Here is a 57,671-nt window from a genome sequence, read left to right as displayed (position 1 = left end):
GCTGACTCGCTCGACCACCGGGCGGTCCATTTCGGCATCCAGCAACACCCCGCCGGTTTCTTTCAGAAGCCCAACTGCCCACACAGCCACCACCACAGAACCAACAATGCCCATCACCGGATCAAGCCAGTCAGCTCCCCACCATTTGCCGCCAAACAAGGCCACAATGGCCAGCACCGACGTCAAGGCATCGGTGAGCACATGGATATAAGCGGCGCGCAAGTTCAGGTCGTGGTGTTCATGGCTGTGATGGGAATGATCGTGCCCGGAGTGATCGTGATCTGAATGGGCCTGATGTGAATGGTCATGGTGTGAGTGGTCATGATGCGAATGACCGTGATGGTGGTGATGATGATCGTCTTTCAGCAACCAGGCGCAGGCCAGATTCACCAGCAGGCCCAGCACCGCGACGGAAATGGCCTGATCGTATTCAATGGTTTCCGGGTCGAATAACCGCTCGACCGACTGAAACAGCATCAAACCGGCAATCGCCATCAGAAACAAGGCACTGGAGTAGCCCCCCAGAATTTCAATTTTCCAGGTCCCAAAGGCAAAGCGCGGGTGATTGGCAAAACGTCGTGCAGCGGCATAAGCAGCCACTGCCAGTCCAAGGGCCAGTGCGTGTGAACTCATGTGCCAGCCATCGGCCAGCAGCGCCATGGAATTAAACACCAGACCGCCGGTAATCTCGGCCACCATCATCACCACCGTCAGCAACACCGCCCAGCGGGTCTTGCGTTCGGCCATCGGATTGCCTTCATCAAAGGCGCGATTGTGCTGACACGGAGCCATTGTTTGACTGGACATAATGCTATTTCCTGTGGAATTTTTTATACTATACCCCAGTATACCTATTACGAGAATATTCAATGGCTCACATCTCTCACGACCGCGACAAACTGCTGACCCGAGTGCGTAAAATTCGTGGCCAAGCGGATGGTCTGGAAAAACTGCTGAACAACGAAACCGAATGCACACGCGTGCTGCAACAAATTGCGGCCTTGCGCGGTGCTGTTAACGGTTTGATGTCGGAAGTGCTGGAAGGCCACCTGCGAGAACATCTGGGCGACAACGATCTGACCCCGGAGAAACGGGCGGAAGAAGTGGACGACGTGGTGAAAATTCTGCGTTCCTACATGAAATAAACCCACAAACCCAACAAACCCGGCGGACCGGGCTTACTGGGTTATTTAGATTGCTGGGTTATGTAAGGGCTTGCTGGATTATTCAGGGGGTTGTTTGGGAATTGCTGCGTTACTCAAACTGAGTGGCAGCAATCAGAGCGTTTTCACTTCCTCATTGATGCTGGCTGCCAGTTCATCCATACGCTGCTGTACGTCAGCATCACGCACGATGATGTCTTGCAGGGCTTCGGCCCACTCGGTGGTGGTGTGGAAAAACTTGCTCTGCGGAGTGAATTTGATGCTGGTGTTCTGAATCACCGCACCAAAGGTCCGAGCGTAGCCCGTGTGGCGACGAATGCGCTGTTTCCATTCGCGGGAGCGCCACACAGAACGACGTACCGGGTTAACCACGTCGGCTTCAATGGCCGCCCATTGCATGTGTTCGCGGTTGGTGAAGAACTGCATAAACAGCCAGGCGGCGTTTTTCTGTTCGGAAGCGTTGTTCATGGCAATGGACCATACCCATTCGTTGGCGCCCATCACACCGCCGTCGGTGATCGGCATTGGCGCCCAGGCGAGGTTACCCGCCTCGTTGGACGCACCGGCAACGTTCTGGAAGAAGCCAATAATATCGGCATCCAGTGCCATCGCCGCTTTGCCATCGCCAAGGTCCTTGGACACCTGATACCAGGTGTAGTCGGTCCAGTCATGCGGGCCAGCCTCACGCACCATATCGGCAAACTGGCGGGTAATGTCCACGGCTTTTTCGCTGTTAACCACCGAGTTGAGTTTGCCATTGCGCATTTCGAAGTCTTTGGCACCGGCATTACTGAACAGAGTCATGTAGCCCGGGTGGATGGTCGCCCAGGATTTGGTACCGCGAACGGCCACCCCATAACTGCCCGGGCCATTCCAGTTGTTCAATTGCTTGGCCGTTTCCACCAGCTGCGCCAGCGTGGTCGGTACTGGCAAGCCCCTTTGCTCCAGCGCGCGCTTGTTGTACATCAGCACATTGGCTTCAAAGCCCAACGGCAGCGCCCACAAACGGCCGGTGCCCACCAGGTCGCCTTGTTGCAGGCTCCAACGGTTGGCCCCCAGCACACCACGGAACATGTCGTTGATGTCGTAGTCCGGTGCAGTAAAGAGGTCAGAGTCCACATAAGTATCCAAGGCCTGAATGCGCCCGGCAGAGGCATAATCCCACAGCTGATACGCGCCGGTCATAAACACATCCGGGCCTTTGGCACCTTGTTTCAGCCCTTTGGAGACGCCGTCGAAGTAGGTTTCTTCGCTGGTAACGGTGTAACGCACCTTGATGCCGGTTTGCTGTTCGAACAGCGGCAGACGCTGGATGATGGCATCGGCGTATGGGTGCTTGTTCAGCATCACGTTGATGGTTTTACCCTGCTGGGATGCCCAGTTATAACCATCGGCCGCCTGTGCCGGAAATCCGGCAAAGGCCAGCAGGCAAGTTATGATGACGCCTTTCCAGAACTGGAAAGGCGTTCGTTGTTGGGGTTCGGTCTGCGCTGGCGTGCTCAAGGACATACTGCTTCTCCGGCATTATTCTTTTATAGGATTGTCGGACAATTACGAAGTGTATATTAGTTCTCAAACCTCCAAACCGGAAGCACAAGCCAGCTGACTTTCCAGCGCCTTACGACAATAACGTGCATCCTGCCGCTGTTGCTCAGGTTAGAAGTCAAAACCGCTCGGCACGATCACCATATCGCGAATGGTCATGCCCCGTGGCCGCGTCAGCATAAACAGAATGGTTTCGGCAATTTCCTCAGCGGCAATCAAGGTGCCCTTTTCCTTCGCCTGTTGCAGTTTTTCCTCAGGCCAGTCGGCCAACAGCGCGGTTTCGACCGGCCCCGGAGAAATCGTGCCCATCCGCAAACCGTGTTGCAGCACCTGCCGACGGGTGGCCTGAACAAAACAGTCCACTGCCCATTTCGACGGTGAGTACACGGGTTCCCACTCCACCGCCTTGGTAGCCGCTGCCGAGCTGGTGACAATGATATCGCCGGTTTGGCGCTCGATCATATGGGGCAATAGGTCGTGGACGTTTTTCATCACCACATTGACGTTGAGGTTCAACATCCGGTCTATGGCATCGCTGCTGTTGTCGATCAGATCGCCACCCAGATACATACCGGCATTGGCGTGAAAGATGTTGATATGAGGCACCCGTTGCAGGGCTTGTGGAATCAGCTGGCGACACTGCTCTACGTCCAGCAAATCGACCTCCAGCGGAATCACTGCGTCACCGAGGGACTGCTGCGCCGCCGCCAGCGCAGCGGCGTCACGGTCGGCCATCACCACGGTAGCACCGGCGGCCACCATGGCGCGGGTACTGGCCAGGCCAATGCCGGACGCGGCACCGGTGATCAAGGCGTATTGATGTTGCAGGGGCAAGTTGGCGGCCAGTGAGCCGGTCAAGGAAGCTGTCATTATTATTGTCTCCGCTTGGCGGTGGAAAACCTCCACTGTCGCAGAGCCAATCAGCGACCGCTAAACCGCTGATGCGCAATCTTGGTACTCTATTTACTTACTTCGATTTCTGCTTTGGTTTCCGCCCTGGTCTCTGAACGGGTTTTGGGCGTATTGTCCGGGTGAGCCGGTTGCGGGGTATCTTCCACCAGCGGCTGCTCGTCGGTGGCGTGCTCAAACAGCCCCTCGAAGCGGTCGCTGTAGGCTTCAACAAAGGCATTTTGCAGGGCGTTCACAACCGCATCCCAGGTGCTGATTTGTGGGTCGTCGAGGGTGCCTTCAACGTCGATCTGGGTGGCGATCTGATCGGTTTCACCGTCGGTGAACAGCGCGGCCAAACCGCCATCCAGCCCTTCCCAGGCCAGCTGGAACGGGCCGTCACCCTGCTCTTTCACGTCCTGATCCCAATTCAGGATGTCGACGTTTTTCAATAACGGCCGCACATACCCCGTCAGCTTGCCATCGCGGACTTGCAGCTCGCTGACCAGCTCACCCGTGCCGGCGGCAAAGTCGAGCGACGCATAAGCCTGTGCCAGCGGGTTGAGCATCGGCAACGAGAAGCGGTTGAATTTCAGCGCCACCACAAAGTCCTTTTCCTTGAACGGATCAAACTCGGCTTTTAGCGACAAGTCGGCGTGATTCAGCACCAGCCCGTTGGCCTCCAGACTGGCCACCCGATTGCCATGAATACCGTTGACGTTGGTCAAATTGGTGGCCGACGCGTTCAACTCGGTCAGCTGCACATTCACCGGAGGTTCGGATTCAAAATTACGGAAGGCGACAACGCCGTCGACGATATCGACCCGGTTAATGGTCACCGGCACCAGTTCATTCAAGACCTGTTGCCAGTCAGTCCCCTGACCGGCCTGATCCCCTTGTTCAGAGGCGCTGTCGACAAAGTTGAGTTCGGGGCGGTCGAAGCGTAAATCAGCCAGCACATAGCCATGCCACAAGGCACGCCAGCTGACGGAAATATCGATGTTTTCGGTTCGAAAGAAAGGCACCGGTTGTTGATGGTCAGCGATTCTGGCGATGCGTAAATCGCGGACTTGATACGCACCCCGGTACAGCGCGATGCCAACGTCTTCGACATGGCCGGTGTAATCCCCCATGTCTTCCAGCTGACTGTTAAGAACCCGCTTCACCACCACGGGCAGTATCAGTTGCGCTACCAGCAATGTCGCCAACAGCAATAACACCAGTGCTATGCCCCAGCGTCGTTTGTGCGTTCGAGCCATGAATCCTCCCACCCCGATTGCTTTCCGTTTCAAGGAATGGGAGTGGATTCAGACGGTTTCGTTCCGCTTAGCCCGCCGCCAGCCATTGCAGCAGCGCTTCAAAGCCGCTCAGATCGGTCAGTCGCTCGGCAGCGCTGGATTCCTGCGTCATAAAGCGGCCTTTGGCCAGCTGTATGCCACCTTCAATCATCAGATTGTCGCTGAGGCTGAAGTCTTCAATGCTGTTGCCATCGCGGTCGATCATGGCCAACTCGCCGGAGGCACTGTACACCGCCTCAGCCGGGCCAAACATGGCATAGGAACGCTCGGCAAACGGCCGAACGTCGTTGCTGTAGGCCAACAGGGTTTTACCCAACCCACGCGCCAGACCCAGTTCGTAAACCGTGCCCACATCGGCACTGACGCCCCGAAATGGCGTCAGGTTGGCAATGATGACGTCTGCCTGCTGAATCAACTGTTCATTGCCACGGCTAATGGCAAACGCCATCGCCTGCGGGCTGTCGTAGGCATCCGGGTCCAGCTCGGCATCCAGTGGATACAGGCCTTTAAAACCGTACTGCTCGCACAGGGCTTTTTTCGCCGCTCCTTGCTCCACGGCGTTGGGCAAAAAGACCTCTGGCCCAGCGAGATAAATCAATGTCATAACACACCTCGAGAAAGACCCTGGAACGCTATCAGATCACAGCAGCGTCTCGCTGTTCCGGATCAAGACACGTTCAATGAGGAATAACACACCACCCGGTTACGCCCCTGATGCTTGGCTTCGTACAGCGCCGCATCCACCTGCTTCAACAGCAAGGCGGGATCGGATGAGCACTGCACTTGCAGTACCCCGAACGACATACTGGTACGAATGGCCACGCCATCATAAAAGCACGGCCGCACCTCAATGGCATGACGAATACGCTCCGCCAGCTGCAATGCCTGGGGCTGTTCACAGGCGGGCAAAATGGCAATCAATTCCTCGCCGCCAAAGCGCGCCACAATGCCATCTTCCGGTGCCAGAATGTCGCGCCACAGACTGGCCACCATCATCAGGCAGGCGTCGCCAGCAACGTGGCCATAGTTATCGTTGAGCTGCTTGAAGTGGTCGATATCGCCCATGATCAGGCACAGTGGCTCGTCGGACTGCTGCGCCATCACCACCTCCCGCACCAGCATGGTGTCGAAATAGCGACGGTTGGCCAGGCCGGTCAGACCATCCATTTTGCTGCGCGAATCCAGTTCGGCGTTCACGGCTTCCAGCTCCGACACTGCCATGCGTAACTCGCGGGTACGACGGTCAACCTGATCTTCCAGCTGGCTTTTGGCCTGCCGCTCGACTTCCAGCGCCCGAATACGCGCTTCGTCGGCCTTGCGGTAATACAGCAACGACATTTCCTGCGCCTGCTGCCGCTGCTTGCGCTCGCGGTTAATTTGCTCCGCCAGAGCCAACGACAGCAACATGGTTTCCAGCACGATACCGACGTTCTGGAATGGCTGGAACCAACCCAGCATCGGAATCAAACCACTGAGCCCGGCCATCAGCAAAAACGTCGCCGCAATCAGAATCGACCAGGCAATGGTGACGTACTTGGCCGACACATTGCCCTTGCGCCACACCGCAATCCCGGTGGCAATGGCAATAAAGCAACTGGCAATGGCACCGATGTCTTCCAGAACCATCAGCCAGGCGGTGGGTTCAATCAGGTAGCCTAGCACCATCAGGCCCCAGAACAGCGCCAGACTGACACTGTACACAATCAGCCAGCCACCGTAATGCCACAAATTCAAAAACCGCTGGATAAACAGCGTGGCACACAAAAATGCCAGACTGCTGCTGACGCCGTAGACATGCTCGTCGAGCCAATAAGAGCCGCTCCAGACGTAGGTTTGCCCCACTCCCGTGACCCCCAGCGTGTAAAACAGCATCGACAGTACATACAGCCCATAAAAGCCATAGCTGGAGTCACGCACAAATACCGTCAGCGAAAAGTTATAGACCGCCATCGCCAACAGTACGCCGAAGAACATCCCAAGCCATAAAGTGCGGGTGTTGTCCCAGCTTTCGTAAGCGTGACTTTTCCAGATTTTCAACGGCACGATCAGCTTGGCGGGCGACTCCACCCGCAAAAACAGCTCAACGTCCTGAAAGCCATCGTCGATCAATGGCACCACGTGGGGCAGGTAATTATGCTCACCAGCCCAATGCGACTTGGCTGACGCCATCGACACCCACTCGTTACTGCGAAGATCACGAACGTGCGCTTCTACCCGGGTCAAATACGGCCAGGCGACCTGCAACCAGCGCGCGTCCTGCAACGGCTGCTGCCACTGCAAACGCACATACAGCCATATCGGCTGATCCAGATGATTCACCAGCGATTCACTGACCAGCGGCTGCCAGCCGGGGTCTTCCAACGCCAGTAACTGGGGTAAATCCAACCAGCCAGCGTCACCGGCAACAACATGCGTGGCACGAATCGAAATCGCATCCTGCTGGTTATCCAGCAAAGCCGCCGTAGCAGGGGCTGTATGAGCCGCGAGAGTCTGAGTCGTGAGCGTCTGGTTAGCGGCAGCTTGATCAGAAGATGCAGGATGAATAGAGATTGGGTCAGCCGCTTGATCAACCGAAGACTGTCGTAACGACAACAACCACGCGGGCACCGAAGATTCAGATGATACATCTACCGGCGCCGATACAGACAAGGGAGCAGCCTGCGTAGAAGCAGTGATTGAACGCGCCACGTCGGCAAAAGCGACCTCGAAAGCAGCCATCCAAAAGGCAACGACCAACCAGAGAGACTTGTTCACAAGCACCTCACGAATGCGTGGATTACTGTAAACATAAGTCAGTCACTGGTAACAAACAACGCACTTAACGTTACGACTGGAAGCTAACAGACCACATAACAACCGTTAGATAAAAAACAGTACTCTGGTAGTAGAAACTGGCCAAATACTTCTATGCCGCTGTGCCTGTGCAAAGCAGACACAGGAGGACCATAGGACTATTTGGGCCAAACGAAATAGAGTGAGGTACGGAATACCTCAAAACAAAAACGGCCCTGAAGGTTGTCCTCCAGGGCCGCTTTTTTACCGTCGTAGGGTCAGTAAGAGCTAACTACCGTTAGTCTCGTACCACCATCACGCTGCACTTGGCATGTCGCACTACCCGTTCGGCATTGGAGCCAACGAAGTAGCTGCTCAAGCCAGGTTTCTGCGCCAGCATCACGATGGCATCGGCCTGGATTTTTTTGGCTTCTTCCAGAATCTGCTCGTGAATGGTGCCACGGCGTACGTGGCAGAAGCTGTGCAGGTTGTCTGGCATCAGGTTACGCACCAGTGCCAGCAGCTTGTCTTTAACGTCCTGACGGCGTTCTTTTTCCTTGTCCGGGTCCATGTACGGCGCACCGGCTTTGTGGACACCGCTTTCATCCACGTACAGGAAGTTGAAGTCGGCGTGTGGGCTGTCGCTGGTCAGGTGACGGGCGGCGTCGACCAGCTTTGGCAGCTCGGTTTTATGGGCCAGATCGACCGGAATCAGAATCTTGTAGTACATGTCCAGCTCCTTTAATCCATCACCGCGTGCGGCAACCACAGCACAATATCCGGGAAAATCATGCAGAGTATGAGCACAAACAGGTTCACCAGAATAAACGGCGTCACCGAGCGATAAATCTCACCCATGCCCACGTCCGAAGGCGCAATGCCCTTGAGATAGAACAGCGCGAAACCGTACGGCGGGGTTTGTACCGCAATCAGGATGTTGATGATCATCAGTACGCCAAACCAGATCGGGTCGTAACCCAGTGACACGGCAATCGGCGTAAACAGCGGCGCACACATCAGTACGATGATGAATTCATCGATGATGAAGCCCAGCAGCAGCATGATCAGCTGGAACATGATGATGATCATGATCGGCGGCAAGTCGAGGCTGTTGGTAAAGTCAGCCACCATCGACTGTACGCCCATCAGCAAGTGGAAGTTACTGAACACCGACGCGCCCAGAATAATCCACATCGCCACACTCACCAGAATGCCGGTCTGCAGGCCCGCAAAGCGGAACATATCGACTTTGAAGCGTTTGAAGATGATCGCCAGGATCACTGCACCCACTACGCCCAGCGCACCGGATTCGGTTGGGGTTGCGATACCGGTAATAATGGAACCCAGTACCAGTACAATCAGCAGCATCGACAGAATGCCGTCACGGGCAATCTTGATTTTCTGCGGTACCGGCAGCTGCAGGTTTTCTTCGTCAGCGGTGTTCAGCGGCGCTTTGGCCGGGTTCAGCTTGCAGCTGATAACCACGTAAGCGATCAAACAGATTACGGTTACCAAGGCTGGCACCATGGCGCCCAGGAACATACGGCCAACCGAGTTCTGGGTGGCAGCAGCAAACATAATCATTGGAATGGATGGCGGAATCAGGATACCCAGCGCGCCACCGGCCATGATCACACCCAGCGCCATACGGCGGTCGTAACCACGCTCCAGCATCGGCTTCAGGGCAATGGAGCCGGAGGTCATGATGCCAGCACCAATGATGCCCACCATCGCGCCAATCATGGAGCACACGCCAATCACAGAGATCGCCAGTGAGCCACGTACCTTACCAATCATCATCTGGCTGGCGTTGAACATGGCGTCGCCAATACCGGATTTCGTCAGCAGCTGACCCATGTAGATGTACAGCGGAATCGCCAGCAAAATGAAGCTGAAGAAGGTCGATTCAATGGTGCTTGGCACCAGGTTGAAAATGCCATCACCCCAGGTCAGGTAGCCGACCGCCATGGCGATACCGCCCAGCGCCAGACCCACCTGAGCACCCAGTGCAAAGGCCACAAGAATACAGCCGAGCAGAACGGCAGTGAGCAATTCAATTCCCATTGCGGATCTCCTCAGGAAGTCTTCTGGGCTGACTCGGACGAGTCAGAGGTGTTGTCGGAAAAATCGTCGTCGCTGTCGTCGGCTTCATCGGCGGCCATCAGAGGCTGGCCGGTAACCAGACGGTAGACGTTGGCAATGAAGTCACGGATCAGCTGCATCAGGAACAAACCGGCCGCAATCACAATCATCACCCAGAAGTGCCACATCGGGGCGGACCACTCGCTTTGGGTGCGGTAGTCAAATTCAATGGCTTCTTCGTATTTGCCCAGCGCCATGATGATCATCACGTAGAGGAAGAACATCGCCAGCACGCCGGTGAGCAAATCAAAAATACGACGCGAGGTGCCAGACACTTTCAGGTACAGGATGTCGACGTTGATGTGGGCGCGTTTTTGCTGGGCGTAGGCACCGCCAAGGGCGGCAATGTAACCAAACAGGAACAGGGCGGTGTCGTAGCCCCAAATGGTTGGCGCATCGAGGACATAGCGCGAGAACACTTCAAACGCTACCACGCCGGCAAGTACCGGCATCAGCATGGCGGCAATGTGTCCGGCCACCATCACAATTGCATCGCTGGCGCGACACAGGAATTTCAGGATTGGAGTCACCATAAAGGGGTCACCAGGGAGTTAAATAACGATCTTCAGAGCGAACGACGCTTGTGGCATCGGGGTTTGGGGCTCCCGTACGCGCTGCGCTGACGATTCGCCATTTTGGTTTGCACGGCAAAATCACGGACTGAGGCCATGGAATCCCTGCCACAGCTGGCCTGTTCGACTGGCATCCTTACCAGTGTGTCCGGGTCTTTCTTGTTTGACTGACGCATCGGCGGCATCGCTGCTGCTCGTGGCCATTTCATTTGTTATTTACATCAGTGGCGTTTTGAAGCCGGGCTTCAGCTTCAATGCTGTTTACGCCTCTAACAGGTGTACGATATTTCGCACTTCCAGAAACAACAACGCCGCAGAGCATTCCTGACCCTGCGGCGTTGTCATCACATCAGTGATCAGGATTCTTTTTTCAGAATCTCGATCAGCTGCTTGCTGTACTTGTCTTTGGCAGCGTACTCGTCGTACAGGCCAGCACCAGCGGCTTTCCAGGCAGCCTTGTCAGCTTCGCTTGGCTCTGGAGACCACTTCAGACCCTTGGCTTCCATTTCAGCCACGGCTTCAGCTTCCCACTTCTTGGAGTTTTCCAGCTGTTCTTTAGCGTGGATTTCAGTGGCCTTGCGAACGGCGGCTTTCTGATCGTCATCCAGCTTCTTCCAGGCGTTGCGGTTAACAACGATTGGCAGTACCTGAGCACCAGCCAGAGGCAGCTTGTACATGTACTTGGCTACTTCAACGTGGTTACCGTCGCGGTGGTCGATCATGTTGGAACCGATGGAACCGTCGATCACGCCAGTGGCCAGGGAGGTGTAGATTTCAGACCAGGCCAGGGAAACCGGGGAAGCACCCAGGTTACGCAGGAACTTGCCGTAAGCGCCTGGCGCACGGATCTTCATGCCTTTGAAGTCTTCAACAGAGTTGATTGGCTTCTTGGTGATGATGTAAACCGGTGGCTGAATGTATGGTTCCAGCCATACCATGCCCTGGGAGCCGTAGGCTTTTTCCAGCACCTTGTCCCAACCCTTGTTGTGGAACAGGTCGTACAGTTCGTCAGTGTCGGCGGTGCCGCCTGGCAGACCGATTTCAACCACACCGGCAGGCAGTTCACCAGCGTGCATGGACTGGAATGGAGCACCCATGGTGATCAGACCGGTTTTAACCGCACCCAGCAGACCCTGAGTACCAACGCCTTCACCAGAGTACAGAACCTGTACCTTGATTTCGCCGTCAGACAGCTCTTCGATGTTCTTGCCCAGGTTTTCGTACAGTTCACCGAATGCAGTGCCACGGCCGTACAGGTTGCTGAAGCGCCAGTTGTGCTCAGCAGCAGCGGCAGTTTCAGCGACCAGGCTTGCGCCCGCAGCCAACATCATGGCAGAGCCCGCCAAAGCGGAGCGAATGCTCTTTTTTATTTTCAACATAACAGCAGTCCCATTTTTGTGGTTGCCGGCTTCGATCGTCGAAACCAGTCTGAATGTTTGGACACAGGCCATTTTTCCCAAACGGCTGATCTCTGTGTGGAATTCATATTTTCAAAAGCCAGAATCTGGTTAAATCCAGTGCGGTTTACGTAAAGGTTGATGAAGCTTTACGTAAGTACAAAAATTAACCACCCCGCAAAACCCGATTTAAACGTAAACTGGCACCTTTTGCCCCGAATTTGCACTAAATTGAGGCGTGCACCATGAACCGCAAATATTCGCTTGGCCAACTCGGCGATTACGAAATCAAACAGCTGAAAATTTTCAAAACCATTGTCGAATGCGGTGGCTTCAGCGCAGCCGAGGCGCAGCTTAACATCAGTCGGCCAACGATCAGTATCCACATTGCCAACCTGGAGTCGCGGCTCAACCTCACACTGTGCAAACGGGGGCGTGGTGGTTTCTCGCTGACCGAAGAAGGCAAGGTCATCTACGAACAAACCCACCATCTGCTGGATGCCCTGGAAGGGTTTCGTAACACCATCAACAACCTGTCGTCGTCACCTTCCGGCCAATTGAAAGTGGCGCTAAGTGATACATTTTCCACTGACAGCCGCTGCCAGCTGACCGATATCATCCGTAATTTCAACGCCGAAGCGCCGGATGTGGAGCTGAAAATCACCGTCGAACACATGGTCGATATGGAACGCAAGGTGCTCAGCGACGAGCTGGATATCGCCTTCATCCCCTACCACCGCAAGCTTGAGGGGCTGGAATACATCCATCTGTTCAGCGATCGCTGCTACCTCTACTGCGGCCCGGGCAACGCCATGTTTGACCTCGACGACGCCGACATCAGCGACCAGCTGATCAACAGCATTCCGCTGATTCACGCCGGCCTCAAACCCCACGAAGAGGTCTACGCCCAGATTGCTGAAATGAACCTGATGGCGGTGTCCTACCACTACGAAGCCCGCATCGCCCTGCTGCTGTCTGGCATCTACGCCTCGTTCCTGCCAGAGACCTACGCCCAGCCTTTTGTTGAACGCGGGGAACTGCGTCGGGTTGCGCCAGACAAACGCTTCTACACGTTGGGGGCTGCGGCCATCAGCAAGAAGAGCGCACAGCCAAACAGAGCCCGAACTCTGTTCCTTAATACGGTTCGTGGCATCCACCCGGACGGTGGCAAGTTGGCTCCATATTGATCAAAGTGCAGAGTATTTACCCATATACCCATAAAATCTGTAGTGATTTCAGCCGATCAAAAATCAAGCACCAGAATGAAACACAAGGCATTTTTCTGGTGCAATTTACCCCCTGAAAGCGGTTGAACAAACCGTAACCAACGCGAGACAAAGTCGACAAAAACGTTGAATCATTCAACCTAAGCACCGATGCCAAAGTAGTAATTTACGTTGTAAAAACCACTGGCTGCCATCCAGATCACCAGAAATACCCATCAGGGCATATACAAGCGGCCAAATGAAACACGGCACAATGCCTTAATCTGAACACCAAAAACCATCGCACCAGTTACGCACGACTGAAACGGGGAGCAACATGAGCAACAACACGCTTGAGTACTGGCAAACCAAAGCCGCACAAACCGCCATACCGGCTAACGCCTGGATCAACGGCAAACCGGCACCGGCCCTGTCTGGCAAAACCCGCTCCTGCATCAACCCGGCCACCGGCAAGGTGCTGGCTGAAGTCGCCGAATGCCAGCCGGAAGACGGCGATCTGGCCGTCAACATCGCCCGCGACACCTTTAACAGTGGCGTGTGGTCCAACATGGCACCGGGCGAACGCAAAAAGATTCTGGTGCGCTGGGCTGAATTGATCGAAGCCAATCTGGAAGAAATCGCCATCCTGGAAACCCTCGATGCCGGTAAGCCAATCTCCGACACCACCAGCGTCGACGTTCCCAGCGCCATCAACACCATTCGCTGGACCGCCGAAGCCATCGACAAGGTGTACGGTGAAATCGCCCCCACTGCACCGGGCACTCTGGCACTGATCGAACGCCTGCCATTGGGCGTGGTGCTTGCGATTGTGCCTTGGAACTTCCCGCTGTCGACCACCGCCTGGAAACTGGCACCGTCGCTGGCAGCCGGTAATTCCGTGATTCTGAAGCCAGACCCGAAAACCCCATTGACCGCCCTCAAGCTGGCCGAACTGGCCACCGAAGCCGGGCTGCCAGATGGCGTACTGAACGTACTGCCGGGCGACGGCTTGCCACTGGGTCAGCATCTGAGTCTGCACCCGGACATCGACGGTCAGACCTTCACCGGCTCTACCGCCGTTGGCAAACTGCTGATGCAATATTCCGGTCAGAGCAACCTCAAGCGCACCTTCCTCGAATTGGGTGGCAAGAGCGCCAACATCGTCTTTGCCGACGCCGACCTCGACAAAGCCGCCCTGTGGGCCGCCGTTGCGGGCTTCTATAACTGTGGCCAAACCTGCACCGCCGGTACCCGCCTGCTGGTGCAAGACAGCATCTACGACGAATTCCTCGAGAAAGTCGCCGAGTACGCCAAAGGCTGGCAGCCGGGCAACCCGCTTGATCCAAACACCAGCATGGGGGCGGTGATCGACCAGCGCCAGATCGACACCATTCAGAAATACGTTGGTATTGGTGAGGAAGAAGGCGCAGAACTGCTGTTTGGTGGCGAAGCTGTTGATGGACTCGGTGGTGAACTGACTGGCTGCTACCACCAGCCAACCCTGTTCAAAGGCGCTCGTAACGACATGACCATCGCCCAGGAAGAAATCTTCGGGCCAGTGGTGTCTGCCATTCCGTTCACCGACGCCGATGATGCCATTCGTATCGCCAACGACAGCAAATACGGCCTCGCAGGCGGCGTCTGGAGCCAGAACATCAACACCGCACTGAAAGTCGCCAACGGCGTACGCACCGGTACCATGGGTGTGAACAACTACTTCGGTGGCGACATCACCGTACCGTTCGGTGGCTTTGGCGAATCCGGCAACGGCCGCGACAAATCACTGCACGCACTGAACGACTACACCGAGCTGAAAACCACCTGGATTGAGTACTAATTAGCTATAACAGCTGATCCAGCAGTCGGCGCGCCTTCAGCGCCGACTGCAAATCTCCCCCGACATAGGCCTGCACAATCGCTCCCTCTTTTAACAGCGCCACATGATTGGCAACTGATTCATCGCCCCCGGCCAACACCACCTGCTCACGAATTTTCTCCAATATCGCTTGCTTATGTTCAGCACATTGCTGGTGTATGGGGTGCTTCAGGTCAGAAAACTCGGCACTGACGTTAATAAAGTAGCAGCCATGAAATTCCGGCATCACAGCAACGCGTCCATTAAACCAGTCATCCAAAGCCATAAAGGCTTCCATCAGCGCCGGCTTGCCTGCCGCTACCGCATCCATTCGACCAAATAGCCACTGTCGGAACAGAGAGTCGCGATAACTGACCGTCGCAGCCACCAGCGCTTCCTTGCTGGCGAAATGGTTATAGAGCGTTTTCTTGGCAATACCCGACTCGTCCAGCACCTTATTGATGCCTACTGCGTACACCCCTTGCCGATAAAAAAGCCGGAATGCCTGCTCAACCAACTGCTCTCGTTTATCCAATGCCAAGGCCCTGTTGTCTGTGAATGAAAAGGATATTGACAGAGGTAGACCACTCTGTCTACTTTAAGAAGAGACCGATCGGTCTACCTGACTGTATAGCCTCGAAAGCTGTCACTACAAGGAGTAAACATGACTGCACTCACACGAACAAAATTCCACACGGCGGCATTGGCCGGACTGGGCGCGTTTGCCTGCATATTCATGCTGGCCGCACTGGGAAAACTGGAACACGGCCTGTGGCTGATGGCACCGTTTGGAGCCACCATGGTGATCCTGTTCGGCCTACCCGCCAGCCCATTAGCTCAACCCAAAAACATTGTTGTTGGCCATTTGCTGACTACGGCCATCGGCATCGCCTGTGCAGGCATTTTCGGAGTCAATGAATGGAGTCTGGGACTGGCCGTTGGCATTGCCGTCATGGCCATGATGATGACCCAAACCGTTCACCCACCAGCGGGAGCCAACCCGCTTCTGGTCATGTTGACCGGGGCCGACTGGCACTTCCTCGTGTCGCCGGTAGCGATTGGTGTCGCCATGATTATCCTGTTTGGCTTTGGCTATCACCGCTGGGTATCAAAACAGCGCTGGCCACAGCAGTGGTTTTAACGCTATTGGCAGCAAAACCTTCAATCTCTGCTATCTATTAATAGACCTGCCTGTTTTTTAGCCACCCCAGTCGGGAGGTCTGTATGAGCCGCTTGGGCGAACCCTACATCACTGCGCTGCTGATTCTTGTTGCTATTCTGACATTCAGCTCCATTAATCAGAGCCACAGCTCGACCACCGATTGCAGTCAGATGCCCGGTGTCTGGTCGGGCAAACGCACCTGGGCCGGGGGCGATGTCAGTCATTGGGTGGCGCGCTCGCAGCCGGATGGCCGCTACTATCTGGACGTGATGAAGACCGATGGCTCGGTCGACTACCGCCTGCAAGGCAGCTGGGTGTGCGACCCGTTCACCCAAACCCTGCAAACCAGCACCACCGACATGCTCGGCCAGCAGCACATCGACCAGTATCGACTACTGACCCTGAATGAAGACCAGCTGGTGTACCAGCAGCTCAACGATGACGGTGTGGGATTGGTGTTCAAGAGCTGGCGGGTGATGGCTACACAGGATTACTAGTGGCTCAAGACATAGAGAGCTAGCTAGACAATTTCAGTCAATCCGCCAACAAAACCCCTGACTGTTGCTCAATGACAAAAACAAACATTGATCAACAGGCTTTTCCATTGACCAATGGGTCAATATTGATTGTTAATGAGAACCATGGACGTTTTGTAATCAATGGAGTGAGAGTCATGGTTCTCAAGGACGGTCGCCTTCCGCTGAATATCCGGGAACTGAAACAACAACGTAAGCGCCTTGGGCTGAGTCAGGACAAACTGGCTGAAGCCTGTTTTGACCAGGGCTTTGTTGTTTCCATCTCCTCCATCAAACGGGCCGAATCCGGTGCCAACGTGCTTTACCGCACCGCAAAAAATCTGGCCGAGTTTTATGGCATACCGGTCGAACGCCTGTTATTGGATTCGTCACAGCCAGAAGATGCAGGTAACACAGCAGCCGATACTCAGGCACACCCCGTAGAGACTTCTGACCTAACTGCCATGTCCGCTCCAGCGCCCGATGACTCGGGCGCGGAAAGTCATTCCAGCTTGCAGGCCCTGGCCGCCAAAGGCGTCAGCCATCTGTCTCTGAAGCTGCAATATCATGCTTCGGTCAATATTCATGTGTTGCTGTCGTTACTGGCGAATCAACGCATTCTGAACCCGGCCAACGCCACCTTCGTTTGTATTCACTGGCAGCCAGACGACGAAGATGAATACATCTTCGAGCGTATTCGCAGCCAGTGCGACATGCTCCTGCGTACCTTTCCAAACCAGCTAAAACTGGTTCTCGAAGCGGTGGCACCGACCGACCATGACGAATCACCGGTGTTTCCGTGTCTGGACTGGGGCGACATCGCCGCCTGCTCTGTGTTTGTGTCATCGGATGACTTCACCCCCATTGCCCGAATGGAATCGGCGCAATACAAGGATATGTATCGCGTTTCGCTGCTGAAGACCGAACAAGAGGATTTTGTCGGCCGCAAGGGTGAAATGGCCCAGCTGGAAGGTGCGATCAATCACTTGGTAATTCAGCAACAGGGACAGGCCATTTGCCTGTCCGGCATGGCCGGTATTGGCAAGACCCGTTTGCTGAAGGAAAGCCTTCGGCACGCCCATCGGCTCTCGTGCCACATCAGCCAATTGCAGCTGTTAAACCGTGGTGTGGTCGACAACCATGCCCCGATCAATGCACTGGTACGAGCGCTGCACGAGTTTGACCTCGACGATGAGGATCACTTTATTCGCAATCAGATGCTGCTGTCTGCGATTCCCTCCCAGTCCCATCTGGTGCTGTTCTGGTTAATGGGGGTGGAGCTGAACACAACAGAGAAACGCCTGCTTGAGCTGATGGATTTTCAGACCCAGCAATCCGCCATTGCTCATGCCATTGAGCAGGTTATGGCGATGCGTCCGTCTTTTCCGCCGCGCATTATTTGTCTGGAAGACGTGCACTGGGCCGATGACCGCTTGCTCACTGCCGTCAAAGCCATGCTGCCTGAGTTGCAAGCCTCCAACATTCTGTTGCTGATGACCTTTCGCCAGCAACATCAGCTGTCCCAGCATCAGGACTGGTTTCATCACGTCGATCTGATTGAACTGACGCCGCTGTCCGATTCAGAAGCCGAGCAACTAGCCCATCAGCTTTGTAAGCAGCAATCCCATGCAATCAACGACAGCGCCACAGACAGCACCCATATCCGGCACTGCCTTGCCATGGCACAAGGGCATCCACTGTATCTGCGGCAGTCATTGCTGTGTGCTCAAACACAGCAAGTCGTGCCCGACTCGATGGAACACCTGGTCGCCGCCCAACTCAGCCGACTGACCGGTGCCGACCTCAGAGCCATTCAGGTGGCCTCGGTACTTGGGCAATGCTTCCAGCTCGAGCAACTGCGTGCCATCACAAAAAATCCGGGGTTTGTGCCCGACCAACTGCTTACCCTTGGCCTGATCAAACGCCAGGGCAGCCAGTTTATGTTCCACCATGACCTGATCTGCAGTGCGGTCATTGCCCAGATACCGGCCGCTGAATTCAAAACCATCCATCAACGCTGCGCACTCTGGTTCAGCGACAAGGATCGCTATGAATACGCAGTGCACTATCTCCACTCAGCGGCACCGGATGCAACCGCGGTGATACTGGAAACAGCCCAACAATTAATGGAGAGTTTCCAGCCACAAAAAGCACTGTCACTGCTCGAAGCCATACTCACCAAGAGCAATCGTCATACAACCAGCAGGGAACAAAAAGCACAGGCGCTGAACCTCAAAGGCTTGTGCCTGTTCGCCATGGGCAGAGTGAATGACTGCATTCCAGCACTGGAAAGTGCCATCAAAAAGTCTTCCGGCCATACAACATCCACCAGCCATTCACCGTTACCCACCTATCTGCTGGACCTGGCCACCACGTACCGCATGACGGACCGCAATGAAGAGGCCATGAGGGTACTGGACGAGTCCCAGCAGCTGGCGCAACAGCAGCATCAGTTTGCGGTGTTGGCCGACATCCACAGCATGCGCGGCAATATGTTGTTCCCGACCGGTGACCTTGGTGGCTGTGAACGTGAGCACCAGCAGTCACTGGCTTACGCAGAACGACTGAGAGACCCGGCGGCCATGGCTCAGGCAAAAGCCAAGGCCCTTGGCGGTCTGGGAGATTGTGCCTATGCGCAGGCCAAAATGACCACGGCCTATCAGGCTCTACAAGCTTGCCTCGACCTCTGTAATGAACATCAATTGCTGAAAGTGGAAGCCTCCAACCGTTTTATGTTGGGCACGGTGCTGATCTACCAGCTGAAATACACCGACGCGTTGCAAGAGCTTCAGCTGGCCTCCAATCTGGCGCGCCTGACGGCCAATCGACGTGCCGAAATTGTTTCCCGACTGACCACCGGCTGGATACTGCTGGACCTTGGTGCATTGGCGCAGGCAGAACAGGAAATTCAGACCGCCATGACACTGGCCGAGCAATTACAGGCCAGCCGATTTGTCGCCTTTTTACTGGAATCCAAAGCCCGCTTGTTGTGGCAGCAAGGCAAACAGCAAGAAGCACAAAGCGCCATCAGCAAGGGAATGACGCTGGTAAAAGACAATGGCATGGAACGCTTTATCGGCCCGTGGCTGTGCGCGACACAGGCCTTGGTCGGCAACCAACGGCAAGCAATAGAAGCGGCATTGGAACAAGGAGAGGTCTGGCTGCAACAGCCCTGTGTCGGCCACAACTACCTGCGTTTTTATCAGCAAAGCCTGCAAACGGCCTGGCGACTCCAGCAACCCGATCGCATCAAACGCTACCGCGACCGGCTGGAAGAATTTACCCGTGCTGAACCAAACCCCTGGGCCAATCTGTACATGGAGCAGGCCGACCTGATGTTGCGACTGATCCACCAGACCGCTTTCGCACATGAACTGCTGGCGTTCAATCAGAAGCTGGAAACCATGGGCATCGAAACCGCCAAGGTGGATATTCGAAAGATGCAGGTTGAGAGCAGTACTGCCAATCAGGGCCACTGAGCACACGCCACTCCGCTGAAAACAGGCTGCCCTAACAGGAACAATAATTAAGGAACAGTAATTAAGGAGTGATAAAAGGAGCGATAGAAAGGAACCACATACAAGCGTGGCTCCTTGTTGGCTGGCTCAAACGTCCTGTCGATCAGTCACAGAGCGTCGAACCCGGGTGTGACTTGCGGCAGGAGTTGGCATTGAGGATTCCCCATACGAAGTCGGTTTGCACCGCGCTGAAGTCATTGGTGCCGGCTTCAAAGAACCAGGACGGGTCCGGGCTGCCGTTGAATACATTGTTGTAACCGATTTCGCTCAGGAACCAGGACTGACCAACACCCGGATTGGCAGGCTCTCCGGATGCCTGTACCGATGCCTGAACATGACAGGTCATGCACGAGGACGTATTGACGAAGCCACCTTCCGTCACCGACTGCCCCACCACCGTTGGTATGCCATAGTTGGTGGTGAACGTGGTCTGGGAGCCCTTCAAGCGGTAGTTCAGCCAGGCGGATTGCTGTGGTGCAGGCTTGTTGCCAAAGGCGGCTTCGCCATGGCCAATACCCACGGTTGCAAGCAGTGCAACCAGATCACCACCCAGCGGCTCAGCCATGTAGGCCTTACCAAGATCGAAGATCACATCCCCCAGGCCATCGGGCATGGTGTGCGGACTGATGAAGTTCGCCGGATCAGACCCACTGTTGGCATTCAAATAGCCAAAGGAATCGTTACAGCCAATAAAGTCACAGCGCCCCTTGTTGTTAACGTGCTCAAACGCATACCAGTGCCAGGTCGGAATGGCTTTGGAAGAAGCCGTCACAGAAACCAGGTAGTAAGGTGTTAACGGACCACCCGCGTCGCCATTCTTTTGATACGGCATCAGCGTAGTGATGTAAGGGTTCTGTTTGGGCTGCGGAATAGGCCGCCCCTTTTTCCAGCTGCCTTCCGGAATCAGCCCCTGCTGCTGCATCACCGGCAGTGGAATCCAGTCGACCTTGAACATCACCGAATCCACCGGAAACTGCACGCTATTGCCCCAACGCCTGCGAGTTGGCGAAGAATCCGATTCACCAGATGCTTTGCTGAACGCGTTCGCCAGGCCTTCGGTGTAATACAGGCCGTTGTCTTTTATGTAATCGAACATGGGCTTGTTCCGATACACAATTTCCGACTCTTGCTGACGGATAACCCGACCGGCATCCACGCTCGACAGCGGGCCATTGGGATGACCTGCGGTTTCATCCAGTTTGTAATTGGCAATCGGTCGCTCCGACGTGCCCCGATAAAAATCGGCCGGATAGTATGGGCATTCGCTGGCCTGCTCGATGAAGTCACCCACGCCTGTTGGTTTTCCACCACTAGTTCCGCCCCACCCCACCGTTTTACAGTTCGTCAGCGAGACAGGATCAGTTGGCCAAATGGTTTCGTCTGTGGCCCAGTTGACCCAGAATTCACCTTTCACAGCTTCAATAAAGCCTTTCCAGGCCCAGGCATCAGGGCAAGAAATGGCGGGGGCTGACGTTGCTTTGGGAAACGTCAGCTGGCCATCCGAGTAAGTCATCTCACACGCGCCATAACCGGCATCTTTAATCTGGCTATGAAAGAACATAGCCGATTCAATACGGTTTGGACCTTGCTCATCACTTGATACATACGGTGCAATCATGATCAATGAAGACACCATCCATACGTTGCTTGATTTCATGATATTCATTCCTGCTGATTGGATATTTTTTTAATTCGGAGCAATCACTCGATGGCGTTCAGCCACCGGGAAATCAGGGACTTCCGGGCCAACCTCCTTATTTGGCTATGTCGCAATAACAGTCTGAAAAGGGATGCTGATTAATGGAGTCCGCCAACTCCCGGACGGCGGGGGCCAGGTCCTTGCGGTCCAGTTTGATTTCAATCAGATAGGGCTTGTCCGGGTTGGCCTGAATTGCATTCAGCGAGTGCGACAGATCCGCGTTGAACTCAACAGCGCGATATTCGATATCCCAGGTCGCTGCCAGCTGTTGATAATTCCACTTCGGCAACTCATCAAACGGCGCAAAGTCGGCCGAAGGGCTGAACGCGCAGATGTTCACAAAGGACTGCTCAATGGCGTAAACGCCATTGCTCATGACAAACACCACGCTGTTCAGACGATTGCGTTTAATGGTCGATAGCGCCTGACTCATCATCATGAAACCGCCATCACCGGCAATCACCACCGAGCGTTTCGAAGTACCGTCTACATCCGTCAGCCCCGCCATATCAACGCCAATGGCGCAGGCGGTTTCGTGGCCCAGCGATCCCCAGGCAGCATCGCTGACAAAGCTTCCTTGCGGCATGCCGTTCATACGAATCGCCATATACAGGGACGAACTTTCCCCCAACAGGGTCGTGATACCGTGCTTCGGCGCACGACTGTCAGGCGTGTGTTCTGGTGCTGTATTCACGAACTGATTCCAGATGTTGAAGAAGCTCTCGTACGACACCGCATCGGCTGGCGGCTGTTCTTCCCGGTAACTATCGGTGGCGGGTAAACTGCCGGGATCAATGGGAAATTGGGGGCTGTTTTCAAACTGTGCCAGCAGACCTGCAATCGCACTTTGCAGCGAGACCGGTTTCATCGGCGTGTTGCCAATACGAGTGCCGCTGTCCGCTACCGCGATCATGTCGTCGTATTGGTTGTTCAACAGGTCCAGGTAGTCATCGGTGAAAATCGCCCCCAGGCACAGAATCGCATCGCATTGGGCAACATAGTCTGCGGTTTCCTGCAGTGATGCCGCGCCCGCATAGGTGCCAATAAACCCAACGTCAGTTGCGTTCTCGTCCAGTACAGTCTTGGCCAATGACGTGGTTGTGTACGGAATGCCAGAGGCGATGAGCAGGGCAATCACATCGTCCTCAAGACCATAGCGGGCAACCTCAATACCCAAAATCACCAGAGGCTGGTGTGCCGAGCTCAGTCTGCTAAATGCAGGATTCACAAACTCAGCCAGATCGGTTTCGCTCGTATCCCGCAGCGCCGTATCCAGCAAGCCAACAGGCTCCGCGCACGGCTCAGCCCAGACATTGCTCCAGGCTTCCAGATAAATGGGCCGCTTGTGCTGTAACGCCAGAGTCAGCGCGCGGTCGATTTGCGCCGGGGCGTCGGTGGCACTGGCGAGCACTTCCGAGCATACGGTTACCGCTTCAAAGACGGTTCGGTCGGCGTCCAGATTGCCCGTTGAGTGGTGAAACAGCGCACCGGTTTTGGCGATGATTTCGCGGTCAGAGGCGGATGGGCTGGCAGAGATCACCACCACCGGATTACGTTCAACGTAGGACCCGGCAATGGCGTTAAGCACACTGAAGGTACCGACACCATACTGAACGGACACCGCCCCCAAACCACGATAGCGGGCGTAGCCGTCAGCGGCGTAACCGGCTTCCAGTTCATTGACGGTACCCACCGCGTCAATGCCATCGAAGTTGTCCAGCGCCGTCATAAAACCGGTGACGTAGTCGCCCGGTACCTGAAAGACCTTTGCCAGTCCCTGCTGCTGCATACGGACGAGCAGATAATCCGCAACGGTGAATGAGTTACTGTTGGGCATGATTGATCCCCTCGTACGCAAAGGTAGTCACTTCATTCAGGGTTGCCCGAATGGCCGCGTTGGCATCGGTGGCGGAGTCATTCTCAGGAACGGGGTACGGCTCTGTCAGCAACTGAGGCACCCAATTGCACAGCGATGGCAGGAAGGCATGGGACGCATCGCTGACCTTGAGCCAGGACGGCGCATCCAAACAGTAGAACTCCTCCAGCATGGATTCCGCCACCACCAGCGCGCCTTCAACCCAGCCCTGATCGTAGGAATAGGCTTCACCCACGATGTAGATGTCTTCACCCTCAACCGGGTGACGCATCTTTTGCATCACCTTGTCGAGTTCAAAGCCGGCCTTCCACTCGTGCCAGCCACCACCATAAGGCTCATGGCCCCACTCCTGATAAACGGCGGAATACGGCTGCGGCAGCTGCTTCTGATTGTGCACCGCTTCAAGCTGGCGCTGCGCCGCTTGCACCATGGCGTCGGAAATCTGGAATTCGTGGTTGGGCACAATGCGTTCACCGGCGGCCAGAGTCATACCGGCTGGGGTATAGCCCTCGAAGGGCTCACCAGCTTCAAGACCTTTCCAGTAAGGCACGGTGCCAATGTCGTTATAGGAAGCCATCAGCAAGGAGTTGGTGCTGACCGACACGTCGCTGGCGTCGCATTCGGTGCCCATGTAATAGGTCTGACGAATCGGCAAGTCAGTCACCGATCGACCGTATACCAGCCCGAGGCTACGCCACCAAGGCGATTCATAGGCCATGAACATTTTGAAGGCTTTCTGGATCAGCACCGATGGGATGTTGCTTTGCAGCCATTCGTCCTCGAAGTAATCCGATTTGATCAACTCCAGCGAACGACGAGGCATGGCCAGAATGACTTTCTTTGCCTGCACTTCAACACAAGCGTCATCGGTGTCGGTAGTTTTGCCGGAGTCATCGGTACTGGTGGGCTGGAAAATCAGCGTATAACGGGTATCGGAGGCAGGGTCTATGCGGATTTCAGCCAAACGCATATCCATATGCACAGCACCACCCAGCTTCTCGAAACAATCACACAAGGTCAGAGGAAGCGCCTGGAAACCCTGTTTCAGCCCCAGAAATTGGGTATTGTCCTTGTATTCGGTGGCGGGTAACTGAGTCACCGCGTTGGCATTGGCGACGTTGGCCTCGTAGCCTCCGGCGTCTTTCATAAACTGATAGGCTTCGTTGCTGAGCACACTCTCCAGCAAATTCCAGAAGCCGTATTGCCACATGGGCTTGCCGTTCACCTCAACGGCCATTTGTTCTGCCAGGCTCATATCGGCAAAACCCGGGCAAATCAGGTTCATCACCTTCACTTGCATGTCTTCCGGGCCATAGCCCCGTTCCGACCAACCGAGGTTGTAGGGAATCCGATCCGGGCATTCGGCAAAGTCGCGGTAACGGAAATACTGGCCGCGCAGGTAAAAGAGATTGTTTTCAGTACCGGCTTTGGGCGAGTCCTTCACCTTCGGGTCCAATGGCAATGACGACCCCATTGGAAACTCTTTGATTGCCAGCTTCAGTTCATGGACCAGGCTATTCACCATTGGGTGGTCTTCGGCAATCCAGCGCATGCCACCCAACTCGGCCACCACATTGTCCAGCCCAGGAATTTTGCGACTGTACAGCCGCCCACCAATACGGTTGCTGTATTCGAACAAGGCAATGCTCTGTTCACCGCCACTTTGCTGCTGCAACCGCCAGGCGCTGTATACGCCCGACACACCGCCACCAATGATTGCCTGATCCAGCACCTGCGGTGATTGATTGTTTGAGTCCATCCGTTTTCTCCAGTAATCAGGGGGTCTACCGGAAAAAACTGTAGCAACCACCAGCATCGGACTCGGTATCAGCTTGGTATCAATAGCAGCCGTTATTGCAAATCTGCAGCCGCGCGCTTCGGGGCAACTGATACTGCGGGCGGTCACAAAATTCGTTATCAATAGCGGCACACTCCAACAAACGGATTTTTGTATGCCTTCCGAAAAACTGACCGCCCTGTCTCAAGCACTCACCAACTACACCCCGGAATTACAGCGCCTCGGTGTATTGGAAACCTATGCCCTGAACATCCATGAATCCCGTCGCTTCCGGGATCAAATGATCGAAGCGGGCTTTCCGCCGGCCCGACTGCTGATGCAAGGCGATCCCAAAGCCGGACTGATTCCGGGCCTTAGCGCCTATCAAGCCGAGTGTCTGGTGTTCAATACCCGCTATCAGTATCAACCCTTTGCCATCGTCATGTGCGAGACCACCCGCGAAGTGCAACAGGCCTATCAGTTGGCCAGCCAGCTCAACCTGCCCATTCGTTTGCGGGCCGGGGGCCACGACCATGCCGGTGAAAGCAGCGGCGACAATGTCATCCTGATTGATGTCACCGGTATCCGGGATTTCACAATGGAAGGCGAGGAAGCCCAAATCGGCGCGGGCTACCGCTTCTACCAACTGACCCCTGAGCTGGCCAAAGTCGATCGCATGATCGCCCACGGAACCTGTGCAACCGTAGGACTGACCGGTTTTATTCAAGGCGGTGGTTGGGGTCCCTGGACGCGCAAATACGGCATGTGCTGCGAGCATCTGATGGGTGCCATACTGGTGCGCGGCGACGGCTCGGTGGTGATGGTTCATGAGAAAGGCGGCGAGGTCATTGAGCATTTCGACAACCAGGGGCAGCCGATCCTTCTGGGAGAAAAAGGCACACCATTGGACGCCACAGAAAACAGCGACTTACTGTGGGCATTGCGTGGCGGCGGCGGTATGAGTTACGGCATTCTGACCCGTATCTTTGTCAAAACTTTCCCGCTGCCCGCCACTATTCACCGCTTCCAGATTTACTGGAACAACGAACCAGACAGCACAACTCCATCTGCCGATTGCACCACTCTTGAAGTACTGCAAACCTGGGAAGACGTCATCAACAGCAACGCCACACCGGGCCTGCTGGGAACCAACCTGCAAATCAACGCCATCAACAACACAGGTTGCGGCGATGACTATGCCAGCTGGAAACATACCTGCTTGATGTACGGCTACTGGGAAGGCAGCGAAGACGCATTAAAAGCATTCGTCGATCAGCATTTTGGTAAAACCGGCGTCAACGTCGATACCGACCTGCAAATTGGCGCTGCCAGCGGTGCCGCTCACGAAAGCAATAAATACGAACACCGCCTGATGAGTGACTGGGGGCGTGACTCTCTCTACGACAGAATGCTCGACAAAGGGCTGGATAACCTGCCCCTGCTGCAAGGCACACCGTTCAAACCCGACTACGATGCACCGGCACCGCATAAAATCACATCACGCTTTGTAACCGCAGACGGCCTCAAAACAGGCAACGGCTACCAGCAATTCCTGCAGTCGTTGACCTCACCGCTGGTGCTCAAAGACAGCCGCGATCATGGCTTGAACAGCTACGTTACACTGGGCGCGATTCAGGGAGATTTCTACATCGAACAGCAGCAAAGCCTGGATGTGGCCTTCCCCTACCGGGACTGCCAATACACCATCCAGTATCAAACCTGGTGGAATACCCAACTGATTGAAAAGCTGGCCCAACAAGACAGCCCGGTATTCGTCGACACCAACCGCGCCATGGACTGGATTGACGAGGGCCGAATGGCAGACATTGACGGCACCAAAGGCGCGTTTATCAGCTTCAAAGACCCAGCAGTACCCACCGAACAGTACTTCGACAGCAGCTACGAACGGCTGGTATCGGTGAAGCAGAACTGCGTCAAAGATACCTTCAACCACCTGAGAACCCGCAAAACCATCGTCTGATCAGGTTTTAACGTCGGCTTCTGCGACTGGATGGCGTTGATCGCCATCCGGTTCGCTGTGCTGGAAGGATTATCAAGCAGGTAAGAACACATCAACGCTGAAGCCAGCGTTGATGATTCCAGCCACAATTGTTCAGTGATGCCTTGTTAGATCGCCATTCCATAGAGGATCAGAGTGGTCATCTTGCGAACCTCAGCCCGGTGCTTATCCATATCCAACTCGTCGTTGGCCACCAGTCGGCTGAATTGCAGATGGGAATAGTCGTTGAGCATAAAGGCGGCAAACTCAATCTCGGCATCTGCGCGGAGTCGCCCCCGGCGTTGCAGCTCTGCAAGGAACTCGTGAATGCCTTTCACCAAGCGGTGATTCATATTGCGAAATGCTTCCGGCAACGATTTTTCAGGGGAGAAGATCAGTAATGGCAGCACCTCTCGCCACAAAGCGGGCGACATCACCTCGAGCGATTGCTTGATGATGATGGCTTCCAGCTGACACATCACATCCACCAGCTCAGCGTCCATATCGATCAATGACGATGCCTCTTTGAGGGCATCCTGATCGGCAAGCCGGATCAATTCCAGCAGGATTGTTTGCTTACTGGGAAAGTACTTGCACACGGTAGGAACCGACAGACTGGCCGCAGCTGCAATGTCTTCCAGACGAGTCCCGTGAAACCCTTGCTGGTTGAACAGCGCGACGGCGACATCGCAAATTCTGGCTCGACGCTCTTCCTTCTGACGCTCTCTCAGTCCCGACATGACCTTCCCCTGTAACCCTCTTCAAGAATGTGTCCATTCTAGACAATATCTTCATCAATTAAAAACTTAATTGACTTAACTTTTTAAGCTAATTAGGTTTTTAAGGAATTCGAAGCAAGAAGATATTTGTCATGCAACACAGCCGTTACTACTCCGCCGAAAACCTCGCCAGCCTCAAAGCTGAATACCAGCAGGTGCCTGCTTACCCACAAGCCAGCACCATGATGGCGGGCTTCCCACCCTCAGCCAGCGACGTTGTCGACCGTCGAAACTGGTTGCAAGCGCCGTTCAACAAATGGGGCTTTAACCACGTAGAGCAGCTGATGCCGACCATTCGCTTGCAGCCAGCGAACGCTCCTGCACCAATCGCCCCGGCAATGCCTGAACTGCAAAATCAGATGTTTACCAGCGTGTGTGGCGACACGGTTTCGCTGGCAAAGCATCTGGATTGCAGCCACACCGATGCCTTTATCGTGCTGCACAAAGGCCAGATGGTCCACGAGCAATACGCCGAGCATCAGGCTGCCAATCAACAACACATCATGTTCTCGGTGACCAAGTCGTTGATTGGTTTACTGGCAGAGCAGCTGATAGCCGAAGGCCGATTGGATGAACGCCGTCTGACCCAAACCATCATTCCGGAATTGGAGGGCAGCGCGTTTGCTGATGCCTCAGTCAGACAGTTGATGGATATGTCTGTCGGTATCGAATATCAGGAGATCTACGACGACCCGGATTCCGAAAGCTCACAGTTCGGCTATGCCTGTGGCTTTGTTCCGGCTCCTGAAAAGTGGCAGTCGTGTTCATCGCTGTACGACTACCTGCCGCGGCTGCAGAAGAAAGGTGAGCACGGCGGTCTGTTCCACTACGTTACCGCCACCACCGAAGTACTGGCCTGGTGTATCGAACGGGTGACAGGTAAAGCCTGCCATCAGCACCTGATGCCCATCTGGCATGCGGCAGGTTGTGAACACGATGGCTACTTTGTTGCCGACCCCAAAGGCCGCAATGTCTGCGGCGCCGGATTCAACGCAACCGCACGCGACATGGCCCGCCTCGGACAGCTGTTGTTAAACAATGCCATTGCAGCAGCCGACCAAGCCTCTCAATCATCATTACAAACCGCGCTGAAAACCATCAGGCAAGGCAGCGACCCGGCCCTGTTGGCTGCCGATGAGGATTTTTCTTTCTGGACCCCGGGCGCGTCCTATCGCAGTCAGTGGTACGTGTTCCATGCCGACGATGTCGCTAGCAGAACGAACAGCAGAACCAGCAGCAATGCCATCATGGCGGGCGGCATTCACGGCCAATACCTCTATATCGACTTTGATGCCGAACTGGTCATCGTCAAGCAGTCGTCACTGCCCGTTGCCGTCAGCAACATCGACTCTGACACCGTGGCCATGTTTCGCGCCCTCTCCAACCAGTTTGCTCCAAAGGAATGACCCTTGACGCAGTGGAGCGACCTCCACGACTGCACTGCCAATAAATCCAATACCGAGGACTATCTATGAAAGAGATGCGAATAACGCCACTGGCCGCCGCGTTGGCTGCTGCCATCTGTCAGCCAGCACTGGCACAAACCCAGAGTGACGCCTTTGAAATCACCCCATCGTTGGCGGCCTCAGCTGCTCATATTCAGGCATCCAACGCCAATTTCGGCGCTGGGCGCTTTGATATTCAGGAAGGCCAACCCGATGGCCAGGACAGCCAATGGACCGAGGTATTCGTCAAACCCGGTGCCGTTGCCCGATACACTGTCGCACCATCATTCAGCCTGAGTGCCGGACTCAGTGCTGTGGCAACCAAAACTCTTGGCGATGGTGACGCCGGTGGCTTTACCAATGACAAGAATGGCGATGTCGATCTGGAAGAAGCCTGGCTGGGGGTGAACTACGACAACTGGTCGCTGACTGCAGGCCGCCAGAGCTACATGATTGGCAGCGGTTTTATCGTTATGGACGGCAATCTGGATATGTTCGACGACGGCGCTTATTGGCTTGGCCCCCGCACCGCGTTTAAAGCCAGCGCGGTACTGGCATACGAAAGCGAACCGTTTTCTGCCGAGTTATTCAGTCTGGGCGTCGACAAGGACCTTGGTGCTTTCCGCATGAACGGTGCCAACCTCGATGTGCCCTTTAACGACGGCACACTAGGGGCCAGCCTGATCAAGGTGAAAGCGGGATCAGCTGACGGCCTAAAAGTGGTTAACCTGCGTGCGCTCCAGCAAGCCATTCCGGCAATCGACGGCCTGATGGTCTCTGCGGAATACGCCAAACAAACCGGTGAAGGCTCCGGGGTGAAATACGACGCCAACGCCTGGTACCTGACCACGGATTATCACTTTGGTGACGTTGGCCAGTCACCGATGATCAGCTATCGCTACGCGGCCTTTTCCGGCGACGACGACCCATCCGACAATACCGTCAAAAGCTGGAATGCACTGGCCAAGGGGTATGTCGACTGGGGTACCTGGCTGATTGGCGATATCGCCGGTAACTACCTGATCTACAACAGCAATGAACAGGTACACACATTGCGGGCCAGCTATGGCTTACAGCCCAACCTGATTCTGGGGGCGCTCAATCACCGCATTTATCTGGATCAGAAAAACTTTGATAGCGGCACAGGCGCCAGCGCCGTCAGCAGCACCGCGTTCGCCAATGAAACGGCCGTCTATCTCGACTGGTTCCCCAACCAGCAAACCTATGTTTCTCTGGCCTACAACCTGACCAAACCTCTGAGTGCCGCAAAACAAACCCTGGGCGACGACACCATGTCAGCGCTTGAGCTGTACCTGGCCTGGAATTACTGAGGAAAGCACCATGAAATCCATGATCAAAACCAGCCTGTTGCTGGCCGCCCTGGGCAGCGCCTGTGCCCAGGCTGAGGAAGTGCGCATCTACAACTGGATTGAGTACATCCCGGCCGACGTGATTACCGACTTCGAAAAAGAAACCGGCATCGACGTCATCTACGACGTGTTCGACAGCAACGAACAGATGGAAACCAAGATCCTCACGGGCAACTCGGGCTACGACCTGACCTTCCCGGGCAGTGCCAGCCTGAAACGCCTGATAGACGCGGAAGCTCTGGAGCCACTCGATCTGTCCCTGCTCAGCAACTACAGCAATCTGGACCCGGATTCACTGGCAAACCAGCGTCAGATTGGCGACCCCCAAAACGCCTATGCCGTGCCATTTATGTCGGGCACCAACATCATCGGCTATAACCCGGACCTGATTTTCAAGGCCACCGGCAAGCGCGAACTGACCAGCTGGGACGATGTCCTCAAACCGGAAGCCATCAAACAACTGAGCCAATGTGGCGTCGCCTTTATGGACTCCCCCAGCGAAGTGATGCCCATCCTGCTCAGCTATCTGGGATTGCCTCACGACAGCGACAGCCGCAAGGACTACAGCGCCGTCACCGACTACATGAAAACCATCCGGCCGTATATCCGCTACTTCAATTCCAGCCAATACATCACCGACATGGTGAATGGCGATATCTGTGTTGCGGTGGGTTGGTCTGGCAGCTTTAACCTGGGCCAAATGATCGCCGACGGCACCGGCAGCGGCGTCACCATCAGCATGAGCCTGCCTGTTGAAGGCGCGCCTTCCTGGTACGACAGCATGGTGATTCCGGCTGCAGCGCCAAACCCGGCCGCGGCACATAAGTTCATCGACTTTATGCTGCAACCCGAGAACATCGCCAGAATTTCCAACTCCGTGGGGTATCCGAACCCCAACCTGAAGGCCACGCCACTGGTCGCCGAAAACATTCGAACCAACCCAGCGCTGTACATTCCGGAACAACGCAAAAGCAGCCTCTATCCGATCATGCCGATCCCATTAAAAGCCGAGCGCTACCGTACCCGCGCCTGGACCAACATCAAAAGCGATCGCTAACAGCATGTTCTCCCTGACCCGGTCTCTGGTGTCAGTTTTCGGGGAGCCATGCTCCCCTTTTTTCACCAACATTGATCACCACGGAACAGGACACAAGACCCGTGACAAACGCACGCTCAGCGACAAACACCATACCAACCCCGGTTCTTCAGAAAGTGATGAACATTGAGGTCAGCATCGCCCCGCCACAACAACTGGGCGCCTGCAATGACGGCCTGCACAGCAACTACCCGATTACCGGCGGTACGTTTTCAGCGATGGGAGATAAAGGAGACTGGTACCAGGGCAAGGTATTGCCATCGGGGGCAGACTTTTTCATTGAATACGCCGATGGCAGCGGCCGCATGAACGCCATCTACAGCCTGCAAGGGCCGGAGCAAGAGCTCATCAATATCCACAATACCGGACTGTTTGAAGTGACCTCTCAGGGGCAACAGCGGTTGCAAGCGGGCCAGTGGCCACTGCCAGAAACCGATTACCGCTGCCGCTGCACGCCTTTGCTGCGCGTTGCCAGAGGTCCTCTGGCATGGCTCGATCATCAGGTACTGACAGGTGTTGTTGGCTATCCCGACAGTGACCGGGTCAGCATCGTCATTTATCGGTTGGCATGATCAGCCGTTTAACCCAACGCATCCCGCACGCTGAAGTACAGCATTGCTGCCGCCAGGCCGACGTTATGAAGAACGCCGTTGTTCGGCAGCGGCGCACAGGGAATTTTCGACAACACATCCAGCTGTTCTGCCTGGCCACGAATGGCCTGCGCCAGCGTAACGCCACCCACTGCCGCCATCACCATGCCATGGCCGGAGTAGCCATGGGCGTAAAGTACATTCCCTTGTGGTTTGCCATTCACCGTCAGTTTGCCGATGCTCGGCGTTCTGTGGCGGGTCACCGATACAAAGCCGCCCCACTCGCGGGTGAAAGGGGTTTCTTTTAACTGTGGATAAACCGCTGCCATGCGGCGGTGTAGTTTGGTTTTCAGGTTCACCGGTGGTTTGTTGGTAAGGCCAACCCGGCCGCCCCAGATCATGCGGCCAGCTGCGTCCTTGCGGAAGTAATTGAACAGGTTCCGGGTATCAAACACCGCACAGTTGGCAGGCAGTACGGATTCCGGCACTGGCTCAGTGGAACAAATATAACTGCCCACCGGTATTGCCTGTTTGCCAAGTTCCGGCACCAGTTGGTCGAGGTAGGCATTGGCGGCGATCACCAGCCAGCGGCTGCGAACTTCCGCCGTCGCGGTTTTTACCACAACCCGTGAGCCATACTGAATGGCCGTTACCCGGCTGTGGCCGAATATCTGCGCACCAGCGTGTTGAGCAGCCTGGGTTAAACCGAGGGTGTAATTGAGTGGGTGCAGGTGGCCGCCGTTGGGATCAAACAGGCTACCCGCAAAGGCTGTTGAGCCGGTTTTGCTGGCGGTGTCGGCGGCGTCCAGCAACTGCACCGGGTAACCAAACCGATCCAGCTGTTCGGCGCTGTGTTGAAGGTGAGCCATGTGTGACGGCCGAATCGCCGCTTCCATTTGCCCGGCCTGAAAATCGCATTGGATCTGGTGTTGCTGAATGCGCTGGCGCATCCATTGAATGCCCACCACCGAGGTGTCGAACACCTGTTTGGCCAATTGAGGCCCCAGCTGGCGTTGCAGAGCGGCGCCGTTTTCTCCGGCACCAACAATGATCTGGCCTCCGGATCGACCGGATGCCCCCCAACCGGGTTGCTCAGCTTCCAACAACACGACGGAATAGCCTTGCTCGGCCAGCTCCAGTGCCGCGCTGATGCCCGTCAGCCCGCCACCGATAATGGTAACGTCGACGTCCAACGAGTCATTCAGCTCAGGGAAATCCGGCAGCTCGTTTGCGGTTGCCCGATACAGACTGTGCTCTGCGTTCACGGCCAGACTCCCTGTTTTTTTGATGGATCAGTACTGCTTTTGCAGCACGTCGGCCAGCCACTCGGCGATCACCGGGGAATCCACACAGGCATCGCTGGCGGTGGCAGTCACCACACCGGCTTTGGCGTCGTCGGCAGGGATGCCGTCACCACCACGGAAGTTCAGCAGGTCGGCTTCAAAGCGCAGGGTAAACTCCGGGTGCGGTTGCAAGCTGACCATACGGCCATTGTCGTAGCTCAAACCGGCGTATTGGCAGAACTCGGAGCTGGCAATCACTTCCGCGCCCTGTGGCAGTACCGTTACCTGATCCTGATGCACCGCGTTGACGCGAATGCGATCCGACAAACGGTTAGCCAGCACGCCATGTACGCGATACTTGTGAACACCCACACCCCAGCCGCCCTGGTATTTTTCAACCTTGCCACCGAAGGCTTCGGCCATCAGCTGGTGACCAAAACAGATGCCGACCAGCGGCTTGCGAGACGCCTGAATCTGGCGGGCGACATCTTTCAGGTTGCGAATCCAGTCGAGGTCTTCGTACACACTGAATTTGGAGCCGGTGATGATCCAGCCATCGCACTCGTCTGCCGACATCGGCAGCTCGCCCAGTCGGGCTTCGTAAATGCGGTATTCAAAGTCGGTTTCCAGCGGCTCGAACAGGCGTACGAACATGTCGGCGTAAGTGCCGTATTCAGGAATCATTTCATCCGGTGTGATACCGGTGGCGAGAATACCAATTTTCATAACGTGCTCTTGGGGTCGTTCTTACAAAACAGAAAACGGGGGCTGCTGCCCCCGCACACACTTATTCAGGCTGTGGCCGCTTGCGCATCTGGAACATGGCCACCAGCACACCGACGGCCACAATCAGGATCATCAGGGTCGCCAGCGCGTTCACTTCCGGGGTCACGCCCAAACGTACCTTGGAGAAGATCACCATCGGCAAGGTGCTGTTGCCAGGCCCGGACACGAAGCTGGCAATCACCAGATCGTCCAGCGACATGGTGAACGACAGCAACCAACCGGCCAGAATGGCAGGCATGATCAGCGGCAGCGTCACCAAAAAGAACAGCGACGACGGCTTGGCGCCGAGGTCCATGGCAGCTTCTTCCAACGTTTCGTCAAAGCCCGCCAGACGCGACTGCACAATCACCGCCACATAGGCCATACAGAACGTGGTATGCGCGATGATGATGGTCAGGGTGCCACGGCCAGCGGGCCAGCCAAACAGGCTTTCCAGCGCCACAAACAACAGCAGCAAGGACAAACCGGTAATCACTTCCGGCATCACCAGCGGGGCTGAAATCCAGCCCGAGAAGATCAGTTTGCCTTTGAATTTACCCATCCGTTGCAAGGCAAATCCAGCCATGGTGCCCAGCACCACCGCAAGGGTGGCGCTGATGAAGGCCACCTTGAAGCTGAGTGCTGCAGCGTTAAGAATCTGCTCGTTGCGGAACAGCTCGCCGTACCATTTCAGCGACCAACCGCCCCACACCGTCACCAGTTTGGATTCGTTAAAGCTGTAGATCACCAGCGAGATAATCGGCAAATACAGGAACAGGAAGCCCAGCGTGGCACTGCCCCATAACACCCAGGAACCTTGCTTCTTCATGCCTTGCCCTCCTGATCGTCGGCTCGGTTACGTACCAGCATGATCGGCAATACCAACAACACCAGCATCACAGTGGCAACAGCGGAAGCCATCGGCCAATCGCGGTTGATCGAGAACTCATCCCACAATACGCGGCCAATCATCAGGGTATCGGAACCGCCCAACAAGGCCGGAATCACGTACTCGCCCACCACTGGAATGAACACCAGCAAGCAGCCAGCAACAATGCCCGGCAGGGCCAACGGCACGATCACGGCAAAGAAGCTCTGCACCGGGCGATAGCCCAAATCCGCAGCAGCTTCGACCAGCGTCATATCAAGTTTTTCCAGCGCTGTGTACAGCGGCAGAATCATGAACGGCAGGTAGGTATAGACGATGCCGATGTAAACGGCGAAGTCGGTTTGTAGCATCTGGATCGGCTGGTCGATCAAACCCACCGCCATCAGAATGTCGTTAATCGGGCCGCTCTTTTTCAGCAGCGCCATCCAGGCGTATACGCGCAGCAGAAACGAGGTCCAGAACGGCAGAATCACCAGCGCCAGCAGTACGGTACGGGTGGTGCCTTCGCTACGGGCAATCAGCCAGGCGATCGGGAAACCCACCACCAGTGTCAACAGGGTGGAAATCACCGCGATCTTGATGGAGCTTAAATAGGCATCCAGATAAAAGCTGTCTTCCCACAGGAACAGGTAGTTACCAAGATTGATTTTGATGTTGAGGTAAGCTTCTTCCAGATCCCAGTCCAGCAGGCTGCTGTACGGCGGCACCGCAATGGCACTCTCGGCCAGCGAGATTTTGAACACCACCACAAACGGAATAAAGAAGAACAGTGCCAGCCAGAAGTACGGCACGGCGATCACCATCAGGCGACCCCAGTTTACCCGTCCCAGACCGATAAACTGCCACAGCATCGAAAACAGCTGCGCCAGACGAGCCAGGCCGATGGCTGGCTCTTGATGTGAAGTAGATTGCGTCATCCTTGCCCCCTTAGCTGGTCAGAACCACGGCGCTGTCCACATCCCAATACATGTGAACACGGTCATTCCAGGTGAAACGGGCACCCATATCGCGGGCGATGTTGGGTTGGGTCACGCGGATTTCCTTACCGCTATCCAGGCGGATACGGAAGATCGACATGCTGCCCATGTAAGCGATGTCTTCGATGGTGCCTTCGCAGCGGTTGTCGGTTTGTTCGGGCAACTCGCGGCTGAGCATGATTTTTTCCGGACGAATGGCCACGTTCACTTCCTGACCCGGCGCACAGCTGATGCCGTGGTTCAGATACAGCGGTGCGTCCATGTCCTGACTTTTCACTCGTACACTGTCGACTTCGTCTTCAATGATGCGGCCATTGATCAGGTTCACCGAACCAATAAAGCGGGCCACAAAAGCAGAGTTCGGGTATTCGTAGATGTCATGTGGTTCACCCACCTGGACAATGTTGCCGGTGTTCATCACGCCAATGCGGGTCGCCAGCGTCATGGCTTCTTCCTGGTCGTGGGTTACCACCACGAAGGTCACGCCGGTTTCTTCCTGAATGTTCATCAGCTCGAACTGGGTTTCTTCACGCAGCTTTTTGTCCAGTGCCCCCAGTGGCTCATCCAGCAACAGCAGTTTCGGGTTTTTCACCAGTGAACGGGCCAGGGCTACACGCTGACGCTGACCACCGGACAGCTGATGCGGCTTGCGCTTGCCCAGATGGCCCAACTGCACCATGTCGAGCATATTGGCGACGCGCTTTTTGATGTCGCCATCGGCCAGACCTTCGCGCTTGAGGCCAAAGGCAATGTTCTTTTCCACGCTCAGGTGCGGGAACAGCGCATAGGACTGGAACATCATGTTGACCGGACGATTCCACGGCTTGATGCCCGCCATATCGACACCGTCGATGAGGATGCGGCCAGAGGTTGGCTGCTCGAAACCGGCCAGCATACGCAGCAGCGTACTTTTACCGGAACCGGAACCGCCCAGCAGGCAGAACAGCTCGCGCCGATAGATATTCAGACTGATATTGTCGACCGCGGTGAAGTCATCAAACTTCTTGGTGACGTTATCGAAAACCACAAAAGGCTTGGCATTGGGGTCACGCCAAAGGTCCGGTGCCGGAGCGGTCAGCGGATTTTTGGCTGCTGCCTTGTTGGTGTCTTTCTGTTGCTCGGGAGAGAGTTCTGCAATTGTCATAGCCTTGCTTCCACAGACTGTTGGTCAGTCAGTTGGTAGAGACCGGATTTGGGACCCCCTGAATAACTTGCCCAACTCTGTGCAGAGTTATTCGTTGAGTCCCTTCGCCTCTGTTTTTAGTTATGTAGCTAGTACCGCTAACGGTCGTTACCGTCAGCGGTATACCGGAATTAACGACCGGTTTTTACGTTCGACCAGGCGCGGTTCAGCAGACGGTCGAACTTGGCAGTATGAGCTTGCTGCGGGAACAGCTTGGCTTTGACTGCTTCGGTTGGGTAGATGCCCGGGTCATTGATCACTTCGTCGATGATCAGAGGTTCAGCAGCGGTATTCGGTACGGCGTAGTAGACGTAGTTGGAAATACCAGCAGCAACCTTTGGCGTCAGCACGTAGTCGATGAACTTGTAGGCAGCATCCTTGTGCGGTGCATCCGCAGGAATGGCCATCAGGTCGAACCACACCAGCGTGCCTTCTTTTGGAATGGTGTAGCTCAGGCTAACGCCCTGCTCTGCTTCATCGGCACGACCCACAGACTGCATGATGTCGCCGTTGTAGCCAACCGCCACACAGATATCGCCGTTGGCCAGGTCATTGATGTACTGACTGGAGTGGAAGTAACGAATGTTGCCACGAGTGCCTTTCAGCAGTGCTTCGGCTTTTTCCAGGTCTTTCTTGCTTTCAGAGTTCGGGTCCAGACCCAGGTAGTTCAGCGCAATGGCGGTGATTTCAGCCGGGGAATCCAGTACACCAATACCACAGTCTTTCAGCTTGGCAGCCACTTCAGGCTTGAACAGCAGATCCCAGCTGTCGGTTGGCATATCGCCCAGACGCTCGGCCACCTGATCGTTGTTCAGACCCAGACCAATGGTGCCCCAGGCATACGGTACGCTGTGGGCGTTGTTGCCATCGTGACGAGCCACCTTGGCCAGCAGTTCGGAGTCGAGGTTGCCGTAGTTGCTCAGCTTGCTCTTGTCGATTTCGGTGTAGATACCGGCCTGAATCTGACGCTCCAGGAAAGAACCGGTTGGCACCACAATGTCGTAGCCGGTGTTGCCTGCCATGATCTTGCTTTCCAACATCTCGTTGGAATCGTATACGTCGTACACCACCTTGATGCCGGTTTCGGCTTCAAAGCGTTTGACGTCTTCCATGTCGATGTAGTCAGACCAGTTGTAGATATTCAGCTGTTTGCTTTCGGCAGATGCCGCCGCAGACAGGCCGAGGGAAGTCGTTGCAAGTGCCGCGGCGGTCATTGCCGCCAACCAGTTTTTCTTCTTCATGCGTTCGTTCTCCGGATCTCGTGTAGTGATAGGCAGGCCTTGGCCCGATGGTCTTGATGCCATTTTGATTAACGCTACTGATGGCCGGGTGCTGTTCCCATACCCCCTGGGGGTTAGGTACGTTCGTTCACCCGTGGATCAACGCCCAAGCCCCATGTTTACTGGCTTTGGCAGATTGGCAGCGCCGCGGGACCGCGACGGTTTTGTGACAAACAACTGACAATGTCTTCAATTGGCACATCCTGTTGCACTTTTACTGAGTTGCTGAAGGTAAGGCTTTGGCCCATTGGCCTATATCGAAAAACGCGCTTTACAACCAAAAACGGGAAGCCTGAAGGCCTCCCGTTTTGCTGTAGCAACCATCTTCCTGACAAGCGTCAGAGTAAGCCCAGATAGGCTTCGTACTCAATATCAGAAATGCGGCTACACAAATCTTTATATTCGGCGCTCTTCACCGCACCGTACACCCGTACGAACTCTTCGGTCAGGTAGTGTGGCACCTGTTCGCTGTGTTCCAGCGTCTTGATGGCGTCTTCCCAACGGCTTGGCAAGCGGGTCGATTCGTCGGCTGCGGCATAGGCATCCCCCACCATTGGCTCAGGGGCTTCAAGCTCATTTTCAATGCCGTACAAACCACCAGCCAGTACCGACGCCAGCACCAGATACGGGTTGGCATCCGCACCCGCCACTCGGTGCTCAATACGACGGGCAACCGGATCACTCTCCGGAATACGAATGGAAACCGTGCGATTCTCGTAACCCCAGCTGGCAAATACCGGCGCGTGGGAACCTTCCATAAAGCGACGGTAAGAGTTCAGGTGCGGCGCAAACATCAACATGCACTGCGGCATCATTTCCAGCATGCCCGCAACGGCGTGGCGCAGCATTGGGGTGCCGTCTTCACCGCCGTCGTCAAACAGGTTATTGCCGTCAGCATCCACCAGAGAGTAGTGCACGTGAAAACCGTTGCCGGACTCTTCAGCGTATGGCTTGGCCATAAAAGTGGCGCTGTAACCATGCTTACGCGCAATGCCTTTCACCAGACGCTTGAACCAGATCGCCTGATCACCAGCCGCCAGCGGGTCTTGCACGTGCTTGAGATTGATCTCGAACTGGCCAGGGCCCAATTCGGAAATAATGGTGTCGGCCAGCACGCCCTGCTTTTCACAGGTGTCGCGCACTTCGGCAAAGAAAGATTCCAGACCGTCCACATCTTCGATGGAATAAGCGTCGGTGGTGTTCAGGCGACGGCCATGACCACGGTCCAGCACCGGTGGCTGCGGGCGCTGGATTTCTTCAGACGAGCCGTCCATCAGATAGAATTCCAGCTCGGTGGCCATCACCGGGTACCAGCCGCGGTCGTGGTATTGCTTGACGATATGAGACAGACACTGGCGCGGATCGGCCGTGAATTCGGTGCCGTCCGGATTCCACATCATGGCATGCAGCTGGTGACGGTCTTTTTCCGCCCACGGCACTGGCACTGGCTTGTCCTGAACGGGCATGCAAACACCGTCGTTGTCGCCGGTTTCGAACACCAGACCATTCTCTGGAACGTCGCCGCCCCAGAAATCCAGACCGGAAACCGAGCGAGGCAATTTGACGCCTTCCTCATACACCTTGTCGAGGGAGCTGCCGAGCAAACGCTTGCCGCGCAAATTGCCGTTCAGGTCCACAATAAAAAGATCGAAATCGTTTTGCATAACCACACCAGTAGTGTTTTTGTCTGTTGGGCCAAGCATAATTGGATAAAGTGATTTCAGAAATTCTTCATCTGACAATTGCACAAGGCCTTTGAATTGTGATCACATTAATGACCAGTAGCAAGATCTGCTGCCCGAAGTAACGAAAAATCCGATGCGGTAACCACAAAAGACACCGGTATGGACAAGCACTCGCCGATACAGATCACCCTAGAGCAGCGCGACGACGCTGTAACTATCACCCAGTGGGTATACAGCACCTTGCGTCAGGCCGTGATGCTGGGCCAACTGCCACCGGGTCGGGCCGTCACCATTCGTGAAATGGCTGCCCTGCTGGACGTTTCCCCCATGCCGGTACGTGAGGCCTTGCGCCAACTGGCTGCCGAAGGCGCACTGGAAATCCAGGGCAACCGACGGGTCATGGTGCCGCGTATGACGGCGATGAAATTCAGCGAACTGGTGGAAGCCCGAATCGCGCTGGAAAGCCACGCCGCTGGGCAAGCACTGCCCTACATCGATGCCCAACGGTTGGCACAAATGCGCACACTCGACGAGCAAATTGATGCCGCCGAAGCCACCGGCGATGCCGAAACCGTAATGCGGGTGAATCAGGACTTCCACCGCCTGATCTACACCGCCAACCCCCATCAGGTCACCATGCCCTTGATCGAAAGCCTGTGGCTGCAACTGGCGCCGTTCATGCGCGTGGCCGCCGCCTACCTTGATGAGTACTACCAGATAGACCGCCACCACGAAGCCATGGATGCCATCACCCGTCAGGACCCCGTTGCCCTGAAACTGGCCGTCGCCGCCGACATCCGTGATGGCTGCGCCTTTGCCTCTTCGCCAGAAACCCTGCAACAGCTGCTGAGCGCCTGATTCGCAGAGTGTCGGGTGTCGGGTGTCGGGTGTCGGGTGTCGGGTGTCGGGTGTCGGGTGTATCAAAAATAGGATGGGCACTTGTGCCCATCAGGCATGCATCGTCGCTGTGATGGGCGCAAGCGCACCATCCTATAAAGTCTGGAATCTGGTGTCGGACCATCGGCAGCAAGCTACCTCCCACATTATTTCTCACATCGCTTACGAGATTTTTGTGGGAGAGAGCTTGCTCTCGAAATCCCGATGCATGTTCAACAGAGCGTTGAAGCACACACAGCAACGTCAGATGGCAGCCGCTTCGCGTCTCTAACAGACCTACACCCACGCCATGTAGGGTGCGCACTGCGCACCGTCCTTCTCTCTTCAAATTAACAATGATGACAATTTGAGCCAGTTGACGTTTTTCCCATTGCACTTTGAATTTTGTGATCACAATATTGTGATCACAAAATAACGACACTCACTCAGCGTCAGGAGGACCCATGGCCTCACCACTGCAACAACTGGATGCCAAACACCATCTGCATCCTTTCACCAATACCGGCAGCCTTAACAACAAGGGCGCCCGTGTTATCACCAAAGCCGACGGCGTGTACCTGTGGGACGAACAGGGCAATAAGATCATCGACGGCATGGCGGGTTTGTGGTGTGTGAATCTGGGCTATGGCCGCAAGGAACTGGCGGACGTTGCGTATCAGCAAATGAATGAGCTGCCGTACTACAACACCTTTTTCCAGACCACCCACGGCCCGGCGGCAAAACTGGCAGAAGCCATTGCCTCGGTAACACCGGGTGATCTGAACCGCATTTTCTTTGCGGGCTCTGGCTCCGAAGCCATCGACACCCTGATGCGTCTGGCCCGTCACTACTGGGCCATTCAGGGCAAGCCGTACCGCAACATTCTGATTGCCCGCGAAAACGCCTATCACGGCAGCACGCTGGGCGGCACCAGCCTTGGCGGTATGAGTGGTATGCACAAACAGGGCGGCCCGCTGATTCCGAACATTGCCCATATTCGTCAACCCTACTGGTACGGCGAAGGCGGCGACCTCAGCGAAGAGGAGTTCGGTCTGCAGGCTGCACAAGCGTTAGAAGAAAAGATTCTCGAAGTTGGCCCCGACAACGTGGCTGCCTTCTTTGGCGAGCCGATTCAGGGCGCTGGCGGCGTCATCGTGCCTCCTTCTACTTATTGGCCAGAAATCCAGCGCATCTGCCGCAAGTACGACATCCTGCTGGTTGCCGATGAAGTGATTTGTGGTTTCGGCCGCACCGGCAACTGGTTTGGCAGCCAGACCTACGGCATTGAGCCAGACATGATGTCGATGGCCAAAGGCCTGTCGTCCGGCTACGTACCAATCGCTGCGGTTGCCGTTGGCGACCGCGTTGCCAACGCCCTGGCTGCCCACGACGAAGACTTCAACCACGGCTACACCTACTCCGGTCATCCAGTGGCGGCTGCAGTGGCACTGAAAACCATCGACATCATGAAAGACGAAGGCATCGTCGAGCGAGTTGGCAACGACATTGGCCCTTACTTCCAGAAAACCCTGCGCGAATCCCTGGCCGATCATCCGTTAGTTGGCCACATCGACGGCATTGGTTTGGTGGCCGGTGTCGCACTGATGATGGACAAGGCCTCAAAAACGCCTTTCCCTAGCCATGTAGATATCGGCACTATTTGCCGCGATCACTGCTTCAACAACGGCCTGATCATGCGCGCCACCGGCACCCGCATGCTGCTGTCGCCGCCGCTGGTGATCAGCCATGAAGAAGTGAACGAAATGTGCGAAAAAGCTCGCCATTGTTTCGACCTGACACTGGAAAGCGTGCGCAAGCTGGGAGTGGAGATATGACCGACAGCATCGATAGCAAACTGAACCGTCAGTTGGCAGCGCTGATCGACCACGTACGTCTGGCCGGTTTTCCCAACCAGCTGGCCGCCTATCTGGAAGATGTGTGCCTGTTCGACACCTGCCTGATGACCATTTATCACGCCGAACGTCGGCCAGTATTGTTGTACACCGAAACCGACGACGTCAGCGACACGCTGGAACAGTACCTGACCAACTGCTACCTGCTGGACCCGCTGTTCAACGCCATCCAGAAGGACGGCTTCAGCGGTGTTGCCCGCCTCGACGGCATGGCACCGGACTCCTTTACCCAAAGCGAGTACTACCACACCTGCTATCAGGACTTTGGCCTGGCCGACGAAATCAATATGGTGGTGGCCCTCGACGACGGCTACAGCTTCGCTATTTCATTGGGCCGCAAACACAGCATAGGCAGCATCACCCGCGCCGAACTCAACCGCCTGCAAGAACAGTACATCGTACTGGCCGCACTGATCCGTCAGTTCTGGCTATCAAACGCCGATGAATTCCGCCCGGTGGACAAAAGCCGCAGCACCCTGACTCACGCCTTACGCACGTTCGGCCAAGGGGTACTGACCCGCCGCGAACAGGAAATCACCGCCCTGATCCTGCAAGGCCACAGCTCACAGTCGATTGCCGAGCAACTGAACATCAGCGTCGGCACCGTGAAAGTGCACCGCAAGAACATTCACGGACGCCTGAATACCTCGACCCAAAGCGATATCTTTACCCTGTTCCTCAGTCACCTGAGCGAAATGGACATGCGCATCGTTGCCTGATTCCAGCCAACGAAAAAAGGCCAGCATAGCGCTGGCCTTTTCCCTTTGAAGGCGGGTGCAATCGCCCTCAAAACCACTCCAGGCACACTCAGAAATTCGATTCAGATGCCGTTTTTACGGAATTGGAATACTGGTCAATCAGAGCATTGGCTCGTTCATACAAATACTTCCCTTTATGGCCATCGTCGCTCATGTCTTCAATCCAGGCATCAGTGACCGGCTGGATCAGCTGCTGGATCGCCCGGGTTTCTTCAGCGGATATGGTATAGATAGGGTTGTTGGTCGCAACGGCCAGTGCCTTGCCGCGTTCACCCATCTCATCCAGCAGGCGGCCAGCTTCACGAGCCAACGGTAGGCCTGAATGACGATCAATCAAGGCTTTCAGATCGTCCGGCAGCGACTGGTAGCTTTTCTTGTTCATGGCAAACAGGAACACCTGAGCATACAAACCACGGTCTCCGCTCAACTCGGAGTGTGAACTGACCAGCTCATGCACCTTCATGGGCCCCAAAATGTCGTACGACAGCGAGGCCACATCAATCACCCCCTTGGACAACGCAGATGCCAGCTGTGGCGCAGGCATAAAAACCGGCATGGCGCCCATCTCGCTGTAGGCTTCGGCGATCGGTTTGTTTGGCGCCCGTACCTTGACGTCCTTAAAGTCCTGCAAGGTACGAATCGGATTATCGCGGGAGTGCAGTACGCCAGTAGCATTGGTATGAATCGTCAGCAGCTTTACATCCCGGAAAGCCTCTGCCATTTCTTCATCCGCAAATTGCTGAATCGCCTGACTGGTGGCTTCAGCACGAGCTGCCATAAACGGCAGTTCGAATACCTCGGCCTTACGGAAACGACCCGGCGTATAACCGGCAACGGTCCAGACGATATCGGCGGTGCCACGACGAGCCTGATCAAACAACTGTTGTGGCTTGCCACCCAGCTGCATAGCCGGATACACATCGATCTTTATGCGGCCGTTGGATTCCTGCTCAATGGTTTTGGCCCAGGGTTCCAGAATCAGCGTATGCACCTCAGATGCCGGTGGCAGCTGATGGGACATACGGAAATGGTATTCCGCTTCAGCATTGGCAATACCGGGTATGGCCAATAGCGAAACCCATGGCAAAACAGCGCGTTTGAGTACCTTGAAAGAAAGCATAATCACCTCGATTTTTTATTGTTTGAGCGGGTGTTTTTGATCTGTTGTTACAGCATATTTTTACTGAAATAAAGCAACCGTTAGACGGTCACCTCCGGGTTTGCCTTCATTTGCTCGATGATACGACGAGCACGGTTAGGGCCAACGTCCACATGAATATCGATCATGGGGGTGCCGGCGAACCGCTTCATGTTGGCGTACTGGGCTTCGATAACGACCTTGTCTTCATCGAACGTCAGTTCGGTTTGCTCTACTACCTTGGCTTTGATTTCCTCGACGTTTTGAGTCGGGTTGGTCGCCATGGTCCAAAAGTAGTGAGCAGAGGTGGATGTCTCTGGCGTAATGCCGTGGAAGCCACGCATATGGAAGCCACCGCGGTTCGGGTCACTGATGTCATCGGTGCCGTGATCCACCGCACCGGTCCAGATTTCCAGATGTGACGGCTTGAACAGGATTTCCTGCCAGCGGTCGATTTTGCCCTTGAACGGGTAGGCTTCAAGATACGTTGGCGGCGCATCGGAATTGGGCATATGGCGCACCACATGGACCGAGCGTTCGTCACTTTCGACCTTCATTTCGGCGTTCATATGCAGCTTGGCATTGCCGCCAATGGTCTTCAGATGCACATAGCCCAGATGACTGAGATCCAGCAGATTATCGTGAATCAGCTGATACGGCGCATCGTAGTGATACACATCGCCGTCAAAGACGTACTGCGGGTCATCGTGTACCGGATACACCGGCGGCTCACAATTCGGCGCGCTATCAACTTCACTGCCAAACCAGATCCATACCAGGTGATTCTGTTCACGCACATGGTAAGCATGCACACGGGCCTTGCGCGGTACTTTTGCCTGACCCGGAATTTCCAGACACTGCCCGGCTTCATCAAACAACAAGCCGTGGTAACCACACCGGATTCCCTGATCTTCAATGATGCCGTTGGACAATGGCAAATGCCGATGGCAGCAGCGATCTTCCACCGCCGCAACCTGGCCATCGCCCTTGCGGAAAAGCACCACCGCTTCGTTCAGCAAGGTGCGAGCAACTGGTTGGTCTTTCAGCTCCTTGCTGTGGGCAGCGACGTACCACATATCCAATGGATAAGCGCCCTGCTGACGACCGCTGTCGTTTTTCACTTCGGCACTGACGCCGGGAATGTAAATGGATACAGACATATCAACTCCTGCTTGTTGTTATTGGCTTGTTGTTATTGGAGAGAGAATCCGGCTCAGAGATCCAGCACCAGTCGGTTGCCTTTGGCCCTTGAGCAGCAAGGGGTAAACAGCTGATTGGACGCCTGTTCGGTTGTGGTAAGAAAGCTGTCCCTGTGATCGGGAACACCATCGGTCAGTCGGGTAACACAGGAGCCACAAACGCCCTGCTCGCACGACGACGGGATATCGAAGCCTGCGTCCTCCAGTACTTCCAACGCGCTGTCTTGCTCGCCAACTTCAAGCACCTGTCCGGTACTGGCAATGACCAATTCAAACGCTAGATCGCCGTCTTCCGACACCACCTCAGGGGCAGCGAAGAATTCACGATGCAGACGCTCTTCGGCCCAACCCAGTTGACGGGCAGTCTCGAAAATATGCTCGATGTATCCGGCTGGACCGCAGACGTACAAATGGCTTTCCACCGGAGCCTGGGTCAGAACCCTCATGGCATCCAGAGCATTGTCTTCATCGTTGAAATAACAAAAGCAATCAGCCTGCGACGACAGCTGATCAGCAAAGGCGGCTGACTTGCGGCTACGAGCGGAGTAATGAAGCTCGAAAGATTTGCCCTCAGAGCGCAGGCTGGAAGCCATGGCAAAAATTGGTGTGATGCCAATGCCACCAGCAAACAGCAGCGCGTGTGGCGCATCCGCATCCAGAGCAAACAGGTTGCGCGGCTCACTGACACTGAGCTGCTGGCCAACTTCCAGACCATGTACTTCCGCCGAACCACCGCGTGATTGCGGGTCCAGCAGTACACCAATCTGGTACTGGTCATCACGGGATGGATCAATCAGCGAGTACTGGCGCACCAACCCGGACGGCAAATGGATATCGATATGAGCACCGGCCTCAAAAGCAGGTAAGCAACTGCCATCGACCGATTTCAGTGTCAGGCCACAGATCCCTGCCGCCAGCGGTTGCGTGTTTGCGATGACGACATCAAGCATGACGATCACCTTTCGTTGTTATTGTTGATATATCAACGATATTTTTAATTTAGTTGTCATGTCAACGATAAAGGCAAAATAAAACGCAACCGATGACTCAGAAAAGAAGCCACACTAAAAACATGGAATTTAATAAAAAGACGTTAAAACAATCACTTGAGTGATTTCAGTCGCACTGAAACCAAGCGTAACGAAGGAGAAAAAAGCAGAACGGCTGGCCCGAATTGTCCCAGCCAAAAGATCGGTTTTGGTTACCCGCTTCAGAGGTCCGGCTGATAAGCGTTCACCACTGCGACTCTGCGATTCAGGTGATTCAGAATACGGATAAGCGCTTCTCTGTCTTCAACCGCCAGTTCTTCCAACAACAGTTGCTCGCGCTTGATCGCTACTTCAAAAACCTGATCATGCAATGCCTGACCACGATCAGTCAGCTCCACCAGAGACTTGCGTGCATCGGTGGGATCTTCCAAAACGGTGACCAGCTGTTGCTGCTGCATCTGCTTGATAGATCGGCTCACAGCAGCCTTATCAAGCCCAATCACCTGGCACATGCGATTAGGGGAGATGCAAGGCTCAACCTTTAACAGCGCCAGCAAACGCCACTCCACAATCCCCACACCAAACTTCTCACGGTACAAGCGCGAGGCTCCCGCAGACAGCTTGTTCGCCAGAAAGGTAATCAGGGCTGGTACGTAATTATCGAGTTCGAGAGTGTGTCCGTTTTCAGGGGAGTCTTTCATGGTGTCCGTTATTACTGATCGGCCAGCGGGAGGAACAGGTTACATCACTGCTCGAAGAAGCTGTAAACAAAAGAAGCCAGAAACAAAAAAGGCCAGCACCGCGGTGCGGTCTGGCCAATGGGGGTTTGGAAAATCAGAACTCTCAAATCCGTGCTGCGGACGTCCCCAATATGTGGATAACGTACCCACTTCAGGTGTGCGCGCAGCGTCCGGGCCTTCAGCTCGGCCCGGTGAGCGTGGGCAGGTCTCTCACCCCCTGCCCGGTTTTTCAAGCTAACCGTTTTCAGATCAGGCAGTCAGGGTAGCCAGTGCATCTTTCAGCTGAGCAGCCAGGTCGGCGTTGGTCAGCTCGCCTTTTTCAGCGTCAAAATTGTCGCCGAAGTTTGGCACAGACAGCTGGGCTTTCACGTCCATAGCGAAGTAAGGTGCGGAACCGGCAGCGATGCCCAGTACGCTTTGTGCACCGCCAGGGCCTGGAGAAGTCGCCAGCAATACGGCTGGTTTGTTCTGGTAGACCTTCTGGTCGATACGGGAAGCCCAGTCGAATACGTTCTTGTAGGCCACGCTGTAGTTGCCGTTGTATTCACCGAAACCAATCACCACCGCATCGGCTTCACCAATCTTGCTGAAGAACGCCTTAGCTGGCTCAGGGATGCCGTCAGCCACTTCGCGGTCAATGCTGTAAATCGGCATTTCGAAATCGTTCAGGTCCAGAATCTCAACCTCAGCACTGGCGTTGGCGGCCAGCAAATCAGTTGCGTGAGTAACCAGCTGCTTGTTGATGGAAGCCTTGTGGTTGGATGCTGCAAAAGCCAGTACTTTCATGGTCAATCTCCTTCGGCGTGTGCCAGAAATTAGTTGTCGGCGGGCTGCGTTGCAGGCCTTGCCGAACCGATAAGCACACTATAGATTCACCCCAATAAAAGATTAATATCGAAATCGTGTAGTTATTATTTCCATTTGACTTTGAATCACACATTATCAAACGAGCAACCTGACAGGACCACGCTATGAGTTACAACGCCGACCTGCTCGATGGCATGGTGATCTTCGCCGAAGTCATCAACGCTGGCAGCTTCACCAAAGCAGCCGACAACACCGGCCATTCGACCTCCTACATCAGCAAGGAAATCAACCGGCTGGAAGAGCGTTTGGGCGTACGGCTGATGAACCGCACCACCCGTACCCAGCACCTGACTGCCGAGGGTGAGCTGTTTTACCAACAGTGTCAGCAGATCATTGCAGAGGCCAACGAGGTGCAGAACGCCCTAATGGGCCACCAGCTGCAACCCACCGGCACCTTGCGCATCAGCTGTCCGCCCAGTCTGGCGGTGGCACGTATGCGGCACATATTTGCAGGCTTTCTGGTCGAGTACCCACAGGTCGACCTGGAACTGGATATGAACAACCGCAAGGTCGATGTGGTGGCCGACGGTTTTGATGTGGTGGTGCGAGCCACCCCGCAACTGGAAGACTCCAGCCTGATCAGCCGCAAGATCATGTGCTCACGGGCGGTGACCATCGCCTCGCCCGCCTATCTGGAAAAATACGGCACCCCGGAAAAACCGGAAGACCTGAAGCACCACCACTGCATCACCTACAGCAACCTCAAACACCCGCGCCTGTGGCAATACAAAAACCAATACGGCATGGACATTGAGGTGGAAGTGAACAGCCGCGTCAGCCAGAACAGTTCGGAAATGGAATTGGCGCTGTGCAGCGCCGGTATTGGCATCGCCCGGGTGCCCGACTTTTTATTCACCGATGAATTCGACACCGGCGAACTGGTGGAGCTATTCCCCGACTACCAACGCAGCCCGATTGATATTTACCTGATATACCCCAGCCGCAAACACATGTCGGCCAAGGTACGCAGTTTTATTGATTATGTGGTGGGTGTATTGGAGCGAGGATAAGAGAATCGTCAGCAAGCCATCTAACAGCACTGTGCCAGATGACAGCTACGAGCCGATACCTGATAACTACTCGTTTGAACAAACGACATCATCCGCATCACAGCGCAGGCCGAATTTATCGGACTGATTGCAGCTCTCCAGAACCTTGTAGACAGATTCTGAACGCTTGTTCGAACTGTTGCCAAAGCCCCGCTCTCCAAACCCCAGATCCAGGTAACAGAACCATTCAGGCGTTGGGTTGCGGTCAATGGAGATAACGCCTCCGCGCCGGGATTCGAGCATGCGAACGCGAGCTTCCAGAGTTCGCATATCGGCCAACTCAGACTCCAATTCTTGCACCCGCGCCCGTAGCCTACGGTTTTCAGCTTTGAGTGACTGAATGTCGCTGTAGTTGGCCGAAATCTGCTTGTAGGTACCGGATTCACGGTCCCCCATTGAAGCATCGTAGGGCATTGGCTGCTGAGCACAAGCAGAGAGTGAGAAAGCGGTAATAGCCGCGATCACAAGAGGATATATCCGAAGCATGAAACCATCCTTGATAATGAAAAAGCCCCCGAATGAGAACGCCTTTCAAAAAGAAACCAGTATTATCAACAGGTTACAAGTCGTCAATCGCCGGAACGCCGGTTTGATAACCAGGTATAGAAAGTTGAGCGCAAGCGCCACTCTGTGAATGCTTTTTCGCAGCAGAGAGGAGCATTGCAAATTTAACTAGCGAACACAGTGAGCGCCATCTAACAGCACTGTGTCAGACGGCGTCATATCGGGACAGTAGGACATGCCCCGAAGCGGAGTTGTAGGAGCGGATTTATCCGCGATTCAGTGCGGCAACACAGCCGCTCAGGATTTGCCCGCCGCCACGGCGTACATAAATTCCAGCGCGATGGTCGCTGCGGCCAGTGCAGTAACGTCGGCGTGGTCGTAGGCCGGAGCCACTTCCACCACGTCGACACCACGAATATCCATGCCAGCCATACCACGAGCAATTTTCAGCGCGCAGTCGGTGGTCATGCCGCCGGATACCGGTGTACCGGTGCCCGGCGCAAACGCGGGGTCGAGCGCGTCGATATCGAAGCTGACGTAGACCGGTTTGTCGCCAACACGAGCCTTGATACGCTCTAACACGCCTTTGGCACCGAGGTCGTTGGTTTCCGCCGCGTCCAGTACTTCGAACGGATGGCCGTCGCGATCCCAGTTGGTACGAATACCAATCTGGATGCTGTGTTCGGTATCGATCAGGCCTTCCTGCACGGCATGATGAAACAGCGTGCCGTGATCGTAGGCACTGCCACCATCATAGGTGTCGGTGTGGGCATCAAAATGCACCAGCGCTAGCGGGCCATGCACTTTGGCTACCTCACGAATCACCGGCAGGGCGATAAAGTGGTCACCGCCAAACACCAGGCTTTTCTTGCCGCTTTCAGCAATCTCACGCACCAGCGCTTGCAGGTTATCCACCATGGTTTGTGGCTCACCGTGCTTGAACGCCACGTTACCGGCATCGGCCATTTTCAGGCGCTCATCGAGAGCGAAATTCCACGGCCAGCGAGCACCTTCCCACAGCAAATTGGCGGACGCCTGGCGTACCGCAGTCGGGCCAAGGCGCGCGCCAGGGCGGCCAGAAGTCGCCATATCAAACGGTACACCGGCAACAATCACATCGGCGTCGCTTTGGCGGATCTCTTCAGCGTTGCGCAGAATCGGGCTCTTCATAAAGCCCATGCCCATCATGCCGTAAAGGGCCAGATCGGCATTGGCGGAACCTCCAGTCGGAGCAGAAGGAGCGAGCATGGTGTGAACAGCAGCCTGAGACATGATGAATCCTGTTTGGCATTGGCCAGAAATAAGTGACTGGGTGCAGATTAGTCGCTGTTCTTTAATTCTTGAAATGCATAATATTCCTGAAGACATGCACAGCATTAATACTGAAGTTACAGGAAGGCCCTATGCCCGCGTCGTTCCATCAGTTTGACCTGAACCTGTTACGCGTCTTCGAGGCGCTGGTATCCGAAGCCCACGTTACCCGTGCGGCAGAGAAAGTCTTCCTCAGCCAGTCGGCCACCAGCCACGCCCTCAACCGTCTGCGCAGCCAACTTGATGATCCGATTCTGGTGCGCTGCGGTAATGGCTTACAGCCCACCCCCAGAGCCATGGCCATGCTAGGGGAAGTGCGCGAGGTACTGCGCAAGCTGGAACAGACACTGGCACCACCGAAGGTATTTAACCCGGCCACCAGCAAACGCGTATTTACCCTGGCGGTAACCGACTACTTTGAAGCCGTGGTGCTGCCTGATCTGATGCCAGCTCTTAACCAGCAGGCACCTGGGCTGGTGTTCAACCTCGAAATGATCGGCCCACAGGCCTCATTGGAGCGACTGGAGAGCGGCGATGTCGATCTGGTGGTTGGCCTCGACGACAGCTTCAAAATCCCCTCGCATCTGTTGATAACCAACTGGCGCGATGAAGAACCCGTATGCCTTGTCGGCGAGCAGTTTGACGATATACCAGACCAGCTCGATCTGGACGGCTACCTTGCCCTGCCCCATGTGGTAATGGTCGATCAGACCGACGCCGACTCCATCAGCATCGACAGCGTTGACCGCTGGTTATCGAGCCGCAAGCTGAAGCGTCAGGTGGTGGTGCAAATGATCAACTACCTGGCTGCCGCCCGCATGGTCGCCAACCGTAAAACCGTACTGACGCTGCCACGGCAGATGGCGGAAATGTTCAGTAGCTGGCTGCCCGTGCGCGTGGTTGAAGCCCCGGACGAATTGCCCAACTGGAGCATGAAACTGATCCAACACCCGTTATATCAACAGGACACCGGCATTCAGTGGTTACTGCAGCAGCTGCAAGTTACTGATGCGACAGCATAATGTGGCGCACCACCGAAAAGTCTTCCAGCGCGTAACGCGACAGGTCCTTGCCGTAGCCCGAGCTTTTCAGGCCGCCATGGGGCATTTCACTGGGCAAGGCAAAGTGATTGTTGATCCAGGTGGTGCCGTATTCCAGCTCACTGGCGGTCTGCATGGCACGACCAATATTGCCTGACCACACCGACGACGCCAGCGCGTAATCCGACTGGTTGGCCCATTGAATGGCCTGCTCGGCGGAATCACAACGGGTTACCGAGACCACTGGCCCGAACACCTCGCGACGAACAATTTCGTCTTCTGGCCGTGCGCCCACCAGTAAGGTCGGCTGATAATAAAACCCCTCACCGGCCGGAATCCGGCCACCAACGGCTAACTCGATATGCGGTAACTCCAACGCCCGTTCGACAAAGCTGGCGACGCTGTTGCGTTGGCGCTGACTGATCAGCGGTCCAAGATCGTTATGGTTATCGTCAGCCTGGTTAAACCGTAATGCGCCAATGCACGCTGACAACCGCTCGACCGTGGGATCATAAACTTCGTTTTCCACATACAGGTGACAGGCTGCGGTGCAATCCTGACCGGCATTGTAAAAACCGTAACGGGTCACATGCTCTGCCATGGCATCGATGTTGGCATCGTTCAGCACCAGCACCGGCGCCTTGCCACCCAGCTCCAGATGCGTGCGTTTGACGCTGCGACGAGCCGCCTGCAATACCTTTTGGCCGGTTGATACGTCGCCGGTCAACGACACCATCCGCACCCCCGGATGATTGATCAGCTGACTGCCAACACTTTCACCACGGCCCAGCACCACATTGATCACGCCAGCGGGCAGCACATCCGCCAGAATATCGGCCAGCCGCAGGGCCGTCAGCGGAGTTTGTTCAGACGGTTTGAACACCATGGTATTACCGGCAGCAATCACTGGCGCGATCTTCCAGGCGGCCATCATCAACGGGTAATTCCACGGCGCAATGGCCGCCACCACCCCCACCGGATCACGGCGGATCATACTGGTCTGGCCAGCAATGTATTCGGCGGCAGCTGGTGCCTGCTGATTACGTACGACGGCAGCAAAAAATCGGAACACATCCGCCGACGAAGGGACGTCGTCTTCAGCAACCTGATAGCGCGGTTTACCGCAGTTAAGGGCTTCCAGCACCACCAGCTCATCGGCTGCCTGTTCTATGCCATCGGCAATCGCCAGCAAACAGGCTGCACGATGGGCTACCGAGGTCTGCTTCCATGCCTTTGCAGAGGTCTGGGCAGCGGCAACCGCAGCATCGACTTGCTCTATCGACGCCTGTGGAATATGTGCCAATGATTCGCCGGTGCGGGGATTAATCACCGCCTCTGGATCACCATCACCCAGTATGCGTTGGCCATTGATCAGCAGCAGTTCGGGCATGGGTTGTGGTACAGCTTCAGACACAGATTCGAAATCCGGGGAATCATTCATAGCAGCGTCCATAGTCAGGTCGTGATTCATGGCTCAGGCCATCAAAGTTAGCGGCATTAAACGTTGACGCTAATTACAATTGGCGATTACGCAACGGCAGCACCTCGCGGGCCACCGGCAAGAAGTAATCAATCAGCGGGTTACGAGCACCGCCGCGACGCCAACCTAGGCCAATATCCAGAGTCTCGCCAACGTCCAGCAAACGCCGCGCTTCTACCATATCGCCCTCCACCGACCAGGGCCGAAAGGTCATGTCCGGCATCAGCGCCAGTCCCATGCCCGCCGACACCAGACTGCGAACCGCTTCCACCGAGGCCGTGCGCAAACTGATGTTGGGACGAATACCGGCCTGCTGCCACAGCGGCCGGATACGCTGTTCCATATCATCGACGTTAAGCTGAATGATCGGCTCGGCGGCGATATCCCGCAGGCTGATGCTGTCGCGATTCAGCAGCTCGTGGCCGGGCGGCAGCCAAAGCCGGTAATGGGAGAAATTCAGGACTTCGGTATTGAGGGCGCTGGCGTGACTGAGGTCTGACAGAATCAGTACCCCTACATCAATCTCACCACTGACTAACAGGTGCTCGATATAGTCCCTGTCGTCTTCCACCACCCGCACCTGCACATCGTGATAAATACGCTGAAAACGGGATAACAGATCGGCCAGATAGTAGCCCGACACCAGACTGGTTACGCCGATGGTCAGCTCTCCGGCCACCCGGTCTGTGCCCTGCTGCAAACTTCGGCGGGCATTCTCGACCGAGGCCATCACCAGATAGGCCTGACGCAGAAACTGGTGCCCTTGATGGGTTAACTCCATGCCCTTGGCATGACGACTGAACAATGCCACCGCCAGATCGTCTTCCAGCTGTTTGATGGCGGTGGTCAGTGTTGATTGGGAAATGTGTACCGCCTGTGCCGCCGCCGATACCGAACCGGTTTCAGCAATGGCGATGAAATAGCGCAGTTGCTTCAGGCTCATCATCTCCCGCCACCTCTCGTCCGCTTTGCCAACAGTTCTGATAACCATGGATTGTTGGCAATGTCATGGCAGCCAAACCCGACGTCATAGAAGAGACACCACTGCTGCATGTGTTGTTCGATCCATCGCTGAACCATGCGGGAAGCCTGTATTTACAAGGGTTACTGAGGTTTTACACCATCGGTTTTCGATATACCAGCAGCCTTAAATATCAGACTATCGTTTTTTCAGAATGCAAGTTTCGATAATTGGAATTGGCCGCAGAACTTTTATCCGGCTTAGCCTGAGCACAGATCATCGCTGGGACGCCCCGCTCAGCGGTGCTCACCTAACAACCATCAGGCCGAGGATTCACCATGTCGAAACACCGTTCGCTGTTTTCCACCCTGCTGCGCTCTCCTGTCACGCTCTTGCCCTTAATGCTCGCCAGTACGGCACCGGCCATGGCTGCCGGTGCCAACGAAGGCCGCGTCGATATCGTCGCCTGGCCGGGCTACATCGAGCGCGGTGAAACCGACCCGGCATTTGATTGGGTAACCGAATTCGAAGCCAACACCGGCTGCAGCGTGAACGTCAAAACCGCCGCCACCTCCGATGAAATGGTCAGCCTGATGGCCAAAGGCGGTTACGATCTGGTGACCGCATCCGGCGATGCCTCGCTGCGTCTGGTGTACGGCAAACGGGTTCAGGCCATCGACATCAGCAAGATCAAGGCATGGGATAGCATCGACAAGCGACTGCAAAACGCGCCATGGCACACGGTCGACGGCAAACACTACGGCGTACCATTTGAATGGGGTCCAAACGTGTTGATGTACAACACCGATACCTTCAAACAGGCACCAGACAGCTGGAGTGTGGTGTTCGAGCCAACCACCCTGCCGGATGGCAAGGCCAACAAGGGTCGTGTGCAAGCCTACGACGGCGCCATCTACATGGCTGACGCCGCGCTGTACCTGAAATCGGCCAAACCCGAACTCGGTATTGAAGACCCTTACGAACTCAACGAAAGCCAATACGCCGCGGTGCTCGAACTGCTGCGCAGCCAACACCAGCTGATCCACCGTTACTGGCACGACTACAACGTGCAAATGAGCGACTTCAAGAACGAAGGCGTGGTGGCTTCCAGCAGCTGGCCGTTTATGGCCAACATTCTGATTGCCGAAGGCGCACCGATTGGGCAGACCTTCCCGAAAGAAGGCGTTACCGGCTGGGCCGATACCACCATGATGGCCACCGATGCCGCCCACCCGAACTGTGCCTACGAATGGCTTAACTGGTCGATCACACCAAAACTGCAGGGCGATCTGGCGGCCTGGTTCGGTGCCGTGCCATCCGTACCTGCCGCCTGCGACGGCAACGAGCTGCTGGGTGCCGAGGGTTGCGCCACCAATGGCTTCGATAACTTCGACCAGGTGCATTTCTGGAAAACCCCGACCAGCAAGTGTGAGAGCCAGGGCAGCTGCGTTTCCTACGCCCGCTGGACGAAAGATTACATCGCCATCATGGGCGGCAGGTAAGCGCCAGCGCGGATTTATCCCCGAACGGTTTCGCGGATAAATCCGCTCCTACAAGCAGGTTTGTAGGAGGGAATTCATTCCCGAAAGACATACGCTGCGCAGTCTCATTCCCGAACAACCGAATACCGGAATTAAACCCCAGGCACCCATAACAAAGAGAATCGCCATGACCAACGCCGTCGAATTTATTCACACCAGCCGCCGCTTTGGCGATGTCACCGCGGTCGATCAGGTTTCCCTGAAGATTGCCGAGGGTGAGTTCTTCTCAATGTTGGGGCCGTCTGGTTCCGGCAAAACCACCTGCTTGCGACTGATCGCCGGTTTCGAACAGCCAGACGATGGCCAGATCGTTATTCATGGCAGGGACGCTACCGGCTTGCCGCCCTACCAGCGCAACGTCAACACCGTGTTTCAGGACTACGCGCTGTTCCCGCACATGAACGTGATCGACAACATCGCTTACGGTCTGATGGTCAAAGGGGTAGCGAAAAAGGAACGCTTGGCGCGGGCGCAAGAGGCGCTGGAACTGGTGGCGCTGAAGGATCATGGCAGTCGCAAGCCGGCCCAGCTTTCCGGTGGTCAGCGGCAGCGTATTGCGCTGGCGCGGGCATTGGTTAAC

The 57,671-nt window shown here is 55.4% G+C and carries 49 protein-coding genes (2 of these 49 only partly in view); 18 read left to right on the top strand and 31 right to left on the bottom strand.

Going from position 1 to position 57,671, the window contains the following annotated elements:
- Positions 1-807 carry the 5' portion of a CDF family Co(II)/Ni(II) efflux transporter DmeF gene (dmeF, locus tag G516_RS0120100; RefSeq protein WP_028295174.1) on the bottom strand. 231 nt of this gene lie to the left of the window's left edge, so only the first 807 of its 1,038 coding nucleotides appear in the window; the start codon lies at positions 805-807; its stop codon lies off the left edge, out of view.
- Between the two features lie 62 nt (positions 808-869).
- Here dmeF and G516_RS0120095 point away from each other — a divergent pair, with 62 nt between their 5' ends.
- The gene (locus G516_RS0120095; RefSeq protein ID WP_028295173.1) at positions 870-1,145 is read left to right on the top strand and encodes a metal/formaldehyde-sensitive transcriptional repressor; all 276 of its coding nucleotides are present in this window, start codon (positions 870-872) and stop codon (positions 1,143-1,145) included.
- 132 nt (positions 1,146-1,277) lie between these two features.
- On the opposite strand, the gene G516_RS23525 is transcribed toward G516_RS0120095, so the two are convergent.
- The 9 genes from G516_RS23525 to G516_RS0120050 form a co-directional block, all read right to left on the bottom strand.
- Positions 1,278-2,672, bottom strand: coding sequence for an ABC transporter substrate-binding protein (locus tag G516_RS23525; RefSeq protein ID WP_051219659.1), 1,395 nt, complete (start codon positions 2,670-2,672; stop codon positions 1,278-1,280).
- A gap of 147 nt (positions 2,673-2,819) precedes the next feature.
- Positions 2,820-3,578, bottom strand: coding sequence for an SDR family oxidoreductase (locus G516_RS0120085; RefSeq protein WP_028295172.1), 759 nt, complete (start codon positions 3,576-3,578; stop codon positions 2,820-2,822).
- An 89-nt stretch (positions 3,579-3,667) separates the two neighbouring features.
- Positions 3,668-4,855: a DUF748 domain-containing protein gene (locus G516_RS23520; RefSeq protein WP_051219658.1), complete on the bottom strand. Its 1,188-nt coding sequence runs from the start codon at positions 4,853-4,855 to the stop codon at positions 3,668-3,670.
- A gap of 67 nt (positions 4,856-4,922) precedes the next feature.
- Positions 4,923-5,498: a nucleoside 2-deoxyribosyltransferase gene (locus G516_RS0120075; RefSeq protein ID WP_028295171.1), complete on the bottom strand. Its 576-nt coding sequence runs from the start codon at positions 5,496-5,498 to the stop codon at positions 4,923-4,925.
- 62 nt (positions 5,499-5,560) lie between these two features.
- Positions 5,561-7,648, bottom strand: coding sequence for a sensor domain-containing diguanylate cyclase (locus G516_RS23515; protein ID WP_156879124.1), 2,088 nt, complete (start codon positions 7,646-7,648; stop codon positions 5,561-5,563).
- A 316-nt stretch (positions 7,649-7,964) separates the two neighbouring features.
- Complete coding sequence (locus G516_RS23510) at positions 7,965-8,396, bottom strand: universal stress protein (RefSeq protein WP_051219656.1); 432 nt, start codon at positions 8,394-8,396, stop codon at positions 7,965-7,967.
- Between the two features lie 11 nt (positions 8,397-8,407).
- A complete protein-coding gene (locus tag G516_RS0120060) occupies positions 8,408-9,730 on the bottom strand; it encodes a TRAP transporter large permease (RefSeq protein WP_028295170.1) in 1,323 nt (440 codons plus the stop codon).
- An 11-nt stretch (positions 9,731-9,741) separates the two neighbouring features.
- Positions 9,742-10,341, bottom strand: a complete 600-nt coding sequence (locus G516_RS0120055) for a TRAP transporter small permease subunit (RefSeq protein WP_028295169.1) — start codon at positions 10,339-10,341, stop codon at positions 9,742-9,744.
- A gap of 395 nt (positions 10,342-10,736) precedes the next feature.
- Positions 10,737-11,711 (bottom strand): TRAP transporter substrate-binding protein, encoded by a 975-nt coding sequence (locus tag G516_RS0120050; protein WP_407635458.1) that lies wholly within the window; start codon positions 11,709-11,711, stop codon positions 10,737-10,739.
- Between the two features lie 311 nt (positions 11,712-12,022).
- Between G516_RS0120050 and G516_RS0120045 the strand changes: the two genes are divergently transcribed.
- A complete protein-coding gene (locus G516_RS0120045; protein WP_028295167.1) occupies positions 12,023-12,964 on the top strand; it encodes a LysR family transcriptional regulator in 942 nt (313 codons plus the stop codon).
- Positions 12,965-13,319: 355 nt separating this feature from the next.
- Positions 13,320-14,819: an aldehyde dehydrogenase gene (locus tag G516_RS0120040; RefSeq protein WP_028295166.1), complete on the top strand. Its 1,500-nt coding sequence runs from the start codon at positions 13,320-13,322 to the stop codon at positions 14,817-14,819.
- A gap of 4 nt (positions 14,820-14,823) precedes the next feature.
- On the opposite strand, the gene G516_RS0120035 is transcribed toward G516_RS0120040, so the two are convergent.
- Complete coding sequence (locus G516_RS0120035; protein WP_322786004.1) at positions 14,824-15,378, bottom strand: TetR/AcrR family transcriptional regulator; 555 nt, start codon at positions 15,376-15,378, stop codon at positions 14,824-14,826.
- 123 nt (positions 15,379-15,501) lie between these two features.
- Here G516_RS0120035 and G516_RS0120030 point away from each other — a divergent pair, with 123 nt between their 5' ends.
- From G516_RS0120030 to G516_RS0120020, 3 genes are all read left to right on the top strand, one after another.
- Complete coding sequence (locus G516_RS0120030; protein ID WP_028295164.1) at positions 15,502-15,978, top strand: HPP family protein; 477 nt, start codon at positions 15,502-15,504, stop codon at positions 15,976-15,978.
- Between the two features lie 83 nt (positions 15,979-16,061).
- Complete coding sequence (locus tag G516_RS0120025; RefSeq protein WP_028295163.1) at positions 16,062-16,496, top strand: hypothetical protein; 435 nt, start codon at positions 16,062-16,064, stop codon at positions 16,494-16,496.
- A gap of 176 nt (positions 16,497-16,672) precedes the next feature.
- Entirely contained in the window at positions 16,673-19,993 is a 3,321-nt protein-coding gene (locus G516_RS0120020) for an AAA family ATPase (RefSeq protein ID WP_028295162.1), read from the top strand.
- A gap of 142 nt (positions 19,994-20,135) precedes the next feature.
- Here G516_RS0120020 and G516_RS0120015 read toward each other — a convergent pair whose 3' ends face one another.
- The 3 genes from G516_RS0120015 to G516_RS0120005 all read right to left on the bottom strand — a co-directional run bounded on the left by G516_RS0120015 (position 20,136) and on the right by G516_RS0120005 (position 25,366).
- On the bottom strand, positions 20,136-21,689 hold the full coding sequence (locus G516_RS0120015) for a hypothetical protein (RefSeq protein WP_028295161.1): 1,554 nt from the start codon (positions 21,687-21,689) through the stop codon (positions 20,136-20,138).
- A 97-nt stretch (positions 21,690-21,786) separates the two neighbouring features.
- Positions 21,787-23,568 (bottom strand): alpha-keto acid decarboxylase family protein, encoded by a 1,782-nt coding sequence (locus G516_RS0120010; protein ID WP_028295160.1) that lies wholly within the window; start codon positions 23,566-23,568, stop codon positions 21,787-21,789.
- Entirely contained in the window at positions 23,555-25,366 is a 1,812-nt protein-coding gene (locus G516_RS0120005; RefSeq protein ID WP_028295159.1) for a flavin monoamine oxidase family protein, read from the bottom strand. The genes G516_RS0120010 and G516_RS0120005 overlap by 14 nt, the downstream gene beginning before the upstream one ends.
- Before the next feature lie 193 nt (positions 25,367-25,559).
- Here G516_RS0120005 and G516_RS0120000 point away from each other — a divergent pair, with 193 nt between their 5' ends.
- Positions 25,560-27,365, top strand: coding sequence for an FAD-binding oxidoreductase (locus tag G516_RS0120000; protein ID WP_028295158.1), 1,806 nt, complete (start codon positions 25,560-25,562; stop codon positions 27,363-27,365).
- Positions 27,366-27,511: 146 nt separating this feature from the next.
- On the opposite strand, the gene G516_RS0119995 is transcribed toward G516_RS0120000, so the two are convergent.
- Positions 27,512-28,123 (bottom strand): TetR/AcrR family transcriptional regulator, encoded by a 612-nt coding sequence (locus G516_RS0119995; RefSeq protein ID WP_028295157.1) that lies wholly within the window; start codon positions 28,121-28,123, stop codon positions 27,512-27,514.
- Between the two features lie 131 nt (positions 28,124-28,254).
- On the opposite strand from G516_RS0119995, the gene G516_RS0119990 reads away from it, so the two are divergent.
- The 4 genes from G516_RS0119990 to G516_RS0119975 all read left to right on the top strand — a co-directional run bounded on the left by G516_RS0119990 (position 28,255) and on the right by G516_RS0119975 (position 32,645).
- Positions 28,255-29,568 (top strand): serine hydrolase domain-containing protein, encoded by a 1,314-nt coding sequence (locus tag G516_RS0119990; protein WP_028295156.1) that lies wholly within the window; start codon positions 28,255-28,257, stop codon positions 29,566-29,568.
- A 65-nt stretch (positions 29,569-29,633) separates the two neighbouring features.
- Complete coding sequence (locus G516_RS0119985; RefSeq protein WP_036537644.1) at positions 29,634-30,938, top strand: alginate export family protein; 1,305 nt, start codon at positions 29,634-29,636, stop codon at positions 30,936-30,938.
- A gap of 10 nt (positions 30,939-30,948) precedes the next feature.
- A complete protein-coding gene (locus tag G516_RS0119980) occupies positions 30,949-32,034 on the top strand; it encodes an extracellular solute-binding protein (RefSeq protein WP_028295154.1) in 1,086 nt (361 codons plus the stop codon).
- Positions 32,035-32,135: 101 nt separating this feature from the next.
- Complete coding sequence (locus G516_RS0119975) at positions 32,136-32,645, top strand: DUF3237 domain-containing protein (RefSeq protein ID WP_156879123.1); 510 nt, start codon at positions 32,136-32,138, stop codon at positions 32,643-32,645.
- Between the two features lie 8 nt (positions 32,646-32,653).
- Here G516_RS0119975 and G516_RS0119970 read toward each other — a convergent pair whose 3' ends face one another.
- The 7 genes from G516_RS0119970 to G516_RS0119940 all read right to left on the bottom strand — a co-directional run bounded on the left by G516_RS0119970 (position 32,654) and on the right by G516_RS0119940 (position 40,704).
- Positions 32,654-33,928, bottom strand: coding sequence for an NAD(P)/FAD-dependent oxidoreductase (locus G516_RS0119970; RefSeq protein ID WP_051219654.1), 1,275 nt, complete (start codon positions 33,926-33,928; stop codon positions 32,654-32,656).
- A 27-nt stretch (positions 33,929-33,955) separates the two neighbouring features.
- The gene (locus tag G516_RS0119965; protein WP_028295151.1) at positions 33,956-34,672 is read right to left on the bottom strand and encodes a type 1 glutamine amidotransferase; all 717 of its coding nucleotides are present in this window, start codon (positions 34,670-34,672) and stop codon (positions 33,956-33,958) included.
- A gap of 61 nt (positions 34,673-34,733) precedes the next feature.
- Entirely contained in the window at positions 34,734-35,540 is an 807-nt protein-coding gene (locus G516_RS0119960; RefSeq protein WP_028295150.1) for an ABC transporter permease subunit, read from the bottom strand.
- Positions 35,537-36,451 carry an ABC transporter permease subunit gene (locus G516_RS0119955; protein WP_051219669.1) on the bottom strand — a complete coding sequence of 305 codons (915 nt, stop codon included), beginning with the start codon at positions 36,449-36,451 and terminating at the stop codon, positions 35,537-35,539. Before G516_RS0119955 ends, G516_RS0119960 begins: the two co-directional genes overlap by 4 nt.
- A gap of 76 nt (positions 36,452-36,527) precedes the next feature.
- Positions 36,528-37,721: an ABC transporter ATP-binding protein gene (locus G516_RS0119950; protein ID WP_084645276.1), complete on the bottom strand. Its 1,194-nt coding sequence runs from the start codon at positions 37,719-37,721 to the stop codon at positions 36,528-36,530.
- Between the two features lie 170 nt (positions 37,722-37,891).
- Positions 37,892-39,001, bottom strand: a complete 1,110-nt coding sequence (locus tag G516_RS0119945) for a polyamine ABC transporter substrate-binding protein (protein ID WP_028295147.1) — start codon at positions 38,999-39,001, stop codon at positions 37,892-37,894.
- Between the two features lie 377 nt (positions 39,002-39,378).
- Positions 39,379-40,704, bottom strand: coding sequence for a glutamine synthetase family protein (locus tag G516_RS0119940; RefSeq protein ID WP_036537641.1), 1,326 nt, complete (start codon positions 40,702-40,704; stop codon positions 39,379-39,381).
- Positions 40,705-40,884: 180 nt separating this feature from the next.
- Between G516_RS0119940 and G516_RS0119935 the strand changes: the two genes are divergently transcribed.
- The 3 genes from G516_RS0119935 to G516_RS0119925 all read left to right on the top strand — a co-directional run bounded on the left by G516_RS0119935 (position 40,885) and on the right by G516_RS0119925 (position 44,233).
- Positions 40,885-41,583, top strand: coding sequence for a GntR family transcriptional regulator (locus G516_RS0119935; protein ID WP_051219653.1), 699 nt, complete (start codon positions 40,885-40,887; stop codon positions 41,581-41,583).
- Positions 41,584-42,065: 482 nt separating this feature from the next.
- Positions 42,066-43,436 (top strand): aspartate aminotransferase family protein, encoded by a 1,371-nt coding sequence (locus G516_RS0119930; protein WP_028295144.1) that lies wholly within the window; start codon positions 42,066-42,068, stop codon positions 43,434-43,436.
- Positions 43,433-44,233 (top strand): helix-turn-helix transcriptional regulator, encoded by an 801-nt coding sequence (locus G516_RS0119925; RefSeq protein WP_028295143.1) that lies wholly within the window; start codon positions 43,433-43,435, stop codon positions 44,231-44,233. The genes G516_RS0119930 and G516_RS0119925 overlap by 4 nt, the downstream gene beginning before the upstream one ends.
- A gap of 88 nt (positions 44,234-44,321) precedes the next feature.
- On the opposite strand, the gene G516_RS0119920 is transcribed toward G516_RS0119925, so the two are convergent.
- The 5 genes from G516_RS0119920 to G516_RS0119900 form a co-directional block, all read right to left on the bottom strand.
- Positions 44,322-45,392 (bottom strand): TRAP transporter substrate-binding protein, encoded by a 1,071-nt coding sequence (locus tag G516_RS0119920; RefSeq protein ID WP_028295142.1) that lies wholly within the window; start codon positions 45,390-45,392, stop codon positions 44,322-44,324.
- Positions 45,393-45,472: 80 nt separating this feature from the next.
- Complete coding sequence (locus G516_RS0119915) at positions 45,473-46,570, bottom strand: aromatic ring-hydroxylating dioxygenase subunit alpha (protein ID WP_084645275.1); 1,098 nt, start codon at positions 46,568-46,570, stop codon at positions 45,473-45,475.
- Positions 46,571-46,623: 53 nt separating this feature from the next.
- Complete coding sequence (locus G516_RS0119910) at positions 46,624-47,559, bottom strand: PDR/VanB family oxidoreductase (protein ID WP_028295140.1); 936 nt, start codon at positions 47,557-47,559, stop codon at positions 46,624-46,626.
- Between the two features lie 260 nt (positions 47,560-47,819).
- Positions 47,820-48,299, bottom strand: a complete 480-nt coding sequence (locus G516_RS0119905) for a MarR family winged helix-turn-helix transcriptional regulator (RefSeq protein WP_028295139.1) — start codon at positions 48,297-48,299, stop codon at positions 47,820-47,822.
- Between the two features lie 288 nt (positions 48,300-48,587).
- Positions 48,588-49,124 carry an NADPH-dependent FMN reductase gene (locus G516_RS0119900; protein ID WP_028295138.1) on the bottom strand — a complete coding sequence of 179 codons (537 nt, stop codon included), beginning with the start codon at positions 49,122-49,124 and terminating at the stop codon, positions 48,588-48,590.
- 185 nt (positions 49,125-49,309) lie between these two features.
- Between G516_RS0119900 and G516_RS0119895 the strand changes: the two genes are divergently transcribed.
- Complete coding sequence (locus tag G516_RS0119895) at positions 49,310-50,215, top strand: LysR family transcriptional regulator (protein WP_028295137.1); 906 nt, start codon at positions 49,310-49,312, stop codon at positions 50,213-50,215.
- A 66-nt stretch (positions 50,216-50,281) separates the two neighbouring features.
- Here the strand turns inward: G516_RS0119895 and G516_RS0119890 are convergent, their stop codons facing one another.
- Together G516_RS0119890 and speB are read right to left on the bottom strand one after the other, a co-directional pair.
- Positions 50,282-50,740 (bottom strand): hypothetical protein, encoded by a 459-nt coding sequence (locus G516_RS0119890; protein WP_156879122.1) that lies wholly within the window; start codon positions 50,738-50,740, stop codon positions 50,282-50,284.
- A gap of 315 nt (positions 50,741-51,055) precedes the next feature.
- Entirely contained in the window at positions 51,056-52,030 is a 975-nt protein-coding gene (speB, locus tag G516_RS0119885; protein ID WP_245582707.1) for an agmatinase, read from the bottom strand.
- A gap of 131 nt (positions 52,031-52,161) precedes the next feature.
- Between speB and G516_RS0119880 the strand changes: the two genes are divergently transcribed.
- Positions 52,162-53,091 (top strand): LysR family transcriptional regulator, encoded by a 930-nt coding sequence (locus G516_RS0119880; RefSeq protein WP_028295134.1) that lies wholly within the window; start codon positions 52,162-52,164, stop codon positions 53,089-53,091.
- Here the strand turns inward: G516_RS0119880 and G516_RS0119875 are convergent.
- Together G516_RS0119875 and G516_RS0119870 are read right to left on the bottom strand one after the other, a co-directional pair.
- Positions 53,072-54,550 (bottom strand): gamma-aminobutyraldehyde dehydrogenase, encoded by a 1,479-nt coding sequence (locus tag G516_RS0119875; protein WP_245582706.1) that lies wholly within the window; start codon positions 54,548-54,550, stop codon positions 53,072-53,074. The two genes, G516_RS0119880 and G516_RS0119875, sit on opposite strands and share 20 nt — an antisense overlap.
- Before the next feature lie 73 nt (positions 54,551-54,623).
- Positions 54,624-55,535 (bottom strand): LysR family transcriptional regulator, encoded by a 912-nt coding sequence (locus tag G516_RS0119870; RefSeq protein WP_028295132.1) that lies wholly within the window; start codon positions 55,533-55,535, stop codon positions 54,624-54,626.
- A gap of 353 nt (positions 55,536-55,888) precedes the next feature.
- Between G516_RS0119870 and G516_RS0119865 the strand changes: the two genes are divergently transcribed.
- Together G516_RS0119865 and G516_RS0119860 are read left to right on the top strand one after the other, a co-directional pair.
- Positions 55,889-57,052 (top strand): ABC transporter substrate-binding protein, encoded by a 1,164-nt coding sequence (locus tag G516_RS0119865; RefSeq protein ID WP_084645274.1) that lies wholly within the window; start codon positions 55,889-55,891, stop codon positions 57,050-57,052.
- A 166-nt stretch (positions 57,053-57,218) separates the two neighbouring features.
- Positions 57,219-57,671, top strand: partial view of an ABC transporter ATP-binding protein gene (locus G516_RS0119860; RefSeq protein ID WP_028295130.1) — the start only. 648 nt of this gene lie beyond the right edge of the window; 453 of the gene's 1,101 nt are visible here — the first part of the coding sequence; its start codon is at positions 57,219-57,221; its stop codon lies off the right edge, out of view.

This window comes from Oceanobacter kriegii DSM 6294, assembly GCF_000422845.1.
Taxonomy (GTDB): Bacteria; Pseudomonadota; Gammaproteobacteria; order Pseudomonadales; family Oceanobacteraceae; genus Oceanobacter; species Oceanobacter kriegii.
This window is presented reverse-complemented; position numbering and strand designations above follow the sequence as displayed.

Coding starts and splice junctions, on each gene's coding strand:
- G516_RS0120095 (WP_028295173.1), top strand. CDS start 870: ATGGCTCACATCTCTCACGACCGCGACAAACTGCTGACCCGAGTGCGT.
- G516_RS23525 (WP_051219659.1), bottom strand. CDS start 2,672: ATGTCCTTGAGCACGCCAGCGCAGACCGAACCCCAACAACGAACGCCT.
- G516_RS0120085 (WP_028295172.1), bottom strand. CDS start 3,578: ATGACAGCTTCCTTGACCGGCTCACTGGCCGCCAACTTGCCCCTGCAA.
- G516_RS23520 (WP_051219658.1), bottom strand. CDS start 4,855: ATGGCTCGAACGCACAAACGACGCTGGGGCATAGCACTGGTGTTATTG.
- G516_RS0120075 (WP_028295171.1), bottom strand. CDS start 5,498: ATGACATTGATTTATCTCGCTGGGCCAGAGGTCTTTTTGCCCAACGCC.
- G516_RS23510 (WP_051219656.1), bottom strand. CDS start 8,396: ATGTACTACAAGATTCTGATTCCGGTCGATCTGGCCCATAAAACCGAG.
- G516_RS0120060 (WP_028295170.1), bottom strand. CDS start 9,730: ATGGGAATTGAATTGCTCACTGCCGTTCTGCTCGGCTGTATTCTTGTG.
- G516_RS0120055 (WP_028295169.1), bottom strand. CDS start 10,341: ATGGTGACTCCAATCCTGAAATTCCTGTGTCGCGCCAGCGATGCAATT.
- G516_RS0120050 (WP_407635458.1), bottom strand. CDS start 11,711: ATGATGTTGGCTGCGGGCGCAAGCCTGGTCGCTGAAACTGCCGCTGCT.
- G516_RS0120045 (WP_028295167.1), top strand. CDS start 12,023: ATGAACCGCAAATATTCGCTTGGCCAACTCGGCGATTACGAAATCAAA.
- G516_RS0120040 (WP_028295166.1), top strand. CDS start 13,320: ATGAGCAACAACACGCTTGAGTACTGGCAAACCAAAGCCGCACAAACC.
- G516_RS0120030 (WP_028295164.1), top strand. CDS start 15,502: ATGACTGCACTCACACGAACAAAATTCCACACGGCGGCATTGGCCGGA.
- G516_RS0120025 (WP_028295163.1), top strand. CDS start 16,062: ATGAGCCGCTTGGGCGAACCCTACATCACTGCGCTGCTGATTCTTGTT.
- G516_RS0120020 (WP_028295162.1), top strand. CDS start 16,673: ATGGTTCTCAAGGACGGTCGCCTTCCGCTGAATATCCGGGAACTGAAA.
- G516_RS0120015 (WP_028295161.1), bottom strand. CDS start 21,689: ATGAAATCAAGCAACGTATGGATGGTGTCTTCATTGATCATGATTGCA.
- G516_RS0120010 (WP_028295160.1), bottom strand. CDS start 23,568: ATGCCCAACAGTAACTCATTCACCGTTGCGGATTATCTGCTCGTCCGT.
- G516_RS0120005 (WP_028295159.1), bottom strand. CDS start 25,366: ATGGACTCAAACAATCAATCACCGCAGGTGCTGGATCAGGCAATCATT.
- G516_RS0120000 (WP_028295158.1), top strand. CDS start 25,560: ATGCCTTCCGAAAAACTGACCGCCCTGTCTCAAGCACTCACCAACTAC.
- G516_RS0119995 (WP_028295157.1), bottom strand. CDS start 28,123: ATGTCGGGACTGAGAGAGCGTCAGAAGGAAGAGCGTCGAGCCAGAATT.
- G516_RS0119990 (WP_028295156.1), top strand. CDS start 28,255: ATGCAACACAGCCGTTACTACTCCGCCGAAAACCTCGCCAGCCTCAAA.
- G516_RS0119985 (WP_036537644.1), top strand. CDS start 29,634: ATGAAAGAGATGCGAATAACGCCACTGGCCGCCGCGTTGGCTGCTGCC.
- G516_RS0119980 (WP_028295154.1), top strand. CDS start 30,949: ATGAAATCCATGATCAAAACCAGCCTGTTGCTGGCCGCCCTGGGCAGC.
- G516_RS0119965 (WP_028295151.1), bottom strand. CDS start 34,672: ATGAAAATTGGTATTCTCGCCACCGGTATCACACCGGATGAAATGATT.
- G516_RS0119960 (WP_028295150.1), bottom strand. CDS start 35,540: ATGAAGAAGCAAGGTTCCTGGGTGTTATGGGGCAGTGCCACGCTGGGC.
- G516_RS0119955 (WP_051219669.1), bottom strand. CDS start 36,451: ATGCTGTGGCAGTTTATCGGTCTGGGACGGGTAAACTGGGGTCGCCTG.
- G516_RS0119950 (WP_084645276.1), bottom strand. CDS start 37,721: ATGACAATTGCAGAACTCTCTCCCGAGCAACAGAAAGACACCAACAAG.
- G516_RS0119945 (WP_028295147.1), bottom strand. CDS start 39,001: ATGAAGAAGAAAAACTGGTTGGCGGCAATGACCGCCGCGGCACTTGCA.
- G516_RS0119940 (WP_036537641.1), bottom strand. CDS start 40,704: ATGCAAAACGATTTCGATCTTTTTATTGTGGACCTGAACGGCAATTTG.
- G516_RS0119935 (WP_051219653.1), top strand. CDS start 40,885: ATGGACAAGCACTCGCCGATACAGATCACCCTAGAGCAGCGCGACGAC.
- G516_RS0119930 (WP_028295144.1), top strand. CDS start 42,066: ATGGCCTCACCACTGCAACAACTGGATGCCAAACACCATCTGCATCCT.
- G516_RS0119925 (WP_028295143.1), top strand. CDS start 43,433: ATGACCGACAGCATCGATAGCAAACTGAACCGTCAGTTGGCAGCGCTG.
- G516_RS0119920 (WP_028295142.1), bottom strand. CDS start 45,392: ATGCTTTCTTTCAAGGTACTCAAACGCGCTGTTTTGCCATGGGTTTCG.
- G516_RS0119915 (WP_084645275.1), bottom strand. CDS start 46,570: ATGTCTGTATCCATTTACATTCCCGGCGTCAGTGCCGAAGTGAAAAAC.
- G516_RS0119910 (WP_028295140.1), bottom strand. CDS start 47,559: ATGCTTGATGTCGTCATCGCAAACACGCAACCGCTGGCGGCAGGGATC.
- G516_RS0119905 (WP_028295139.1), bottom strand. CDS start 48,299: ATGAAAGACTCCCCTGAAAACGGACACACTCTCGAACTCGATAATTAC.
- G516_RS0119900 (WP_028295138.1), bottom strand. CDS start 49,124: ATGAAAGTACTGGCTTTTGCAGCATCCAACCACAAGGCTTCCATCAAC.
- G516_RS0119895 (WP_028295137.1), top strand. CDS start 49,310: ATGAGTTACAACGCCGACCTGCTCGATGGCATGGTGATCTTCGCCGAA.
- G516_RS0119890 (WP_156879122.1), bottom strand. CDS start 50,740: ATGCTTCGGATATATCCTCTTGTGATCGCGGCTATTACCGCTTTCTCA.
- speB (WP_245582707.1), bottom strand. CDS start 52,030: ATGTCTCAGGCTGCTGTTCACACCATGCTCGCTCCTTCTGCTCCGACT.
- G516_RS0119880 (WP_028295134.1), top strand. CDS start 52,162: ATGCCCGCGTCGTTCCATCAGTTTGACCTGAACCTGTTACGCGTCTTC.
- G516_RS0119875 (WP_245582706.1), bottom strand. CDS start 54,550: ATGAATGATTCCCCGGATTTCGAATCTGTGTCTGAAGCTGTACCACAA.
- G516_RS0119870 (WP_028295132.1), bottom strand. CDS start 55,535: ATGATGAGCCTGAAGCAACTGCGCTATTTCATCGCCATTGCTGAAACC.
- G516_RS0119865 (WP_084645274.1), top strand. CDS start 55,889: ATGTCGAAACACCGTTCGCTGTTTTCCACCCTGCTGCGCTCTCCTGTC.